This window comes from Caballeronia sp. dw_19 (genome assembly GCF_018449515.1).
GTDB lineage: Bacteria > Pseudomonadota > Gammaproteobacteria > Burkholderiales > Burkholderiaceae > Caballeronia.
Window position 1 is genome coordinate 1 of sequence record NZ_JAAVUQ010000044.1, and the last position, 57671, is coordinate 57671.

The following is a 57671-nucleotide window of genomic DNA, read 5'->3' on the forward strand; positions in this document are numbered from 1 at the left end:
CAGTGGCTAACAGTGATAAAGAGAAAATCCGACTCTCGCAGACCGCTAACGCCGAAAGCAGCAACCCGGCAATGACCCCGACCACTAACACCGAAAGCCCCCCAAAACCCCAAGTGCGAACGAAAGACATCTCGCGCCCCCCCACCAGCAGAAACCGCGAGACATCCTCCAGCATAAATCGCTTACAGCCCCTTCAACGCGGCCTGCGCACGCGCAATCAACGCCGATGTCGACGAATCGTGCTTGGCTGGATCAGCCTTGTCACTGGTGATATCGGCTTCCACCACCTTGCCGAGGATCTTGCCCAGCTCGACGCCCCACTGATCGAACGAGTTGATGTCCCACACCGCGCCTTGCACCAGCACCTTGTGCTCGTACAGCGCGATGACCGCGCCCAATGTCTCGGGCGTGAGAGCATCAAGAATGATCGTGGTGGTCGGCCGATTGCCAGGAAAGCTCAGGTGAGTGGCAAGTTCTTCCTTGCCCTGTCCCGCGACCTTCTTCGCTTCTTCCAGCGTACGCCCGAGCATCAGCGCTTCGCTTTGCGCAAAGCAGTTTGCCAGCAGCTTCGCGTGATGATCGATCAGCGGATGTTCCGGCGTCAGCACGGCGATAAAGTCGACCGGGATCAACGTCGGACCCTGATGCAGCATCTGGTAGAACGCATGCTGACCATTCGTGCCGGGCTCGCCCCAGATCACGGCGGCGGTCGGGTAATCGACCATGGTGCCGTCGAGACGCGCCGACTTGCCGTTGCTCTCCATCTCAAGTTGCTGGAGATACGAAGACAGGTAGCGCATGGCTTGCGAATACGGCGCGACCATCACGCTTTGCGACTCGAAGAAGTCGCGATACCAAATGCCGATCATGCCCATCAGCACGGGCAAATTGCGTTCGAACGGCGCGGTACGGAAATGCTCGTCCATCGCATGCGCGCCGGCCAGCAGCTTTTCGAAATTCTCCGGACCGACCGAGATCACGATCGATAAGCCAACCGTGGACCATAGCGAATAACGGCCGCCGACCCAGTCCCACATCTCGAAGACGTTTTCCTTCGCAATGCCGAACTTGACCACTTCCTCAGGATTCGCCGATACCCCCACGAAATGCTTCGACAACGCTTCTTCCGGGCAGCCGCTTTTCACGAACCACTCGCGCATGGAGCGCGCGTTGGTCATGGTTTCGAGCGTGGTGAAGGTCTTGGACACAACAATAGCCAGCGTCTCTTCAGCGTCGATGCCCTTGAGCACGTTGTAGATATCTGCGCCATCGACGTTCGAGACAAAATGCGTGTCCAGACCGGGCTTTGCCAGGTGCTGCAATGCATGCACGACCATCTTCGGCCCGAGATCCGAGCCGCCAATCCCGATGTTCACCACATGGCGAATCGGCTTGCCGGTGTAGCCGGTCCAGGAACCGTCGCGAACCTTGTTGGCGAATGCGGCCATCTTGGCTTTTTCAGCGCGGATTTCTTTCTGGAACGGGGAGTTGTCGTCGATGGAACGCAAGGCCGTATGCAGCACCGCGCGATGTTCCGTGACGTTGACGATATCGCCGGCAAACACGGCGTCGCGCTTTTCAGCGACCTTGGCCTGCTGCGCGAGTTCGACCAGCAGCTTGAGCGTGGCTTCGGTAATCCGGTTCTTCGAGAAATCGATGGAGATGCCGCCGCCGTCAAAAGTCAGGCGCTCGGCGCGGGACGGCGTTGTGTCGTTTTGCGGCGCGAACCAGTCGCGCAGGCGCTCGTCACGGATGGCATCGTAATGCGTCTGGAGCGCCGGCCAGGCAGGGAGCGAATTGAGCGTCATAACGGTCCGTTTATCAGAGGGTGACGGGAAGTACTGATCATCGCGCGGGGTCCGATGAGGGTCTATCTCGAACCCCTTACGCGCGAGTCAACAAGTATAGCCACGATGGATGAATGATTGCTTGCATGGACGATAAGCGCATCGGCCATGGCTTCATGTTTCGTTCGTCATGGATAAACGCCGCGAGGCGAGCAGCGATACAGGTGGCCTCGCGTACGTATCGCACGGATAAACGCCGCTCGGCAAACGGCGCCACGGACGGACTCGCCGACGTACTCGCACCTCGAGCACGTTAGCCTGATCACGTCGCGTAAAAAAGCCGGTTGAGCAAACTGCGCACTTTCGGCGCCAGCTCGCCCGCGGTTAATCCTGCTGGCCCTTCGCCTTCGCCGGTCAACTCTTCAGCGGCCAGCCCGTGCAGATAAACCCCGGCAAGCGCCGCCTCATAAGCCGGCAAGCGCTGCGCGAGAAACGCGCCGATCAACCCGCCCAGCACGTCGCCGGTCCCGCCGGTGGCGAGCGCGGCATTGCCGGTGGGGTTCACCGACACGCGCCCATCGGGCGAAGCGACGATCGTGCCGGTGCCTTTCAGCACAGCGACAGCCGCGAAACGCGCCGCCAGTTGCCGCGCGGCAGCGATGCGATCGGCTTGCACCTTTTTTACCTCCGATCCGAGCAAGCGCGCAGCTTCCAGCGGATGCGGCGTCAATATGCACGGGTCCCCGCGAGCGCCCCGTTCGGCGATCTTGGCAGCCAGCTTTTCATCCGATGAAATCAGGTTGAGCGCGTCGGCATCGAAGAGCTTGGGGACATCGAGTGCGAGGACATCGACGAGCACCTTTTTCGCGCGCTCGCTCTGGCCCATGCCGCAGCCGACCGCGAGCGCGTTCATCTTGTCGAGTGAGATCTGGTCGACGTGGTGCAGCATCAGTTCCGGATGGGGCGGGTCATAAGGCGGAGAATCAGTGCCGATGAACGCCACGTTGACCTTGCCCGCGCCTCCGTACAACGCCATGCGCGCGGCCAGGATCGGCGCGCCGCACATGCCGGTGTCGCCGCCGAGCACGGCCAGCGTGCCGAAGGTGCCCTTGTTGGTCGAGAAATCGCGGGGCGGCAAGTGCGAGCCGAACAGCGATGGCGCGTTCAGCACGACAGAGGGTTCAAGCGGCGGCTTGACGCCCAGATCGGCGATACCCAGATCGGCGATATAAAGCTTGCCCGTGAGGTCGCGGCCATCGCCGGTGAAATGGCCCGGCTTCGCGCCGATAAACGTGATGGTGTGCGTGGCCCGCACTGCCTGCGCACGACCGTCGGCGCTGCGGCTGACGGGCTCACCCGTGTCGCTCGACAGCCCGCTCGCGATATCCAGCGCAAGCACGCCGCCGCTCGCCTTCGAGCGCCGTGACAGGCGCGCGGCGAGATCCGCGAACACGCCTTCCAGCGGCCGTCCGAGACCGATGCCGAACATGCCGTCGATGAGCCAGCCGAAGGTATCGAAGGATGGGGGGGATTCGGTGGTGATCTTCACGCCCGCTTGCCTGGCTTCGGCCAGCGCCCAGCGTGCATCGTCGGGTTTGACTTCCACCGGCATGCAGACTTCGACGTCTATACCGGCGCGCCGCAAGCGGGCGGCCATCACGAGTGCATCGCCGCCATTATTGCCCGGCCCGGCCACGATCCAGACTGGCAGGGCGGCAAGATGCGGCGCATGCCGGTTCTGATCGATGACAAATTGCGCCGCGGCAGCGCCGGCGCGCGCCATCAATGTATTCGGGGGAAGGGCGGCCGCCGCGCGGCTTTCCAGCGTGCGTAGTTCGCCGAGTGTCAGCAGCGCCAGCGCGTGATCGCGCGGCTCGACGTAGGGCGGCTGAGGGGTGTTTGAGACGGTGGAGAAGTCGGAGTCGGTCATGGCGCCAGCGTTGGAGGAGTGCGTTAGCTCATCGCAATTATTGCGCCCAAATGACCACAAACGCCGGCCGGGGATCCGTAAAGTGCATTACGTCCGCGAAAAAGGCAGTTCGCTCTTCCACTTCGCTAGCGTTTTGGCCGCCCCGGGACCCAAGCCGGATAACGCTCAACCCTTCCTAAAACCGGTTCATCCGCAGCGCGCGCACCGTTTCAAGAGGCACGTCGGGCGTGATTCCGGAAACCATCGCCGCCACAACCTTGGCCGCTCCGCAAGCGATACCCCAGCCCGCCGGCCCGTGCGCCGCGTTGATGAACAAACGGGCGTGCCCGGTCGGGCTTACAACGGGCAAGCCATCGGGCGACACCAGCCGGATGCCATCCCAAGCCCGTGCCGCCGATACCTTCGCCGCGCCCGGAATCCAGTCGTGCGTCGCCTGGCCGAGCAGCGCGAGGGCGCGCCGCGTCATACTTTCGTTCATCGGCTTGTGCGCTTTTGCCGCGCTCTCAAGCACCGCGCCGCCGGTCACACGCATGCGCTGGTTGATCCGTGTCATCGTGATGCGTTTCACCGAATCGACCACCGTAATGTGAGGCGCACGCTCTTCGTAAGCAATCGGCGCGGTCAGCGTGTGCAGGCGCAGCGGATGCAGCGGCAGCGTGATTCCCAGCGTGGCCAGCAAGGCCGGCGTGCCGGTACCGGCCGCGACCACGATGGCGTCGGCGCCGATCAGTTCCACGTCGCGAGACTTGCGGCCCTTGCCGTCCATTTCGCCCGCGCGCGGTCCGAGTTCCACGGCGGCACGCTGGGCATCGGCGCGAATGGCCGTTACTTCGCGGCCGAGCTGGAATTGCACGCCGTTGTCTTCCAGCACCTGCTTCAGCAGCTTGGTGAACAACGGGCAATTGGCGGTGTGGGCATCGCCCAGCAATACGCCGCCCGCAAGCGGCGGATCATCGGGAATGGAAGGCTCCGCCGCTACGCATTCCTCGGGCGTCAGCAGGCGATACGGTGTCTCGAAGCGCTGCAGCAGGGCGATCGCGGATTGCGCCAGTTCGAGATCGCGTTCATGACGGAACACGTGCAGCACGCCGGTGCGCTGTTCGTAATCGAGGGAATACCGGGAGTCGATATCCGCTATCAGGTCGCGCGAAATATCCACCAGCGGTCGCAAAGCAACGTACTGACCTTTGAAAAGCGCCGGGTCCTTGAGCCGCGCGAGTTGCTTGGCGAACGCGCGGGTATCGGAATTGAAGCCGGGTTTGTACACAATGCCGGTTTTGGCCGAGCGACGTGTCTGCATGAACGTTGGTCCGAACCACACGTCGAGCGGCGAGGGCAGCACGGAGCCGCCGTGGCCGTAGGTTGCACCCTGCGCAACGGTGGCATGGCGCTCGACCACGCAGACGCGGTGGCCGTTTGCACGCAATTGATACGCGGTGGCGATGCCGGCGATTCCGCCGCCGATGACGATGACATCCATGATTCATTCTCGCCCGAAGGCGCAAGACCAGACTGGTTCACGAGCCGGCGCCCAACTGTGTCGGGGCGCCCGGGATTCGCCGGGATTCTCGTGAGAGAGGCGAGCCGGCGTTTGTGCGACCAAACGCCGGTCGGGGAAAGCGCGCCATCATAGCGCCAAACGGGCATCGGCGGGACGCCAAGAGGCGTGGCACAGCGGCGCCGGTGGCCGGGTCGACGGCTGAAAACCCTTGCGTGGCAAGGGTCCTGAAGTGCGTCGCCGGATCGTCTCAAAAACGTTCCGGGCATATTTCAGAGATTGCGGGTGTGCCGTCAGGCCGTTTCACGGCTTGGCCCCGGGTCCGTTTTCGAGACACTTCCGGGTTATAATCCGGGACTTCCCACCGCCGGTTGCGGCACTGCCGCAACCGGCTCCGACGTCTATCGTCTCGACGTCTGCCTTGGCGAATTCGACGTCCTTTAAGCACCGTGACAATGGCCCACTTCTCGTGTTTCCCCGGCGCTTCGGCCCTCTCCGATTTCCGTCAAACCCGCCTGCTCGAAACATTGACGCGCATCGACCCGGCAATTGTCGGCGTGCGCGGCCAGTATCTGCATTTCGTGAACTCGGTCGATCCGCTCTCCGATGAAGACAGCAACCGCATCCACGCACTGATGCACTACGGCGCGCCGTTCGAGGCCAGCACCGAGCGTGGCGCGCAAGAGACCTTCATGGTCGTGCCGCGATTCGGCACCGTTTCGCCGTGGGCGAGCAAGGCGACAGATATTGCGCATCACTGCGGGCTCACGCAGGTTCGCCGGATCGAGCGGGGCATCGAATATACGGTGATCCTGAAAAGCGGCTTGCTCGGCAGCGGCATCGGCGGCAAGAAGGCGTTGGGCGAGCAGGAGCGCGCAGCAGTTACAGCCGCGCTGCATGACCGGATGACCGAAAGCGTGGCGCCGTCGCGGGATCACGCACTGCATCTCTTCGACGAACTGCCGGCGCAGCCGCTGCAAGCCGTCGACATCCTCGGCCATGGCCGCGGCGCGCTGGAAACGGCGAACGCGGAACTGGGTCTCGCGCTGGCGGACGATGAAATCGACTATCTCGTTGATTCGTTCAAGCAGTTGGAGCGCAATCCGACCGACGTCGAGTTGATGATGTTCGCTCAGGCCAACAGCGAACATTGCCGTCACAAGATTTTCAACGGGCAGTGGACCATTGACGGCGAGCCGCAGGACATCTCGCTTTTCAACATGATCCGCAACACCGAGAAGCTGAACCATGCCGGCACGATCGTCGCGTATTCGGACAACTCGGCGATCATGGAAGGCGGCACGGCCGAGCGTTGGTTCCCGCGTGGTTCGAACGAACATTACGGCCGTCACACCGAGTTGACGCACACGTTGATGAAGGTCGAGACGCATAACCACCCGACCGCCATTTCGCCTTTCGCCGGCGCGGCAACCGGCTCCGGCGGCGAGATCCGCGATGAAGGCGCGACGGGCCGCGGTGCGCGCCCGAAAGCGGGCCTGGCGGGTTTCACGGTATCGAACCTGGACTTGCCCGACGCACGCCAGCCGTGGGAAAACGCCCGCGACAGCGCCGTGCCGGTGCCGCAGCGCAATCCATCGGATACGCATGAGCCGTACGGCAAGCCGGAACGGATTGCATCGCCGTTGCAGATCATGATCGATGGCCCCATCGGCGCGGCCGCGTTCAACAACGAATTCGGCCGGCCCAACCTGGGCGGCTATTTCCGCGCATATGAGCAGAACGCTGCGGGGCGCGTGCGGGGTTATCACAAGCCGATCATGATCGCGGGCGGGATCGGCAATATCTCGGATCAGCACACGCACAAGATGGATTTGCCGGCGGGGTCGTTGCTGATTCAGATCGGCGGTCCGGGCATGCGGATCGGCATGGGCGGCGGCGCGGCGAGTTCCATGGCGACCGGCGCGAACACCGCGCAACTCGACTTCGATTCCGTCCAGCGCGGCAACCCCGAAATCCAGCGGCGCGCGCAGGAAGTCATCAATGCGTGCTGGCAGTTGGGCGCCGAGAACCCGATCCTGAGCATCCACGACGTGGGCGCGGGCGGGTTATCGAATGCGTTCCCTGAACTCGTTGATGGCGCGGACAAGGGCGCGCGTTTCGAATTGCGTCGCGTGCAGCTTGAGGAATCGGGTTTGTCGCCGCGCGAAATCTGGTCGAACGAAGCGCAGGAACGCTACGTTCTGGCTATCGCGCCGGAAAGCCTGCCGGCCTTCGAAGCGATCTGCACGCGTGAACGCTGCCCGGTCGCGGTGGTGGGCGTTGCGACGGAAGAACGCCAGTTGCAGTTGATCGACGACTTGAAGAGCGCGGATCAAAAGCTCGAACCCGTCGATATGCCCATGGAAGTCCTGCTGGGCAAGACGCCGAAGATGCATCGCGACGTGAAGCGCGAGGTCTTGACGTTCGAGCCGGTCGATGTGACCGGTATGGTTTTGTCCGAGATCGCGGTGAGCGTGCTCAAGCATCCGACGGTCGCGAGCAAATCGTTTTTGATCACCATCGGTGACCGCTCGGTGGGCGGCACGACGGCGCGCGATCAGATGGTCGGCCCGTGGCAAGTGCCCGTCGCCGATTGCGCGATCACGACCATGGATTACGCGGGCTTCCGTGGCGAAGCAATGACCATTGCCGAGCGCACGCCGCTTGCCGTGATCGATGCACCCGCATCCGGCCGCATGGCAGTGGGCGAAGCGGTGACGAACATTGCGTCGGCGCCAATCGAATCGTTGAGCAAGCTGAAGCTGTCCGCTAACTGGATGGCCGCGTGCGGCAGTCCTGGCGAAGACGCGGCGCTGTTTGACACCGTGAAGGCTATTGGCATGGAGTTGTGCCCGGCGCTGGGCATCAGTATTCCTGTCGGCAAGGATTCACTGTCGATGCGCACCAAGTGGCAGGACGAGGCGGGCGTAGCGAAGGAAGTCGTGTCGCCGGTGTCGCTGATCATTTCGGCGTTTGCGCCGGTTGAAGATGTACGCCGCCAACTCACGCCGCAATTGCAGCGTGGCACGGATACGGTGCTGATCTCGATCGACCTGGGCCGTGGGAAGAATCGTCTTGGCGGCAGCATTCTGGCGCAAGTGACGCAGCAGATTGGCGATACGGTTCCTGACGTCGATGATGCCGAGGACCTGAAGCGGTTCTTCAACGCGATCCAGTCGCTCAATGCTGCTGGCAAGTTGCTCGCGTATCACGACCGTTCCGATGGCGGCCTCTGGGCCACTGTCTGCGAAATGGCGTTTGCGGGGCACGTGGGGGTGTCGCTGAATGTTGACATGCTGATCCTCGATCCCAACCATGAATCCGATTACGGCGATGCCAAGGACTGGGCGAAGCAGACCAGCGGCCGTCGTGAGGACCGGACCATTCGCGCGTTGTTCGCCGAAGAATTGGGCGGTGTGATCCAGGTGCCTCTGGCGGATCGCGATGCCGTGCTGGCTGTGTTGCGCGAACACGGGCTGTTTGGTTGCAGCGAAGTGATCGGCAAGCCGAACGAGCGTGACACGATCGAAATTTATCGCGATGCAAAGAAAATCTATGAAGCTCCGCGGCATGAGTTGCAGCGTGCGTGGAGCGAAGTGAGCTGGCGCATCGCGCGGTTACGCGATAACCCGGCTTGCGCCGATGCCGAATACGACGCGTTGCTCGATCCTGCTGATCCGGGCATTTCGCCGGTTTTGACTTTTGATCCGACGCAGGATGTGTCGGCTCCGTTTGTCAGCAAGGGGGCGCGTCCGCGTGTCGCTATCTTGCGAGAGCAGGGTGTCAATTCGCATCTGGAAACGGCTTACGCGTTCGACCGTTCGGGGTTCGACACCCACGACGTTCACATGAGCGATTTGCTGGAAGGGCGAGTCACGCTTGCGGACTTCGCAGGTGCGGTTGCGTGCGGTGGTTTCTCTTACGGGGACGTGCTGGGTGCGGGCGAGGGCTGGGCCAAGACGATTCGTTTCAATCCGCGTCTGGCTGATATGTTTGCGGAGTTCTTCGGTCGCACGGATACCTTTGCGCTGGGCATTTGCAATGGATGCCAGATGATGAGCAGCCTCGCTTCGATGATCCCTGGCGCGGAGGCATGGCCGAAGTTTACGCGGAACAAATCGGAGCAATTCGAGGCGCGGTTTGCATCGGTTGAGATACAAGGCTCGCCGTCGATATTCTTCGCTGGAATGGAAGGTTCGCGGATTCCGGTGGCCGTTGCGCACGGCGAAGGCTTTGCTGATTTCTCGCAGCAGGGCGACGTAGCGAACGCTTTAGTGGCCATGCGTTTCGTCGATCACCAGGGCGCTGCGACCGAGCGTTATCCGTTGAATCCGAATGGTTCGCCGGATGGGATTACGTCGGTGACGACGCCGGATGGACGTTTTACGGTGCTGATGCCGCATATGGAGCGGGTACACAGGAACGTGCAGATGAGTTGGACGCCAGGGGATTGGACTGGGGACGCGAGTCCGTGGTTGCGCGTGTTTCAGAATGCGCGGCGCTGGGTAGGGTGAGAGGGGTCGCTCGCGCCGGTGGACCGCAAGGTGGGTTTGCTGGCGCGGATTGGTCGTTAGGTTTTGGGGGTGGTCGGGGTTGATGCTGGGTTGATCGGTTCTGGGGTTAGTGGTCGGGGTTTATGCCGGGTTGGTGCTTTCGGCCGTGGTGGTCTGCGTGACTCGGATTTTCTCTTTATCATTGTTAGCCACTGTGCGTGGCGGCACGTCATTTCTTTGTCCAAAGCGACAAAGAAACGAAGCAAAGAAAACGCTTTTAAACCACGCTACCCTAAGTGTCCACAGCGTGCAGTTTTGATTCATGGGTGCCCCAAAAGCACGGTGCTCGCCAGAGCCACCGATGTTTGAACCCCTCCTTCTCGCGAATCCTGACATGAACACGCTTCGCCACCAGTGCTCTCGGGCAAGCATATTTGCCAAGCGACTCGCACGGCCTCACGCGTACTCGTAACGTCGTGCTTTCATATGAAAACGCGTTACCGTCCGTGCTCTCGAGCACGATTTGCCCAGGAACCAGCCCGGACTAACGCGTATTTGCTTCTGCGGTTCTTCGTGGGTCAACTACTCGACCTGAGGCGTCATTTTTATGACTCACTGCCTCACGCATCCAAGACCCCGGGGCTTTTGGTGAATTGGTGATGTGGTTCGGTGTCCATACCTATTTGGAGGTAGGTTGTCCGCGGATAGCGCGGGGTGCTCCTTGGGCAGGTTCAATCACTGGTGGCGAAGCGTGTGGGTATCGGTGTTCGGAGAAGGAGGGGTTCACACATCCGTCGCTCTGGCGAGCACCGTGCTTTTGGGGCACCCATGAATGGAAACTGCACGCTGTGGACACTTAGGGTAGAGCGGTTAAAGCGTTTTCTTTGCTTCGTTTCTTTGTCGCTTTGGACAAAGAAATGACGTGCCGCCACGCACAGTGGCTAATAGTGATAAAGAGAAAATCCGACTCTCGCAGACCACTAAGGCCGAAAGCAGCAACCCGGCATAGACCCCGACCGCTAGCCCCAGAACAGACCAACCCGGCATAAACCCCGACCACTAACCCCAGAACCGACCAACCCACCATCAACCCCGACCAAACCCTAACGACCAACCCGCGCCAGCAAACCCACCCCTCCGGTCCACCGGCGCGAGCACCCCCTACTTGATTACAGCCTTCTTCTGCAAACCCTCTTCAAAAGCCTGCAGCTTTTCCTGCTGAATCTGCTTCGCAATCTGGTCCTTGACCTGCTCCAACGGCGGCGGCGCGACATCGCGAATGTCGTCCAACCGAATGATGTGCCAGCCGAATTGCGTCTTCACCGGCTCATCGGTCATCTCGCCCTTCTTCAACTTCTCAGCCGCCGCGCCAAACTCCGGCACATACGCCTGCGGGCTTGACCAGTCCAGATCGCCGCCATTCTTGCCCGATCCCGGATCCTTCGAATACTGCTTCGCCAGATCTTCAAAACTCGCGCCAGCCTTGATCTTCGCAATCAAGTCCTTAGCCTGAGCTTCGTTGTCGACGAGAATATGGTGCAGGTGATATTCCTTGCCGCCGCCAACCTGCTTGACCATGTCGTCATACCGAGCCTTGATCTCGGCATCGGTCGGCGGATTGTTCTTCACGAAATCTTCAATCAACGCACGCAAGACCACCGTCTGCTGAGCAACGGCAATCTGCGCCTTCACGTCGGGACGCGTGGCAATACCGCGTCGCATCGCTTCCTGCATCAAGATCTCGCGATTCACCAGCTCTTGACGCACGGCCGCCTGCAATTGCGGCGTGTCCTGCTGACCCTGCTGAACGAGTTGCGCGACCAGCGCATCGACACGGGATTTCGGAATCGGCGTGCCGTTCACCACGGCAATGTTCTGAGCAAACACGGGCGCCGCCGCGAACGCGGCCAGCAACACCCAGATACGGGGATTTTTTAAAATCATCAATAGTTCCTGATCAGAACGAGGGCTGGGAATCTTGGCTGAAATCTGTTGACTGAAAGCAAAACTGAACTGAAGGACAGTTCTAAAGGACAGTTAAGTTACTAGGGGTCACTCGAACTGGTCTGCAAACTCTTCGGGTGTAAAAGCCTTGATGGCAAGCGCATGAATACCCTGCCGCAGCTCGTCGGCCAGCGCATCATACACCAGCCGGTGCCGCGCCACGCGTGGCTTCCCGGCGAATCGGGCCGCCACGATGGTAACCGTATAGTGACTCCCCGCCGAGGCTCCGACATGGCCCGCATGCGCGGCGCTGTCATCGTCTATATGCACCGACGAAGCCTCAAGCGCCGCATTAAGCCGCGCTTCGAGATAAGTGATCTTGCCTTCGGCCGACGCATTGACGAAGTTCTCGATAAAACCGGGGTCGCTCATTTCCCTTCGTCCTCTTTCATATACTTCGCGAGCCACAAACTCTGAGCCACGATAAACACCAGCAAACACCCGGTCGCGCCGAACAGCTTGAAGTTGACCCATTGATCGGTGGTGTAGTTGAACGCCACGAACAGATTGACCACGCCGAGAATCGCGAAAAACACGGCCCAGGCAAGGTTCAACTGACCCCACACACGATGCGGCAAAACAATCTGCTTGCCCATCATTGCTTCAATGAGATTCTTCCCGAAAGCGAGCTGCGACACGATCAGCGCGCCGGCAAAAAGCCAGTAAAGCGCGGTGGGTTTCCACTTGATGAACGTATCGTTGTGCAGCACGAGCGTCGCGCCGCCGAATACGACCACCACACCCAGGCTCACCCACAGCATGGGATCGACCTTGCGATGCCGGAACGCGACCCACGCAATTTGCACAAGCGTGGCGACAATTGCTACAGCGGTGGCGGTGTAGATGCCCCAGATCTTGAATGCGACGAAGAAGAGGAGGATCGGAAATAGATCGAACAGAAATTTCATGTCGTAGGGACGTGGAGGGCATCAATTTGAAAGCGCGCACGCGCCGCGCGTCACCGGTTCGCTACCGGCACAGCACGACGCCTGGCGAGTGAATAGCCGCAGTCAGCCGCATTTGGCCTTATCTGGCCTCAATCATCTGGCTGTAAGTCAGCCGTGTTTGAAAACGCGCGGCGAGGGTGCTCGCCGCGGCAACATCGACTCGCAGACTCACTGGCCAGCATCGCCCGACGCGCTTACTTGGGTTCGAATTGTAGCGCAGCCGAGTTGATGCAGTAGCGCAAGCCCGTCGGCGCGGGACCGTCTTCGAAGACGTGGCCCAAATGCGCGCCGCAGTTCTTGCATTGCACTTCAATGCGCAGCATGCCGTGCGCACGATCGGTCTTTTCGTTGATGACTTCGCCGTTGATCGGCTTGAAATAGCTCGGCCAGCCGCAACCGGCATCGAATTTCGTATCCGACTCGAACAGCGGCGTGCCGCAGCATACGCAGTCATACACACCGCGCTCCGTGTGATCCCAGTATTCGCCGGTAAACGGGCGTTCGGTGGCGGCGTGGCGCGTCACCTGGTACTGGATATCGGTCAATTCCTTTCGATACGCGGCGTCGTCCTTCTGCAGCGGAGCAACGGGGTCAACAGGGTCTTTCGTGAGATCGTCTCGGTTCATGGTTCTCTATCTCCAGATCTTTAGCGGCGCCCAACAAGGCGGCTCGTTTGGGCGGCTAGTTTCGGCTCATTCATTTGGGGGCTATTTCAGGAAGAGCAACTGACTTCCAGATCACTCGCCCAGTCGGGCGGCAGGCCGGCATACGCTTCAAATTCAGGTTGTTCATCGAAGGGATGGCGCAGCACCTGTGCCAACCGTTCAACTTCAGAAAAATCCTTCTCCTTCGCCAGGCGGATGGCGTTCTCGGCCAGATGATTGCGTAAGACATACTTTGGGTTCGCGGCGTTCATCGCGCTTGCCCGCGCTTCGTCGCTCCGTGTTTCCTCCGACAAGCGCAACCGGTAGTCGTTCGCCCAGACATCGAAAGCGGCGCGATCGAGGAACAGGTCACGCACGGGCGCGTCGCCAGAAGCGTCCGCCTTGCGCATTTTGGCCAGGTTTCGAAACGTCAGCGTGAAATCGGCGCGATTGGCGTTCATCACGTCGAACAGGAGGCTGGCAAGTTTATCGTCGCCTTCGCGAATCTCAGCCAGTCCAAGTTTCGCGCGCATACGGCGCTCGAGCGCGGGCGCAAACCGGTCCTTGAACCCTTCCAGCACGCGCTGCGCGTCTTCGATCACTTTGTGGTTGCGAGTGTCGTTGTCATATTGCTGACCGAACAGCGGCACCAGCGCTTGCGCAAGGCAAAACAGATTCCAGTAGCCAATCTGCGGCTGCATTTTATAAGCGTACCGACCCTGCGAATCCGAGTGATTGCAGATGTGATTCGCGTTGAATCCATCGATAAAGCCAAACGGGCCGTAATCGATCGTCAGCCCAAGAATCGACATGTTGTCCGTGTTCATCACGCCATGGCAAAACCCGACGGCTTGCCAATCCGCCATCAAGTCAGCGGTGCGGTGCGTGATTTCCTGCAGGAGCGCCAGAGCGGGATCGTCGGCTTCGCGGCACTGCGGATAGAACCGGTCGATCACGTGATCGGTGAGCTTTTTCAGTTCATCGAGCCGATCGTTCGTGTAGAAGTGCTCGAGGTGGCCAAAACGCACGAAACTCGGCGCGACCCGCGTCACAACGGCGGCCGTTTCCATTGTTTCGCGTCGCACCGGCTGGTCCGATCCGATGACGCACAGCGCCCGCGTGGTCGGAATGCCGAGATGGTGCATGGCTTCGGAGCACAAATATTCGCGTATCGATGACCGCAGTACCGCCCGTCCGTCGCCCATCCGTGAATACGGCGTACGCCCCGCGCCTTTTAGCTGCAACTCGAAACGCTTGCCATTGTGTTCAATCTCGCCCAGGCCGATCGCGCGGCCATCGCCAAGCTGGCCGGCCCACACGCCGAACTGGTGCCCCGAATACACCGATGCATACGGCAACTTCTCCGCCGGCCATTCCCGCGTGGGATTGCCCGCTAAAAGCGCTGCAAACGGCTCGGCGAACGCGGGATCTTGCGCGTCGGCGGCGTTGAAACCGAGTTGCGCGGCGGTATCGGCGGAAATGCCCACCAGATAAGGGTCCGGCAACGGCGCAGCGGGCAGGCGGGTGAGAAAGGCGGAGCCGAGTGAAACGAACGCATCCGGCCTATCGGTTTCGATCGATGCAAGCAGTGAATCCACGGGAGCAAGGCTTGCGGGTTCGGCAACTGCCGCGGTGCTGCTTGGGGAAAACGACATATTGAGCACCTCATGATTAACCGATATTGTAAATCCGCGCTCGCGCCGCTGCACAAGCCCGCGCCGGGCCGCTCTCACATTGGCTGCGACACCAAATTAAGGTATTAGTCCAGGTAGTAGATCAGGCATCAAAAACCGTGCATCCGGACTTGTGAGGAACTCGCCCATGACGTCGCCGCTTTTCGGCCAGATGATGGATGTACCGCTGCTCGCTTCATCGTTGTTATCCCACGCTGCACGCCATTTCGGCGATACCGAGATTGTCTCGCGCCGCATTGAAGGCGACATTCATCGCTACACCTGGCGCGATTGCGAAAAACGCGCGAAAGAACTGTCGCAGGCGCTGATCGGGCTGGGTGTGCAACCGGGCGAACGCGTTGGCACATTGGCGTGGAACGGATATCGCCATCTGGAATGTTATTACGGCGTGACCGGCATGGGCGCCGTCTGTCACACCATCAACCCGCGGCTTTTCCCCGATCAGGTGGCGTTCATCGTCAATCACGCCGACGACGAATACGTCGCGTTCGACATGACGTTCGCCACGCTCGTCGACATCATCGCGCCGCAGTGCCCGAACGTGAAGGGCTGGATTGCGCTCGGCGACGAGACCTGCATCAGCACCCATCTCGCCGATATGGCCACGCCCGCGCTCAGCTATGAAACGCTGATCGGCAAATGCGATGGCGACTACGCGTGGCCAGTCCTCGACGAACGCTCGGCATCGTTTCTTTGCTACACATCGGGCACGACCGGCAATCCGAAGGGCGCGCTTTACACGCATCGATCGACGGTGTTGCATGCGTTTGCGGCGTCGCTGCCTGACGCCATGGGCTGTTCCGCCCGCGATGCAATCCTGCCCGTTGTGCCCATGTTCCACGTCAACGCGTGGGGCATTCCGCACGCCGCGCCGCTGGTCGGCGCAAAGCTCGTGCTGCCCGGCAATTATCTCGATGGCAAAGCGCTCTACGAACTCATGGAAGCCGAAGGCGTGACGTTTTCGGCAGGCGTACCGACGGTCTGGCTCGGCTTGTTGAACTACATGAAGCAGGCTGGCGTGCGCTTCAATACGCTCAAACGCACGGTGATTGGCGGCTCGGCCTGTCCGCCGGCCATGCTGCGCAGCTTCGAGGACGACTATGGCGTGGAGGTGATTCACGCGTGGGGCATGACGGAGATGTCGCCGCTCGGCACGCTTGCCAAGCTCACCTGGAAGCAGCAGCAACGCTCGCCGGACGAGCAGCGGCATCTGCGCGAAAAGCAGGGTCACGTGATGTTTGGCGTGGACATGAAAGTTGTCGGCGATGACGGCCAGGAACTCCCTTGGGACGGCACGTCGTTCGGCGATCTGCATGTGCGCGGGCCATGGGTAATCGACCGGTATTTCCGCAAGGAGGTTTCGCCGCTGATCGACGGCTGGTTTCCGACCGGCGATGTCGCGACTATCGACGCCGATGGTTTCATGCACATCACCGATCGCAGCAAGGACGTGATCAAGTCGGGCGGCGAATGGATCAGTTCGATCGACCTGGAGAACGTGATGATGTCGCATCCGCAGGTGGCGGAAGCGGCGTGTATTGCGTGCTCACATCCGAAGTGGACGGAGCGGCCGCTGGTGGTGGTCGTGCTGCGTCCGGGCGCAACCGTCACGCGGGAGGAACTGCTCGCGTTCTACGACGGCAAGGTGGCGAAGTGGTGGAAACCGGACGATGTTGTTTTCGCCGATGAACTCCCGCATACGGCTACGGGAAAGCTGCAGAAGCTTCGGCTAAGAGAGTTGTATAGGGAGCATGTGCTGCCGACGGTTGATGAAAAAGTGGTTTGAGTTTTTGTCTGAATCTTAGTTTCCGGGCTTTTTCGCTTTACCGGGCTGCCGGCGCGCAGCCCGGTTTTCTTCGCTCGACCCTTCGAAGCTCTTCGAAGTTTATCTCCATCCCAAAATAACGAAATTGAACGAGCGTTCTTTTTTGTGTATTCTTCTCGGGGTAACTCACAATCCCAGCGACACGGTAATCAGCGCTTTCCGGGAGTTTCCCGGAGAATCTGACTATCGGCAGGCATCGAATGGAGGTAGACAAATGGCAGTGGACTACACGACTCGCGACGGCATCGCCGTTATTACGCTGAACAATCCGCCGGTGAATGGCCTCGGGTTTTCCACCCGGCTTGGGCTTGTCGAGGGCGTTGAAAAAGCGCAGGCGGACGCGTCCGTCAGCGCGATCGTGATCATCGGCGCGGGCAAGGCGTTTTCCGGCGGCGCCGATATCACCGAATTCAACACGCCCAAGGCGACCCAGGAACCCACGCTGCACACGGTCATCAAGGCCGTTGAAGGCAGCACAAAGCCTGTCGTGGCCGCAATCCACAGCGTGGCAATGGGCGGCGGACTCGAACTGGCGCTGGGCGCGCATTATCGGGTGGCGTCGGCGGGGGCGCAGATCGCGTTGCCCGAAGTCAAGCTCGGCATCCTGCCGGGCGCAGGCGGCACGCAGCGCTTGCCGCGCGCGGTCGGCCTGGAAACGGCGCTGAACATGATTGTGTCGGGCGCGCCGGTGATGTCGGAGAAATTGGCCGGAACTGGTTTATTCGATCACATGGCGCAAGGCGATCTGCTCGACGAAGCCGTCAAATTCGCGCAAAAAGTGGGCGCGCAAAGCGGCCCGCATCCGAAGGTTCGCGATCGCAAGATCGAGCATCTGAACGCTGAAGGGTTTATCCAGTTCGCACGTAACGGCGTCACGCCGCTGGCGAAGAACTTTCCGGCGCCGCTCAAATGTATCGATGCAGTGGAAGCCGGCGTGAAGCTCGGTTTCGATAAAGGCCTGGCCGTCGAACGCGAATGTTTCGTGGCGCTGGTGCAAACGCCCGAGAGCCATGCGCTGCGCCACGCCTTCTTCGGCGAACGCGCGGCGAGCAAGATTCCCGACGTGCCTTCGTCCACACCCGTGCGCAAGATCGAACGCGTTGGCGTGATCGGCGCGGGGACGATGGGCGGCGGTATCGCCATGAATTTCGTCAATGCGGGACTGCCGGTGACGCTGCTGGAGACGAAGCAGGAAGCGCTGGACCGTGGGCTTGCCACTATCCGCAAGAACTACGAAAGCGCCGTGAAAAAGGGCCGTCTGACTGCCGAGAAACTGGAAGAACGCATGGCGCTGATCACGCCTACGCTCGCCTATGAGGACCTCAAGGACGCCGACCTGATCATCGAAGCGGTGTTCGAAGAACTCGGCGTGAAAGAGCAGGTGTTTTCGAAACTCGATCAGGTCGCGAAGAAGGGTGCGATCCTGGCATCGAATACGTCTACGCTCGATGTCGACAAGATTGCAGCGTTCACCAAACGTCCCGAAGACGTGGTCGGCATGCACTTCTTCAGCCCGGCCAACGTGATGAAGCTGCTGGAAGTCGTGCGCGGCGCGAAGACATCGAAAGACGTGCTCGCCACCGTCATGCAACTCGCGAAGAAAATCAAGAAGACGGCCGTGGTGTCGGGCGTCTGCGATGGTTTTATCGGCAACCGGATGATCGAGCAGTATCTTCGCCAGGCGCTTTTCATGCTCGAAGAAGGCGCGTTGCCGGCGCAAGTGGATCGCGCGATCGAAAAATTCGGCTTCGCGATGGGACCGTTCCGCATGAGTGACCTCGCGGGCAATGACATTGGCTGGGCGATTCGCAAACGGCGTTATCAAGAGAAGCCCGATCTGAAGTATTCGAAGATCGCGGACCGCTTGTGCGAGACCGGGCGCTTCGGACAGAAGACCGGTGCGGGGTGGTACGACTACAAGGCAGGGGACCGCACGGCGCATCCGTCGAAGATTGTCGACGACATGATCGTTGCGTATTCGAAGGAACAGGACGTCACGCGCCGCAAGATTTCTGACGATGAGATTGTCGAACGGCTGGTGTTCGCGCTCGTGAACGAAGGTGCGCTGATCCTGGAAGAAGGGATTGCATCGAAGGCGTCAGACATCGACATGGTCTACCTGACCGGTTACGGTTTCCCGCTGTATCGCGGCGGACCGATGCTGTATGCGGATACGGTCGGCCTGTACAACGTCGAGCGCGCGATGCGCAAGTATGGGGCCCAAGCCAACGGCGATGCATGGAAGCCCGCGGCGCGCGTGACCGAACTGGCCGCAGAAGGACGCGGCTTTAACAGCTAGATTCAACAGCTAGACACAACCGGTGAGATTCGCGATGAAAGGCGCTGACGAAGTCCTGCTTGTGATCGATGTCCAGAATGATTTCATGCCTCGCGGCGCGTTGCCGGTCGCTCATGGCGATGAAGTCGTGCCCGTGATCAACCGCCTCGCGCGTGCGTTTTCGCATGTGGTGGTGACACAGGACTGGCATCCGGCGAAGCACGTTTCCTTCGCCGAGAATCACGCGGGGCGCGCGCCTTTCGACATGGCCACGCTGAGCTATGGCCAGCAGGTTTTGTGGCCGACCCATTGTGTGCAGGACACGGACGGCGCGGCGCTGCATCGCGATCTGGACGTGCCGCACGCGCGGCTGGTGATCCGCAAGGGTCATCACGTGGACGTCGATAGTTATTCGGCCTTCATGGAGGCTGATCGCACGACGCCGACGGGCCTCACGGGTTATCTCCGCGATGTCGGCGCGAAGCGGGTCTATTGCTGCGGGCTGGCGACGGATTATTGCGTCGCGTGGTCGGCGCTCGATGCACGCAGCGCGGGTTTCGAAGCGGTCGTTATCGACGATGCCTGTCGCGCGATCGACCTCGACGGCTCGCTTGCGCGCGCGTGGGAGCAGATGACGGCAGCGGGTGTATCGCGAATCGGATCGACGGACTTGCTACGCTGAACGGCAGGTTGAACTAGCGGGCTTAATTTAAAAGCCGCCGGGTTTAGCCAAATGAACCAACACTATTCGTATTCGAAGTGGAGACAAGCATGACTGACGCGGTAATCGTATCGACGGCACGCACGGGCCTCGCCAAATCCTGGCGCGGCGCATTCAACATGACCCACGGCGCGACGCTCGGCGGGCATGCCACGCAAGCGGCCGTGGCGCGTGCGGGCATTGACCCGGCGCGTGTGGAAGACGTGATCATGGGATGCGCGAATCCGGAAGGCGCGACCGGCATGAACATCGCGCGGCAGATTGCGTTGCGCGCGGGTTTGCCGGTCAGCGTGGCGGGTATGACCGTGAACCGCTTTTGCTCGTCGGGGCTGCAGACGATCGCGCTGGCGGCACAACGCGTGATCGCTGGCGAGGGCGATGTCTATGTGGCCGGCGGCGTGGAATCCATCTCGTGCGTGCAGAACGAGATGAACCAGCACATGCTCTTCGATGGCTGGCTCAAACAACACAGGCCCGCCATCTACTGGTCGATGCTGCAGACGGCCGAGAACGTCGCCAAGCGTTACGAGATATCGAAAGAACGGCAGGACGAGTACGGCGTGCAATCGCAATTGCGCGCCGCTGCGGCGCAAGCGGCAGGCAAGTTCAATGACGAAATCGCGCCTATCACGGTACTGGCCGGTGTCGCCGATAAAGCCACGGGCCGCATGTTCACGAAGGAAGTCACGCTGTCCGCCGATGAAGGCATTCGCGCTGATACGACGCTCGAAGGGGTATCGAAGATTCGCACCGCGATGCCCGGCGGCGTGGTCACGGCGGGCAATGCAAGCCAGTTCTCCGACGGCGCGTCCGCATGTGTGGTGATGAACGCTACGCTGGCAGAGAAAGAAGGGCTGAAGCCGCTGGGGATTTTCCGGGGGTTTGCGGTCGCCGGATGCGAGCCGGATGAAATGGGTATTGGCCCCGTGTTCGCCGTGCCCAAGCTGTTGAAGAAAGCGGGCCTCAAGGTCAGCGATATCGACCTGTGGGAACTGAACGAAGCGTTCGCCGTGCAGGTGCTGTATTGCCGCGACACGTTGGGAATCCCGGCTGACCGCCTGAACGTGAACGGCGGCGCAATTGCGGTGGGGCATCCATACGGCGTGTCGGGCGCGCGGCTCACGGGGCATGCGTTGATCGAAGGCAAGCGGCGCGGCGCGAAGTTTGTCGTGGTGACGATGTGCATTGGCGGCGGGCAGGGCGCGGCCGGGTTGTTTGAAGTAGTGTGATTTTGACCGGTCGCCCGGCGTTTTTGATACGCTTGGGCGATCGGCATAAATCATTCGCTACATTCAGGAGCCTGTCTTGCTACGTCACATCGTCATGTGGAAGTTGAAGGAAAGCGCCGAGGGCGGCACTCGCGCTGAAAACATCATCAAACTGAAAGCCAAACTCGAAAGCTGCCGCAGCATCGTTTCGGGCCAAGGCCACTTCGAAGTAGGCGTTGCGCAACCCGGTTTTGAGGCCACCTGCGACGTGATCCTCGTCTCCGACTTCGACAATCCCGAAGCCCTTCAAGCCTATCAGGTCCACCCGAAGCATCTGGCGATCAAGGACTTCGTTGCAGCGGTACGTGAGTCGCGTCAATGCATCGATTACGAAGTCTGAGACCATGACCGATTTCTCCATACTCCCTGAAAGCCCGTTCGTCGATTCGCTCGGCGTGCAGCTCATCTCCGCCGAAGATGGCGCGAGCGAAGTACTGTTGCCGCTGACCGGCACGCATATGAACACCTGGGGCATTGCACATGGCGGCGTGACCATGACGCTTGCCGACGTCGCCCTCGCGATGGCCGCGCGCAGTCTCGCCGGCGACGGTATCGGCGTGGTCACCGTCGAAATGAAAGTCAATTTCATGCAACCGGGCCGCGGTGAACTCCGCGCGTTTGCCCGCGTGCTGCATCGCTCCACCACCATGGCGTATTGCGAAGGCGAAATCCGAGACAGCGAAGGCCATTTCGTCGCAAAAGCGCTCGGCACCTTCAAATACATGCGCAAGCTCGCCGTCGGCCGCGACATCGTGCAGCAACGCATCCGTTCAGATCCGTCCGCCACACCCGGTCCCAGCGACGCCTGACGCCGTTACTAGCGCACGTTGCCCCCTGATTTATCCCCGGACCGCACAGGAGTATCACGATGTCAGAACACAACTCAATCAATCGCCAGATCCTCCTCGTTTCGCGCCCCCAAGGCGCGGCAAGCGTCGATAACTTCAAACTCGTCGAGACTCCGCTTGCGCCGCTAGCCGAGGGGCAATTGCGCGTGCGCAATCATTTCCTCTCGCTCGATCCGTACATGCGCGGCCGTATGGACGACTCGAAGTCGTACGCCGCATCGCAACCGCTCAACGAGGTGATGATCGGCGGGACCGTGGGCGAAGTGGTGGAATCGAAGAATCCGAAGTTTGCGATCGGCGACAAAGTGGTCGGGGCATACGGCTGGCAGGAATTCGGCACGTCGGATGGGAAGGGCCTGCGTAAAGTCGACGACACCCTTATCCCGCTTTCAACCTATCTCGGCCCGGTCGGCATGCCCGGCGTGACCGCATGGCTTGGGCTCAACAAGATCATCGCGCCGAAAGCGGGTGAAACGGTTGTGGTCAGCGCGGCGAGCGGCGCGGTGGGAAGCGTCGTCGGCCAGTTGGCGAAAGCGGCGGGCTGCCGCGCGGTGGGCATCGCGGGCGGGGCGGACAAATGCCGCTACGTCACCGAGACGCTCGGTTTCGACGCATGCGTCGACTACAAGGCCGGCAACCTCCATGACGACCTCAAGGCGGCGTTGCCCAACGGTGCCGACGGTTACTTCGAAAATGTCGGCGGCGAGATACTGGACGAGGTTCTGTCACGGATGAACGCGTTCGGCCGGATTGCGTTGTGCGGGATGATCGCAAGTTACGACGGTTCGCCGATGCCGCTCAAAAAACCTGCTCTGCTACTCACGCAGCGCTTGAAGGTGCAGGGTTTTATCGTCAGCGAATCGCCGGAAGTGTGGCCCGAGGCGCTCGCGCAACTCGGCGGGCTGGTTGCGCAGAAGAAGCTGCAATATCGCGAGACCATTGCGCAGGGCCTGGAAAATGCGCCGGAGGCTTTTCTCGGATTGCTCAAAGGCAAGAACTTCGGCAAGCAGCTCGTCAAGCTGATCTGAACGTTCGAAATCCAAAAGAGAGAAAGGAGACGCAGTGGATCAGTTCGACGGCAAAGTGGCCGTGATCACGGGCGCCGGCAGCGGTTTTGGCCGCGAGTTTGCATTGAAGGGCGCGGCGCTGGGCATGAAGCTCGTACTCGCCGATGTCGATGTGAAAGGCCTCGCGGAAACGGTGGAAATCGCGCGCGGTTTGGGCGCTGAAGCGCTCGGCGTGCCCACTGATGTCGCCGATGCCACGCAAGTCGATGCGCTTGCACGCACGACTATCGATACCTACTGCGCCGTGCATCTGCTCTTCAATAACGCGGGTGTCGGCACGGGCGGTTTCGTCTGGGAAAGCAGCGCGAACGACTGGGCGTGGGTGTTCGGCGTCAACGTAATGGGCGTGGCGAATGGCGTGCGCGCGTTCACGCCGTTGATGCTCGCGCAGCAAGAGCCGGCGCATATTGTCAACACGGCGTCGGTGGCGGGCTTGCTGTCGGCGCCGGGAATGGGCGTCTATAACGCATCGAAGCACGCGGTCGTCGCGTTGACGGAGACGCTGTATCACGACTTGAAGATCGTCGGCGGCCAGGTGGATTGTTCGTTGCTGTGTCCGGCATTCGTGCCGACAGGCATTGCGAACGCCGAGCGCGCGCGGCCCGAGGGCTTGCGTAATGACGAACCGCTGACGGCATCGCAGCGCATGGCCGGTAAGCAACTCACGAAGGCGGTGGAGAGCGGCAAGCTCAGCGCGAAACAGGTGGCGGAACTGACCTTCGACGCGGTGCGCGACCGGCGGTTTTACGTGCTGACGCATCCGAAGATCCTGGCGTCGGTGCAACTGCGTTTCGATGACGTCGCGCAGTTGCGCAATCCGACCGATCCGTTGTCGTTGAAGCCGGAGGTGAAGGGGTAGGAGGAGGGCATTGGCGAGCTGACGCCCCGAATTCGCCGCTCTATGTCATCATCGCGAGCTTCCAACGCCCACCCATTCCCTGCTCTCATGCCGCTGAATCCTGCCATTGCACAGGTCATCGAACTCATCGCGAAGGCCAAGCGGCCGCCGTTCCACACGCTTTCGGCTTCCGCCGCGCGCGCTTCGTACGAGCGCAGCGCGTTGATTCTCGATATCGCGCCGGCCGCGATGTTCGACGTCCACGAGCTCACCATCCCCACGCGTGATCAAGCGTCCATCCGCGCACGCCTTTATCACCCGGTCGAGCCCAACTGGGCAGCCCCTGCGCCTACGCTGGTCTACTTTCATGGCGGTGGGTTTGTGGTCGGTAGTATCGATACCCACGACTCGCTCTGCCGACGCCTCGCCGCTGACTCCGGTTGCGCGGTGGCATCGGTCGATTACCGGCTCGCACCCGAGCACAAGTTTCCAACCGCCGTGCACGATGCCTTCGACGCCCTCACGTGGCTTCACGCGCAAGCGGCGCCGCTGGGCCTCGACAGCGCGCGTTTCGCGGTCGGCGGTGATAGCGCGGGCGGCACGCTCGCGACGGTCGGCGCATTACTCGCCCGCGATACCGGCATCTCGCTGCGCCTCCAATTGCTGATTTATCCCGGCGTAAGCGCGCGGCAGGATACCCAATCGCATGCGCAATTCGGCGAGGGGTTCGTGTTGTCGGCGAAAACCATTCAGTGGTTTTTCGCGCAGTATCTACGCGACGATAAAGACCGCGACGACTGGCGTTTCGCCCCGCTGGACGCACGCGGGCCAGTGCCGGATTTCACCGGCGTTGCCCCCGCATGGATCGCCGCAGCCGATCACGATCCGCTCTTCGACGAAGACATAGCGTATGCGGCCAAGCTCGAAAGAGCGCATGTCCCGGTCGAACTGGTTCGCTACGAAGGCATGACGCACGAGTTCTTCAAGATGGGCGGTTTTGTGCCGGAGGTAGCGAAAGCGCACGCGGACGCGGCAGATGCATTGCGTCGATACATGGAAGTCACAGAGCGATAGAACCCGGCGCCGGGAGGGAGCTTTACGCGCGCAATCGGAACGCAACGATCCTAAGCCGCCCGCACGATCGTGAACGCATCGCTTCGTTCGAACGCGCCGGGACGTTTGATGTTATGCGAACCATCGTCGTCGCTGATTTCCTTGATTTGCACCGTCAAATCACCGCTCTTACCGTCAACCGCGGCCACGCGCAACGCCGTCGTGCTGCGCGTGCCATAACCCTCTGACTCAATAAACGCCGCCGACAACACGCGCTCGCGCTCAAGCGAGAGCCCGGTGGACGGCAGCAGATGGTCATCGGCGAGTTGGGGATTGCGCATGGTCTCGACCAGACTGTCCAGCGACGGCCGTTCATCGACGTGAAGCAGATCCCTCAGCGCATCGCGTTGCGCGACGAGCTTGGGCCACGGAGTATCGAGCAGACTATTCGACAACCCGTGAATACCGGGGTCAAGCAGGGAAGGCGGGGCATCGGCACGATTGCCGTACCAGGCCATTTCGCGCCGCGTGAAGTCGCCGACAACCAGATTGAACCCGTTGTACCGATGCCCGTCGCGGGCTATCGCGTCCAGATAGGCCATCGGCGCGACCGGTGCGCCGGATAAAAAGTCACTGACCAAAGTACCGCGAGTCGGAGCGTCAGGCCGTACTTCCGCCGGCGCCCGATAGTTCGTCAACGCGGCAAAACGGCCGTCGCGCGTGACGCCGAGCCAGGTTCCGCCGCCCGTCAGATCGCGTCCGGCGAGCACCCCCGGGGCGTTTTCCCACCAGTGCAACGGCTCGGTTTCACGATGAAAAAACTCGTCGCGATTCGCCGCAAGCGTGAGCAATGGGCGCTCAGCATCAGACGACGCCGCGTCCGGTTGCCAATGCGGTTGCCAATCGAAGACAATCAGGCACATGAGCGAACCGTCCGCAATGAATCAGACTTCGCTCGGCAGCGCATAGGGCAGCGGCGAGAATTTCAACGCGGGACCGTCCGCCGCACCGACGTGTACCGAACCCTGTTCAAGCGCCGCGAGCTTGATTTCCACGAGCGCATCCACGCCGCCGCCGGGCGCGGGCGCCACATTGACCACGAGACCGCACGGCTGGCCGGGGTCGTCGGAGTGGAACAGTTCGTCGCCGGGCTTCGCGGTTTCAGCATGGGCCAGCGACGTGCGGCGCTTGATCGTGCCACGATACTGGCTGCGCGCCACCACTTCCTGCCCCGGATAACAGCCCTTCTTGAAGTTGACGCCGCCGAGCACGTCGAAATTGACCATCTGCGGGACGAATTGCTCGGAAGTCGGCTGCGTGATGCGCGGTTCGCCTGCGTGAATGTCGAGCCAGTCCCATAACTCGGCCGGGGCACGCACGAGCTGCTTTTCGATATCGGCGAGGTGCGCTTCCACTTCAGCCTTCGGGCCGACCCACAGGAAGCGCGGCCGGCCGGCGGCATCGGGCACGCGGATCAGCGAGCCAAGCGGACCGTCTACCTTCACATGTACGCCGTCGGGCATGGCGTCGAAGAGATGGGACAGCGTCTTGCGGACATCGCCGGCAAAACCGACCGCGGCGAGCGACGGTGTGGCATCGGCGAGCTTGGCTTTCGCGCGCATCACGAACATCGACAAGCGTTTTTGCACCGACGCCTGTATGTCGGCGGCGATCATCAGGCGCACGGCTTCACCGCTTCGCCACATCAAAAACGACGCCAGCAAGCGGCCTTTCGGCGAGCAATAACCGGCCAGTCGCGCGCTTGACGCGTCCAGGTGCTGGACGTCGCTCGTCAATTGCGTATGAAGAAAAGCAGCGGCGTCGTCGCCGGTTGTATCGATAATGCCGAACTGCGTCAGCGGCACGAACACGCCGGCGTGAAGGACGGCGTCGAAAGGAGATGAAAGCGATGAGACGGTCGGGGAATTCATGAACCTGACTTTGACGGGTGCGAACGAAGTTATTATATGGGTCTAACCACGAGCGTGTTTCGCATGTCCCTTTTGAAGAAATGTTTGATCGCGGCGGTCGTCGCGATCGTGGTTGCCGGTGCGCTCGCAGCGGGCATGTTCAAATGGGCGAATAGCCCGGTCGACCTGGCCTCACCCGAACTCGACATCACCATCAAATCCCACAGTACGCTGCGCAGCGTGGCCCTTCAGCTGGACCGCGGCGGCGCGCGCGTCCAGCAGCAGTTGTTCGTGCTGATGACGCGCGCGCTCGGCCTGTCGTCGCAGCTCAAGTCGGGTAACTATGAGTTCAAGATGGGCATCACGCCCTACGAGATGCTGCAGAAAATCGCCCGCGGCGACGTCAATGAATACGTGGCGACCGTGATCGAAGGGTGGACGTTCCAGAAAATGCGCAACGAACTGGACGGCAATCCGGCGCTGCAGCACGACACAGCCGGCATGACCGACACCGACTTGCTGAAGGCAATCGGCGCGCCGGACGACGTGATTGCGCGGGTGAGCGCGGAGGGCCTGTTTTTCCCCGACACCTATCTCTTCGACAAAGGCACGAGCGACATCGCCGTCTACAAGCGGGCGTACAAGCTGATGCAACAGCGCCTCGCCGAAGCCTGGGCTACCCGCGCGCAGAATTTGCCGTACAAGACGCCTTACGAGGCGCTGATCATGGCGTCGATTGTCGAAAAGGAAACGGGGCGAGCCGCCGACCGGCCGCTGGTCGCGGCTGTGTTCGCGAACCGGCTGCGCATCGGCATGCCGCTGCAAACGGACCCTTCGGTGATCTATGGCCTGGGTTCGGCCTACGGCGGCCGGCTGCATAAAAAAGACCTGCAAACCGACACTCCGTACAATACCTACACGCGCATGGGCCTTCCGCCCGGTCCGATCGCGCTGCCGGGTGTGGCAGCCCTTGCGGCGACGGTCAATCCTGCGTCCAGCACGGCACTGTATTTCGTGTCGCGCGGCGACGGCAGCAGTTTCTTTTCAGACAATCTCGGCGACCACAATCGGGCCGTCGACAAGTACATCCGGGGACAATGATGGTGCGCGGCAGATTTATCACGTTTGAAGGTATCGACGGGGCGGGCAAGACGACGCACCTCGCGTGGTTTCGTCAGCGCCTGGAGGACAAGATCGCAGCCACGGGCCGCTCGGTTGTGATCACGCGGGAACCCGGCGGTACGACGTTGGGAGAAAGCCTGCGGGACTTGCTGCTCAACCAGCCGATGGACCTCGAAACCGAAGCGTTGCTGATGTTCGCCGCGCGCCGTGAACATCTGGCGCAGATCATTGAGCCGGCGTTGGCCCGGGGTGACTGGGTACTGTCGGATCGTTTCTCCGACGCCACCTTCGCGTATCAGGGCGGTGGTCGCGGTTTGCCGCGTGACAAGCTGGAAGCGCTTGAGCGCTGGGTACAGGGCGGTTTTCAGCCGGACCTGACCGTGCTCTTCGACGTCCCGACGAACGTGGCCAGCGAACGACGCGGCGCGGTTCGTTCACCCGACAAGTTCGAGAGCGAATCGGATTCGTTTTTCGGCCGTACGCGGGCGGAATATCTGCGCCGGGCGGCGGAATCGCCGGAGCGATTTGTGATAATCGACGCTACGCATTCGATCGACGATATCCAGAAACAACTTGAAGCAGTGATCGCAAGTATTTGATTTTGATAAAAATCTGTAGATAGAATTTACTTTAAATCTCGTCATTTGATGGTTTTGATATTCGCTTACGTTCGCCGGCACAAACCTTGGCCAGCCTCGAAAAAGCTTCAATTACTGTCAACAAAGAATTGAATTAATTGAACTTAGCCGACAAGTTAAAGTAAATTCAGATTCACAAGATGGCATTGCAAACACCTGATCCAAAAGACTTTTCATGATCTATCCGTGGCAAACCGATGACTGGACCCATCTTGAACAACTGCGTGCAAGCTGGCCGCACGCGTTGCTCCTGCACGGTCGCGCCGGTATCGGTAAATTGCAGTTTGCGCAGCATCTTGCTCAAAGCCTGCTCTGCGAAACCCCAACTGAAACCCGCGAACCATGCGGAAAATGCGTCGCCTGCCTGTGGTTTAGCCAGGGCAACCATCCCGACTATCGCGCGGTCCTGCCGGAAGCGCTCACCGGTGAATTGATCAGCGACGACAAGGCTGATAAGGCAGACGCCGAGGACGGCAAGAAAACGAAAGTGCTGAGCAAGGAGATCAAGATCGATCAGGTGCTCGGGCTGATGAATTTTTTCAGCCTCGGTTCGCACCGGGGCGGTTTGCGGGTCGTGCTGCTGTATCCGGCTGAATCGATCAACGTGTTCGCCGCAAACGCATTGCTCAAGACGCTGGAAGAGCCGCCCGCGGGCGTGGTGTTCATTCTGGTGACGGCGCGCATAGACCGCTTGCTGCCGACGATCATCAGCCGCTGCCGCCAATGGCCGATGACCCTCCCGGCCACCGAACCCGCCGTTGCATGGCTGGCGCAGCAGGGCGTGGAGCGTCCCGCAGCCGTGCTGGCGGAAGCCGGCGGCGCGCCGCTGACCGCGCTGGCGCTCGCCTCCGATGAAAACCGCGCGCTGCGTGATTTCGCGCTGGCGCAACTGGCCGCCGGCCCCGCCTGCGACGCTTTCGCGTGCGGTGAAAGCCTGCAAAAGCTGCCGGTGCCCATGGTGCTTGGCTGGCTGCAGCGCTGGCTTTACGACCTGCTCGCGCAGAAAACGGCGGGGCGTCCGCGCTATTTCCCGGGGGCATCGAAGGCGCTCGAACGCTGCGCCGCGCAGATCGATACCGAGCGTTTCGCCCGCTTTCAAAAGACGGTGACACGGCAGCGCGCGGTGGAAAATCATCCGCTGAATGCGCGGCTGGTGTTCGAAGAACTATTCCTGGGCTACCGCGACGTGTTCACCGGCTGACTACCGACTCACTCTCTTTGCACACCAACGCACCATGAATCCCAATTTCCGCGACGCCACGCTCGACGATCTTCCCGGTATCGTGGCCATTTACAATTCCACCGTGCCCTCGCGCCTTGTTACCGCTGACCTTGAACCGGTCACGGTCGAAAGCCGGCTCGCGTGGTTTCATGCGCATGGCCCGAAAGCACGCCCGCTATGGGTGGTCGAAGAAAATGGCGCGGTCATCGCGTGGCTGAGTTTCTCCGACTTTTACGGCCGCCCAGCCTATCTGCGCACGGCGGAAGTCAGTATCTATCTCGCCGAAAGCGCCCGTGGCAAAGGGCTTGGGAAGCAGTTGCTGCAAGTGGCGCTGGAACGCGCACCGGCGCTGGGTATCGACACGCTGCTGGGTTTCATCTTCGGCCACAACGAAGCGAGCCTGCGCCTGTTCCAGCGCTTCGAATTCCAGACGTGGGGGTCGCTGCCGCGCGTCGCGGTGCTGGACGGCGTTGAACGAGACCTCCTGATTCTCGGACGGCGGCTCGGCTGATCCGATCCATTCAGCTAACCGAACGCTCGCCACCCAACCCAATCCCGCTTTAACGGAATCCCCATGTTCGTCGATTCGCATTGCCACATCAATTTCGAAGGCCTGGCCGACCGCCTGCCCGAAGTGCTCGACAAAATGCGCGAGCTGAAGGTGACGCATGCGTTGTGCGTATCGGTTGATCTGGAAACGCTGCCTTCGGTGTTGAAGATCGCCGAAGAAAACGAGCATATCTACGCATCGGTCGGCGTGCATCCGGATCACGAGGACGCGCGTGAGCCGAGCGTGGCGGATCTCGTGGAATTGGCGCGGCATCCGAAAGTGGTGGCTATTGGCGAGACAGGGCTGGATTATTACCGTCTGGAAGGCCGCAGCATCGCCGATATGGAATGGCAGCGTGAACGCTTCCGCACGCATATCCGGGCGGCGCACGCCACAGCGAAACCGCTGATCATCCACACGCGGTCGTCGTGGGAAGACACGCTGCGGATCATGGCCGAGGAGCGTGCGAGCGTGCCGGGCGGCGTGATGCATTGCTTTACGGAACCGTGGCATGTCGCCGAGGCGGCGCTTGCCCAGGATTTTTACATTTCGCTGTCGGGCATTGTCACGTTCAAGAGCGCGAAAGACGTGCAGGACGTCGCGGGCCGTGTGCCGCTCGAGCGTTTGCTGATTGAAACCGACTCACCGTATCTGGCGCCGGTGCCGTATCGCGGGAAATCGAATGAACCTGCGTACGTAAGTTATGTCGGACGCTTCATCGCGCAATTGCGCGAGATGCCGGAAGAAGCATTGGCGGCAGCCACCACGCTTAATTTTTTCACGCTGTTCAAGATCCCGCAGGCGGTTGGGCACTGAAGCCTGCTACGGTTGTTTACCGTAGTGCGTTGAGACAGGAATGACCCCTTCGCCCGACAGATTCATTATTTCGTTACCAGAACGTTCAGAACGTTAAGTAATCCCCAAGGAACACATGCTTACATTTTCGACGGTTTCCTCTTCGACCCACTCAACACCCTCAACCCGTCAATCCGCGTTGACGCGTAAAACCTGGCGAACCGTGGTAACGGGCCTGGTGCTGACAGCCGCCGCCATCGCGCAACCCGCCTTTGCGACGCCTGCCGACTCCATGATCAAAGCGGTAAAGTTCGACGACATATCTGCCGTTAAAAAGCTGTTGTCACAGGGCGTGGATCCGAATCTCGTCGATGACACCGGCACGCCGCTGCTCGTGATCGCGGCAAGGGAAAAGTCGGACAAGGTAGGCCAACTGCTCGCCGATAACCCGAACATTGACCTTGAAAAGCTCGATCCCGCCGGTGAAAACGCGATGATGCTGGCCGCACTCAACGACGACCTCATCTTCGTGAACCTGCTGATCGCGAAGGACGCGGAAGTGAACAAGAAGGACTGGACGCCGCTGCACTATGCCGCCACCAACGGTCACGACGACGTGGTGAAGGTACTGCTCGACCATTCGGCTTATATCGACTCCGGTTCGCCCAACGGCACGACCCCGCTGATGATGGCGGCGCGCGGCGGCCATCTGTCGACGGTCAAGCTGTTGCTCGATGAAGGCGCGGATCTGCGAGTGAAGAACCAGCTTGGCCTGACGGCGGTTGACTTCGCAAACCAGTATCACGAGAAAGATGTGGCGGAAGGGCTGGCGGCACGGCTGGCAGCGATGCAAAACCAGAGCGCAGCGGGCGCGTCCGGGGCACCGCAAAGCGGCGCAAACAGTGCAAAATGACGCTCGCACGGCGAGCACCTGACTCAGGTTTGACTGACAACAGGTCCCGACCGCGCGAGACGAGGCAAATACGAGGAACAGCGGGCATGATCCGGGAAGGATAAGCCGAAGGAAGGCTAGCCCGGGCGCGCTCGCTGAAAAGACGGGTTTTGGCCAACAAGACAGGATGTTTTCGCCTGCGCGTCCATGCCGGCCCGCAACCGCCAACATAAGAAAGGACCATCATGCAGCGGGTTTTTGTCATGGCCAGTGTGCTCGCGTTTCCGCTTAGCGCGGCCGCGTTCACAGGCAACGATCTGAACATGCTTTGTACGAAGACCGACACAGCCTCGCGCAGCGCATGCGCGGCTTATATAGAAGGTGCCGCTGACGGTATCTACAACACCATCGAAGCCATTGGCGGTACATCGGGACCGCAGATCGGCCAGTATTTTTGCCTGCCAGTCGATGTCAAACCGCAGGAACTGACGGACGCGGTACGCAAGTTCATCGCCGACAATCCCACGCGCGGCAACTTCAACGCCACGACCATGGTATCGCTCGGACTCGGCAAGGCTTTCCCCTGCAAGGCTGAAAATTAAGCAGCCCGATCACCATTCAAGGCGGCGAGGTTCGTCCGCGCCGCCCGCTGGTTCGGTAGCTGCTGCAATGCAATAGAATAGTCATCTCATGGCGCGGCTGGCTGGCCAAGCCGGCCGCCGGTGCCGCTGCGCTGCATGCGCAGGCGGGCCGCATGCACGCACGATCCGTCGTATCCCCCGATATCACCTTCCAAGGCTGATCCCACGACGACGATGACCTCTTTCGACTCCTTCGAGCGAATCGCTTCCGCTCCGCTCAGTACCTGGCCCGGCGCGCTTGTCGTCGCGACGCTCGCCGTGCTGTTCGCCATCGGCGCGCATCGCGTGGGCGCGCGCATCCTGATGCGCATCGCGCGGCCGTATCCGTTGATGAGCGTGGTATTGCGCTTTATCGACAAACCCGCGCTCGCGCTGCTGATCATCCTCGGCCTGGGTTTCGTGCTGGTAGAGGCCCCCGATTCGCTGCCGTTCGCCGCCGCGCTGCGCGACCTGCTCACCGTGATGCTGATTGTCGCGCTGACGTGGCTTGCCGTGCGCTCGGTAGGCGCGGTGGCCGAAGCGCTGGTGCAGGCCCATCCGCTCGACAGCCAGGACAACCTGCAAGCGCGCCGGATTCACACGCAGGCTCGCGTGCTGGCGCGTTCGGTGATGGTGGTGATCGTGATCATTGGATTCGGCGGCGCGTTGATGACCTTTCCCGCCGTGCGTCAGGTCGGCGCGAGTTTGCTGGCCTCGGCGGGCGTGGCGGGGCTGGTCGCCGGGATCGCCGCACGGCCGGTGCTGGGCAACCTGATCGCCGGATTGCAGATCGCATTGTCGCAACCCATCCGGCTCGACGATGTCGTGGTGATCCAGGGCGAATGGGGACGGGTGGAGGAAATCACCGGGACCTATGTATCTATCCGGATCTGGGACCAGCGGCGCCTGATCGTGCCGCTGCAATGGTTTATCGAGAATCCGTTCGCCAACTGGACCCGCAACAGTTCGCAAATCATTGGCACGGTGTTTTTCTATGTGGATTACCGCATGCCGCTTGCACCGATGCGCGAAGAGCTCGACCGGATCTTGCAGAACGCGCCGGAGTGGGACAAGCGCGTGCAGGTGCTGCAGGTCACCGACGCCACCGAAAAGTCCATGCAGCTTCGCGTGCTCGTCAGTTCCTTCGATTCCGGCTTGAACTGGGATCTTCGATGCCGGGTGCGCGAAGGTCTGTTGAACTTCATGCAGTCGTCGTATCCGCAGTTCCTGCCGCGCACGCGGGCGGATATATCGCAGGAAGGGGAGGATGCCGATTTTGTTGCGCCGCTCGGGCGCAGCATGGCGGACGGCCATGAGAGCGCGGGCGGAACGATCAGACCGCCGGCATCCAGCCGGACAGCCAACACGGAAGCCGATCCGGTGGCGAGCCGGGGAGAGCGGCACGGCCCGGACGCATCGGGGAATTCGGCGGCAAGCACCGCCCCGAGTGCGCCCGGCGGCGGCGCGGCGAAACCCGCTGAGCGGCGCTGAGCCGGGCGGTGGCATCGAGATTGCGGACAAGCTGACACAGACCACGAAGCAGGCCCGGGCATTACCGAACGCGAGAATGAAATTGAACCGAGTGAAATTGAACCGAGGCCGTTGCCCGGAGCCGAACGAAGGTCATCAGCAGAAAAATAAACGGCACGACCCTCGCACGTAATGTGGCCAGGGTGGCTATGAAAATTACGACCATGAAAAAAATACACACACCCTGAACAGAATCGCAAAAAAGGAAGCCAGTAATGACCCGCCTAGTCGTTGTATCGAACCGAGTAGCCTCTCCGACCGAAACCAAAGGCTCCGCCGGCGGCCTCGCCGTGGGTGTGTTCGGCGCGCTGAAGGACAGCGGCGGCGTCTGGTTCGGCTGGAGCGGCGACGTAGTCAGCGACAGCGTGGCGAACCAGGGACCGAAACTCGAACAGGACGGCGCGGTCACGTTCGCCACCGTGGGCTTGCCGAAGAAGGATTACGACCAGTATTACCGGGGGTTTTCGAACGCGACCTTATGGCCTGTCTTCCATTATCGCAACGACCTGGCCGTCTACGACCGCGAGGAATACGCGGGCTACAGGCGGGTCAATTCGTGGCTGGCGCATCGCGCAATCAAGCTGCTGCAACCCGACGATGTCATCTGGGTCCACGACTACCACCTGATCCCGTTTGGCGAGGCGCTGCGTTCGGAAGGCGTGACCAACCGCATGGGCTTTTTCCTGCATATCCCGTTTCCGTCACCGCAGATTCTGCTCAACATTCCGCCGCACGCGGAACTGGTCAAGTCGCTGTGCTGCTATGACGTGGTGGGTTTCCAGACGCCCGGCGACCAGGCTGCTTTCCACGATTACATCGTGCGTCACGCGCATGGAACGGCCACGGCCGATGGCGAAGTGGAAGCGTTCGGCCGCCGGCTTAAAACCGGCGTGTACCGCATCGGCATCTTCCCTGATGAAATCGCCGAGCAAGCCACCCGCGGCGAAGCGCGTCAGGATGTGATGGACCTGAAGCAGAGCCTGGAAGGCCGCAAGCTCATCATGAGCGTGGACCGGCTGGACTATTCGAAGGGCCTGGTCGAGCGCTTCAAGGCGTTCGAACATTTCCTCGAAAAATCGCCCGAATGGCGGGGCAATGTCACGCTGGTGCAGATCGCGCCGCCCACGCGCTCGGACGTGGATACCTACCAGCAGATCCGCCATAACCTGGAATACGAAGCAGGACGTATCAACGGCCGTTACTCGGGCCTCGACTACACGCCGATCCGCTATATGAATCAGCGTTATGACCGGTGGAAACTGATGTCGCTGTTTCGCGAGTCACAGATCGGGCTGGTCACGCCGTTACGCGACGGCATGAACCTGGTCGCGAAGGAATATGTCGCGGCGCAAAATCCCGACGATCCCGGCGTGCTCGTGCTGTCCCAGTTCGCGGGCGCCGCCGATGAAATGAAGGGCGCACTAATGGTAAATCCGCACGACATAGTCGGCATGAGCGAGGCTATTGGGCGGGCGCTCTCCATGCCGCTCGCCGAACGCCGCGAGCGCTACGAAACCAGCATGGTGATGCTTCGCAAGTACGACCTGGGCGTCTGGCGCGACTCGTTTCTCGCCGACCTGCGAGGCGTGAACTTGAACAAACAGCCGAACAAACGCCCGGCGGGCAACAAATAACAACACATGCAGCGTCGATTTAAAAACGCTGTCCGCCAACGGGATATCGGCCTGAAAACCGCAGGAATTCGACGATATTCGAGTGTTTCGCGACTGTAACAGGGTCGTGAAAGTGAAAGTTTTGTCAACGCGTTGGCTTCCACGGCCAATAATAGGGTGTCGTTCGCACGCATCGCGCGCGGGCGACCGGCACCCCTGCCGATCAATATCACAGACTAAACATCACGGCGAAGTCAGACCGAGTGGAGACGCGGACAATGAGAATTGCACAAATAGCCCCCTTGACCGAATCAGTACCGCCCAAGTTGTATGGCGGCACTGAACGGGTTGTTTCGTATATCACCGAGGCGCTGGTTGAACTCGGCCACGACGTGACCCTGTTCGCTTCAGGCGACTCGCAAACCAAGGCGAAGCTGGAAGCCGTGTGGCCGCGCGCGTTGCGCCTGGACCCGGCTATCCGCGACCGGATCGCCCCGCATATGCTGCTGATGGAAATGGTGCGGCGCCGCGCCGACGACTTCGACGTGCTGCATTTCCACATGGATTACTACTCGTTCTCGCTGTTCAAACGCCAGGACACGCCGTTCGTCACCACGCTGCATGGCCGGCTTGATTTGCCGGAGCAGCAACCGATCTTCAATACGTTCGATACCGCGCCGGTCATCTCCATTTCGGACGCGCAACGTCATCCGTTGCCGCAGGCCAAATGGCTGACCACCGTGTATCACGGGCTGCCGGAAAGGCGCTACTTGCCGCAGCCGGTCGAACAGACGTACCTGGCGTTCCTTGGGCGTATATCGCCGGAAAAACGCGTCGATACCGCCATCCGGATTGCCGGTCGGTGCGGGATGAAAATCAGGATCGCGGCGAAGGTGGACGCGGCGGACCGCGAGTACTACGAACGCGAAATCGCGCCGCTGATGAAGTTGCCATATGTGGAATTCATCGGTGAAATCGACGATGACCAGAAGGCCGGCTTTCTCTCCGGCGCCCACGCGCTGCTCTTCCCGATCGACTGGCCGGAGCCGTTCGGACTGGTCATGATCGAGGCGATGGCGTGCGGCACGCCGGTGATCGCGTTCAATCGCGGAGCCGTGCCGGAAGTGGTGGACGAGGGCGTGACGGGGTTTATCGTCGAGGACGAGATTGGCGCCGTGGCGGCGGTGAACCGGCTGCATACCGTGTCGCGCGAGGGCGTACGCAAGCGCTTCGAGGAACGCTTCACCTCGCGTCGCATGGCGCAGCAATATGTTGATGCTTATCAGGCGGTCGTGCGCGCGCAAAAGCGTTCACGCTTCAAGCTGATCGACAGCGCAGCCAGTTGAACGGCGCGCCTGAAAAGCGCTTCGCGAGCTTCAGAGCCAATCAAGAAAGCCATAAAGAAAACCGCCGCGCAGCACGACCAGAAGGTCGTGCTGCGCGGCGGTTTTAACTTATGCGTGCGTGATTCAGGATTCAGGCCGGCTCAGGCCGGCTTTAGCCAGCCGAAGACCCCGATCAGATCTTCAGACGCGATACCTTCGTGCCTTCCAGCGAAAGGTTAGCCATCAGGCCAGCGTTTGTCAGCACGAACACTTCGACCGGCGCCGTTGCGGTGTCCGAATCGATATTGCCGTTCGCGCCCATCTTGACCAGCGCGACCGATGCATCGCCGCCGACCGACCAGCCGTCCGTATTGCGGAATTTGTCGAGCGCGTCCTGCGTCATGAACAGGAAGATGATCGCCTTCGATTGCGCGCCTGCTTGCAGGCCAATCGACGCCGACGTCGTGCTGTAGTAGCCGACCGAGCCGCCGCCAACCCGCAATGCACCCTTGCCGTACTGCGCCCCGACGATGAAACCTGCCGCCAGCACCGACGGGAACACGAGCACGCCGCGCGCCTTGCCGACCAGCTCACGCGAGCCGCGAGCGGTGACGTAGAGGCGTTGCATGGTTGCGTCGACATCCGCATCGATCGAACGGCGTGCGTCCGCGTCGCCGGCGGTCTGTTGTGCGCCTTGATTCGACGTTGTCGTGCAACCGGCTAGCGCGAAGCCACCCATTGCAAGCGCGGCGGTCGATTTGATCATGAAGTTTCGTCTTTGCATCGTTTTCTCCATCGTGGTTTTTTGGGAAACCCCATCTACGAGTGTTGCAGCATGGCGTTTTATAACACAGCACGTCCGTGAGCAACATGTCCTGAAATGTCGCGGAGCCTTACCCCGCTTGGCTTGCGCCGTGTCAGGCAGATGTAGTGAGGTAATTTTGACCTGCCCGGTCGAGACGCCGTCCGCGTCAGAGAACGCTTGTTTGCACGAAACATTCGTCCCTCGCAACAGACAAGATCCGAAGACGCAAACGGTGGGCCAGCCCTTCCTGGCCGCTCGAATTTCGGTCAAAGTTACCCGTCAAAATAAAACGAAAAACTTCGTGAGATAGTGCAAAAAACTGCAGAGGCGTTGTCTCCACATCGCAATGTGATGTTTTTACGGCTTGGCAATCCGAGTGGATTCATTGGCTTGCTTCGCTTTGTCATTTTTTGTGGCGGGGCGACGGAGGGCGCGTCGAATCACGCCGATCACGGCGCCCAGCAAAAACAGCGTGATCGCCGGCACGACCCAATAACCGACAAACGCATGCCATAGATAACCGAACAGCACGCTGCGGCGAGTCGAATACTCCTCCAGGGCATCCTGGTTCTTGGCGGCATTGGCTGCGACTACGTCGGGCGGACAGCCGGCCGTGCGCGCTTCGTCGAGGGAACCGTGGCAGCGCGAAACGGCGGCAGAGGCACGTTGCGCGTCCGTGAACGTCCAGGTGGAGAGGGAGTGGGCAAGATCCTGGGCATCGTACGAGAGCTGTTCGCGAAGCTCGTTTGCCGCAACGATCATGATCGGGACCGCCCAAAAAATGATCACAACCAGCCACCGCCTGAACCAGCGGTTTTTATATCGCCATACCATCCTTGGGGCCTCCGTCTATTGCAATGCTGCAAGCCGGCTAGACTGTGGCGGACCGATGGCGCATTAGTTATTCTGGTGGGCCGCCTTCGCATCATCTTATGAGATAAAACGCGCGCCGCGTAGCACGACCGTAGCTGCACTGCAATAAGACGGGGCGGGGTTTTCCCGGGTTCGGGACTTTACTTACCCGCTTACTTGCCCGCCTACTTACCCGCGATTCGTGCGTGATTTATGCCCGAAAAAACCATGAAAAAAGCCGCGTGTTCAAAGGCACGCGGCTTTAACAAACAATTGAACGTCACCTCGCTCCGGTTCAGCCCTTGTTACTGAGACAGTCCTTCATGAAGGCTTTCCGATCGTCGCCTTTCTTGCCCGTCGCCGATTTATTGCACGCCGTCATTTTCTGCTGCTGAGTCATCGGAGCGGCAGCAGCAGGCCCTGACGAGAGGCAATCTTTCATGAAGGCCTTGCGGTCATCGCCTTTCTTGCCCGAAGCCTGCGCATTGCAGGTTGTCATCTTCGATTGCTGGCTGTTATCGGCAAACGCCGGTGTTGCAGCGAAGGTCGCGCTTAAAGCGACGCCCAATGCGAGCGTTGCCATGGTTGCCCGGATCTTCATGCGTTTTCTCCCTTTAAATGAATGACATGAAACGAGGTGAGGTGCTGCAAGGTCAGGCACATATCTATCCCGCTCAATACGGCTGCGGCTTTTGCCGTGGCTTTTGCCGTCATTGCCATCGTCAGGCGGCTTGATCAGGCAAACCCAAGGTAACCCATTATGGCAAAAAGCCATACAAATGCCGTACGGTTTCGAACCTCAAAAATCGAAAAGCACATAACGTCCGCGTCATTCAAAAGGCGCTCGCAATAATCGCTTCACGCCGATTAACACCAATTCGATCTGTTCCGTGTCCATTGATACGCGCTCTGTAAGCTTTCTTTATCGGACGACAACGGTTCTGGACAGGAGGCTTACAATTTTCATTTCGGCTGCGCGCTTGAACGGCCAATGACGCTCGATGATTTCGCGACCGGCAACGACCGGCACCTACCGGTCTCCACAGGGGCAAGCCTCCGTTGTAGCGTCGCAACATTAGCGCGAACGGTGTCAACACGCGGACAAAGCGCCTTCACAGTCTCTGCCTACACTCTTCGTGCGCAGCGTTGCAAAGCCGTGCGATCCTGTCGTTCTACTGCTTAAAGGAGTCGCGTATGTCCCGCCCCTTGTCCGATCATTACAAAGGTTTTGAAATCACCGTCCAGGCATTGCGTCGTGGCAAAGAGCGCGACGAGCCGGACGACGGCCCGCGTCATTTCGACATCATCGTCAACATTTCGCGCAGCGCCAGCGGCGAGGGCGGGAAGTCGGAAATGTTCGGCGTGCCGGAGCAGGAACCGTTCAACAGCCCGATCGACGCGACACGAGCGGGTATTGACTATGCGAGGGCGATCATCGACAAGAAGGTGCAAGGGGAGTCCGTCGATGAGCTGTAAAAGCCGGCCGGCATAGTTGCATCACGCGTTGCACCAGAATCAGGGCCAACAGCAATTGCGGTAGGCGGCGCAAGCGTCCACGCTCATCGGGCCGTACGAGGCGTGCTTTCACCTGGACGAAAAACACGCAAGTCCGCACGGGAATCCCGCACAACGTTGAATCCCATCTATCTGACGGAGTCGTGTCCCGATGTCCGGCACGACGGCCCGATATCCCCACCAAGGGCAGCCCGAGGTAGCCGAGAAGCTGCCGGAAGCAGCAACCCAACACGCCCACACCCATCCTGTTTCAGCCAATAACTGAATATCCGATAACTCAAAACGAAACCAGGAGATATGCCGCATGAACTCACATCACAAACCTGTCGAACCCGCGCTGCGCCGCCGTTTCATGTCTGTCGCGCTGTCACTGGGCGCGTGCGCCATGTTGCCGTTGTCGCTGTATTCCACCGGCGCCGCCGCGCAAGCCGCGCATAAGCCGAAGGTCGCGCTCGTGATGAAATCGCTGGCGAACGAGTTTTTCCTGACCATGGAAACCGGCGCCAAGGATTATCAGAAACACAACTCGAGTCAGTTTGACCTGATCACCAACGGCATCAAGGACGAAACCGATACCGCGAACCAGATTCGCATTGTCGAGCAGATGATCGTCTCGAAGGTCGATGCGCTCGTGATCGCCCCGGCTGATTCCAAGGCGCTCGTCCCGGTCGTCAAGAAGGCCGTGGATGCAGGGATCATCGTGGTGAATATCGACAACCGGCTGGACCCGGACGTGCTCAAGTCGAAGGACCTGAACGTGCCGTTCGTCGGCCCGGACAACGCGAAGGGCGCGAGGCTGGTCGGAGATTATCTGGCCAAGCGACTCAAGGCCGGCGATGAAGTCGGCATTATCGAAGGCGTGTCGACCACCACCAACGCACAGCAACGCACGGCCGGTTTCAAGCAAGCGATGCAGGCGGGCGGCATGAAGGTTGTTGCGCTGCAATCGGGCGACTGGGAAATCGACAAGGGCAACGCGGTGGCATCGCAGATCCTGAACGCGAACCCGAACATCAAGGCGCTGCTGTGCGGCAACGACAACATGGCGCTCGGCGCGGTGGCTGCGGTGCGGGCGGCGGGTAAGGCAGGCAAGGTGCAGGTCGTCGGCTACGACAACATCAACGCCATCAAACCGATGCTCGCCGACGGCCGGGTGCTTGCAACGGCCGATCAATACGCCGCGAAACAAGCGGTATTTGGTATCGACACGGCTTTGAAAGCGATTTCCGAGCATAAGAAACAGTCGGAATTGTCAGGCATGGTCGAAACACCGGTGGTCCTGATTACCAAAAAATAGGTATTACACGCATAGGAAATTTGATTTGTCTGCTTAAAATCTTAAGAAACGGGCGCCGCTGCCGATAAACGAGAGAATGGGATGATCAACTCGTTTTTTCGATGAACGCCAGGCGGAGCCCGGAATTTTGTATCTGCACATAGTGGACTGGATAATGGATAGCGGGCCGGTATTGGGCTAGTCGAGGCTTCAGGAACAGGCTTGACTGCAAACGATTGCGGTCGAGCCTCTCGCAGCGAGAGGGGCGCGCGTGAAGAACGCGGCGGCTTTTCGCCGGAGAAGAGGATGGACGACAGAGTGAAAACCGCGCCCGTTCTCACGGTGAGCGGGATAGGCAAGACCTACGTGGAGCCGGTTTTAGCCGGCGTCACGCTGGACTTGCACGCGGGCGAAGTGCTCGCGTTGACCGGGGAAAACGGCGCCGGGAAAAGCACGCTCTCCAAGATCATCGGCGGCCTGGTCGATGCGACCACCGGCACCATGACCCTGGGTGGAGCGCCTTACGCGCCGGCCAGCCGCAAGGAGGCAGAAGCGCTGGGCGTGCGCATGGTGATGCAGGAATTGAACCTGCTGCCTACGTTATCGGTGGCGGAAAACCTGTTCCTGAACCGGTTGCCGCAGCGCAAGGGATTCAAATTTGGCTGGATCGACCGGGCGGCGCTGCGCGAGGACGCCCGGCACGCGATGCAGCAGGTCGGGCTTGACGCGATCTACCCGGATACGCTTGTGGGCGAACTGGGGATCGGGCATCAGCAGATGGTGGAGATCGCGCGGAATCTGATTGGCGATTGCCGCGTGCTGATTCTTGACGAACCCACCGCCATGCTGACGGCGCGCGAAGTGGACCTGCTGTTCGAGCAGGTCGAGCGCCTGAAAGCGCGGGGCGTGGCGCTGGTGTACATCTCGCATCGGCTGGAAGAACTCAGGCGGATCGCCGGGCGCGCAGCCGTACTGCGCGACGGCAAGCTGGTTCATATCGACGCCATGCAGAACCTGACCAGCGACCGTCTGGTCACGCTCATGGTGGGGCGTGACATAGGTGAGCGGATCGATCTGGGCGAACGGAGGATTCGCGGCGTTGCGCTGAAAGTTGCCGGCATGAGCCGCGGCCAGGTGGTCCGCGATGTGTCCTTCGAGGTGAAGGCGGGCGAGATTTTCGGCATCAGCGGGTTGATCGGCGCGGGCCGTACGGAACTGATGCGGCTGATCTACGGTGCGGATCGGGCCGACAGCGGCGTGGTCTCGGTAGCGCATGACGGTGGGGCGCTTACGCCGGTGAAAATCGCGTCGCCTGCGGACGCGGTGAAGAACGGCATTGCGCTGATCACCGAGGATCGCAAGGGCGAGGGTTTGCTGCTGCCGCAGCCGATTGCCGCGAATATTTCGCTCGGTAATATCGGCGCGGTGTCGAGCAGGGGTTTTATCGATGGACGGCGTGAAGCGGCATTGGCGCAAAAGCAGATTGACGCGATGCATATCCGCGCCTCCGGTCCGTTGCAACCGGTGTCGGAGTTATCGGGCGGCAATCAGCAAAAGGTGGTGATCGGCCGCTGGCTCGCGCGCGACTCAACCGTGCTGTTGTTCGATGAACCCACGCGCGGCATCGATGTCGGCGCGAAGTTTGATATTTATGCGTTGATGGGCGCGCTGGCGCTGGAAGGGCGGGCGCTGGTGGTGGTGTCGAGCGATCTGCGCGAACTGATGCTTATTTGCGACCGGATCGGGGTGATGTCGGCGGGACGGATGACCGGGGTCTTCGAGCGGAATACATGGTCGCAGGACGCGCTGTTGGCGGCAGCTTTTGCCGGTTACGCGAAACGCGACGAAATCCTCCAGGAACCCATCGTGCCGGATGCCAAGGCGCCGCCTCAGCCGAGCATCGGCGGATCAGCAGTGAAGCGCTGAACAGGCACAATGGAAGTCTTTAAAGCAGTTGGATCACGGTAGTGAGAGGCTGTGAAAGGCAGTTAAAGCAGGCGCAAAGCAGCAAAAAGCTGCGGTGCCCGCCAAGCAAGAAAGCATGAAAGCCGGCGCGGGGAAAACGCCGGCGGGCGGTCCCGGGCGGTCCTAACGGCCGCACAAAGGGCCGCACACAGGCAGATGTAGGGCTGTAAGACCCAAGCAGGCAACCGGAAACGCAAGGCCAGAGGGCAGCGCAGTGGGATGCGCGTTGCGGGGGCCAATCAAGAAGAGCAAGAAGCAAGACCCAAGTCAGAGAGAAGGACCAAGTATGGCGACGATCAAAGATGTAGCAGCCATTGCGGGCGTATCGTTCACTACGGTGTCTCATGTCGTGAACAATTCGCGGCCCGTGTCGGCTGAGGTGCGGCTGAAGGTGGAGCGCGCGATCCTGGAACTGGATTACGTGCCCTCGGCGGTGGCGCGCTCTCTCAAGGCGCGCAACACGCTCACCATCGGCTTGCTGGTGCCGAACGCAACCAACCCGTACTTCGCGGAACTGGCGCGAGGGGTGGAAGACGGGTGCGCGAAGAACGGCTATTGCATGTTCTTCTGCAATTCGGACGATGACCCCGCCAAGCAGCGCAGCTATTTGCGCGTGCTGCAGGAAAAACGCATCGACGGGCTGGTGATTGCGTCGGCGGGAGAAGATGCGGTGCTGGCGCAAAGCCTGGCCGGATCGCGCGAACCGCTGGTGATCCTGGACCGGAATATTGAAGGCGTGTCGGCGGATCTGGTGCAGATCGACCACGAGAAGGGCGGCTATCTGGCCACGCGCCACTTGCTGCAACTCGGGCACTCGCGGGTTGGCTGTATCACCGGTCCCATTGCCACGGCGGTCAGCGCGATGCGCGTCCACGGGTTTATCCGTGCAATGGCGGAGCGTGGCATCGAGATCGAGCCGAACGCCATTCAGCAGAGCGCATTTTCGGCGACCGGCGGTTACGAGGCGGCGTCCCAACTCTTCGATACCCTCAGGCCCACCGGTATTTTTGCGTGCAACGACATGATGGGCGTCGGTGCGTTGCGGGCGGCGGCGGAGCGGGGCATCAACGTGCCGCGCGACTGTTCGATCATCGGTTTCGATGATATCGAATTGAGCCGATACACCTATCCGGCGTTGTCGACGGTTGGGCAATCGGTGCGCGAACTCGGGGAACTGGCGGCGCAGACGCTGATCGACCGGATCGCGGGCAAGGTGCCGGCGACCACGCGGCGACGCGTCGTGACGCCGCGCATGATCTTGCGTGAATCGACAGCGGTCGTGCCGGAAGTGTTGCCGCGGGTTTATCGGAAAGATGTGGCGGCCGGGCCCGCTGCTGCGGCGAATTCCGTGGCGTTGGGCCAAGGCAATACCGAGAAGGCCTGAAGCAGGCTGAGGGGGCTTGCATTCGGAGTTTTGCCGGCGTCGGCAGGACCCTGTTTGCCAGCGCCCCGGCTGCGCGTGCGAACCACGCGCAGCAAAGGACTAAAAATCTGGAGAGATGATCCAATCATCCCGGCCGGCAGCATGCTCTTCCCCCGTTCTTCCCCCCAAATTAAACCTCATCCAGTTCCACTCGCGGCCATCAGGCCGATGGTGCGATTCATCTTGAATTGTTTACAACAATCGCATTAATGCGTGCTCTTGCTTAATAACGTGCATCTAAAGTTCTTAGGGTAAATCATTAGACGAAATAACATTTCATGAATTTCCTCAAGTGCGCCGCGCACACGCCGTAAAAGATGTCCAAGCAGGCGAATCTGGTCTTGCCCTGAATCGTGATCCAGAACCGCGCCCGGCCGACATTTTTATCAGCAGCCTCCCGAGGAAAATCATGAACATGAGCTTAACGATCAAGGCGCGTCTCGGTCTGACGATGGTATTTCTGGGACTGCTTCTGATAGCGATCGGCGGATTGGGGCTTTACGGGATGACGCAGTCGAACCAGGCCTATCGCGACACGTTCGAAAACCAGATGCCGAGCGCTGACGCCGTCAGCAACGCGGAGCTTTATACGGCACGAGAACGGCTCATATTCGACCGGGCGGCGTTTCTTGCCGGTACGCCGGAAGTGGCGGCGACCATCGAACGTGGCGGCATGATGCGCGGCCGCGCCAACGATTACTGGAAAAAATACACCGAGTTGCCGGAGGACCCCAACGAAAAGCAGCTCGCCGATACCTCGAACGCCAAACGCCTCGCGTTGCAAAAGGTGATCGACAGCGGCTATGAAGCTGTCAGGGCCAATGACCAGGCGCGTATCGTGGAGACAGCCAAAGCCATGCAGGTCGCCTATGGCGAGCTTTCGACAGCCAACGACGCGCTGCGCAAATTCCAGTTCGACAGCGCCAGGCACGGTTACGATGCAGCCCAATCGGCCGCTGCGAGTTTTCGCACGTTGAGCGTGATCGCGATCGTGGTCGGACTGGCCGCCGCCGCGTTTTCGTGGTTCGCGTTGCGGCGCGCTATCGGCCGCCCGCTGGACGCCGCGCTCGAGCATTTCGAAGCCATCGCGGCGGGCGATCTGCGGGGCAAGGTCGTCGCCACTTCACGCGACGAAATGGGCCTGCTGATGCAAGGTCTTGCACGGATGCAGGCCAGCCTTGTGGGGACCGTTCGAAGCGTACGCTCGGGCAGCGAATCCATCGCGTCGGCGACCAAGCAGATCGCGGCGGGCAATATCGACTTGTCCTCGCGTACGGAAGAACAGGCGTCGGCGCTGCAGGAAACTGCGTCGAGCATGGACGAACTGACCGGCACGGTGAAGCAGAACGCCAATAACGCCCGGCAGGCAAGTTCGCTGGCGGCCAACGCGTCGGAGATCGCGAACAAGGGCAGCCGCGTGGTCGCGCAAGTGGTCGACACCATGGGCGATATCAACCAGAGCTCGGCGAAGATCGCGGACATTATTACGATCATCGAAGGGATTGCGTTCCAGACCAATATCCTGGCGCTGAACGCGGCCGTGGAAGCCGCGCGGGCCGGTGAGGAAGGGCGCGGTTTTGCCGTCGTGGCAGGTGAGGTGCGCAACCTCGCGCAACGCTCGTCGGCGGCGGCGAAGGAGATCAAGGGTCTTATCGATACCTCGGTCGAGCGCGTGCAGTCGGGGACTTCGCTGGTCGACGAAGCCGGCCGCACGATGAACGAGATTATCGGCGCGGTGCAACGTGTAACCGACATCATGGGCGAGATCGCGGCAGCGTCGCAAGAGCAGAGCAGCGGCATTGAACAAGTGGCGCGCGCAGTCACGCAGATGGACGAAGTGACACAGCAGAACGCGGCGCTGGTCGAGGAGGCCGCGGCGGCTGCGCAATCGCTGGAGGATCAGGCAGCGAAGCTGCGGCAGGCCGTGGCGGTATTTCAACTCGACGACGACAGCGCGGTCGAAGCGGGTTTCACCCACGCTGCGGCGAGGCCCGGATCATCGGGGGCAGCAAAGCCGCGCGTGGTCGTTCCGGCGAGGCCGCGGCGTGCAGCGCCGGCAATCACATTGGCTAAAGCGCCTGTTGCAGCAAGGCCGGTGGCGACTGCGGCTGCAACTGGGGCTGCAGCTAACGGCGACTGGCAAACCTTCTGATCGGGTGAGCGGGTTTATTGAGTTAAACGCACTCCGCGAACCGGGTTTGCGGAGCGCGTTTTTATTGATCGCGAGCGGTTTGCTTTAACCGGACTCACCCGAACTTTCACTCCCACCCGGCCGCCGCTGATGAAGCGTGTTTGGGTTGATGCGCCCCAACGCGCTCCAACCCGCCCCATAGTCGATCCTGTCGTCCACAGAGCGCTCCAGCAAGCGAGCATGCGAAGAGGGTCTGATCAGCGCATTGCCATCGGGCTCCGATGCAAGCTTCCGTCAACACAAGGACCCACCGCCCGCGGCGGCGCACGCATCAAGCAATCGCCATTCCGTAACCCTGTTGTCTTGACCCGAACTCGCGATCCTGTCCGACTTCCCCGTACACTGAGCGCACTTCGTTCAACCTTCACGGGATTAGAACGCGTTTCGATCACCACCACAGGACGCCTGCCATGACCGGATCCACCCTTGCCGCGCAACTCGTTCAGGCCCGCCGCCAGCGCACGCAGATAGAAGACCTCGAGTCAGTCGATATCCCTGCTGACGCCGAAGCGGCTTACGCCATCCAGCACGAAGTTCTGACCCTTTCCGGCGCGCGAATTGGCGCATGGAAAGTCGGTGCCCGCGCGCCCGGCGCACTGGCGAACACGGCGCCCATCGACGCGGAACTGGTGCACACATCGCCGGCGCGCATTGCGCACGCGTCGTTTTTTCGCGCGCTGATTGAACTGGAGATCGCGTTTCGTTTTTCGTACGCACTCCCGCCCCGCGACGAACCTTACAGCCGCAACGAAGTGTTCGCGGCACTGGGCAGCATGGCCGTGGCGCTGGAGGTGGTCGATAGCCGCTTCGCGCAATGGCCAAACCTGGCGACACTGGCACAACTTGCCGATTCGCAGAACAACGGGGCACTGGTCGTCGGCAAGATGGAGCCGTATGACGTAATCGCACCCAACTTCGATTTCCTTTCACCGCTGCTCGAACTGTCCATCGACGGCGTTTCGATCGTGCCTCCGAGCACGGGCAATCCAGCCGGCGATCCCCGCGAACTGCTGGTCTGGTTCGTCAACCATTGCAGCACTCACGGACACACGGTCCAGCCGTTCTGGACCATCACCACCGGCTCCTACACGGGTGCGCGACGGGTCGAGGGCCCAAGCGTGATAAGCGGCCGGGTAGACCGGATCGGGGAGATCGAATTGACGCTGGAATGATATTTTTGCAGCATTCCGGCACACTGTGACCGGGCGCTCGGAAACATTCATGCGCGCGTGTCACATCAAAAAAAGGCACTCATTCGAGTGCTTTTTTTGCGTCTAAATCCCTGTCCGCTGAACGGGTATAACCGGGATATGAGCGGGGTATAAGCGGGGTATAGGCGGTCAACGGATGTGGGTGCGCATCGTTTAGAAAGAGAGGCGCATAGCGTTTGAGAGCGTGCATTCGAATGACATTGGAGACTCGATGTAAAAAAACGCACCCGGGTGTTGCATCGTTCCGGTGCTATGACGCGTATAGGGGATAACCGGTGGATAACGTGTGGATGAGCATGTGGATGAGCGGGGGACAACTCGGCATGGATGAGACAAACATGCAGCATGGGTGCGCCATATCAGCGACATAAGCGCTCAATGCATAAATGAGGGCAACGCTGCACCGCCGGCAGCAGCAGTCAGCGTGTTAGGCTGCCAGCATGTCGCATGGGTCCAGGGCTTGTACAGCAAGGCTATGCAGCCAATGCGGAGAACGTTTCGCGAGTCGGGATGATGATTGTAGGTGAACGAAAATATTCCACCAAGCTGGGAATACTTCGAAGCAAATCAACAACGCATTTGCATGAAAAAAAATTCGAATAGGTTTAGGATGAACTGAAGCGATGTTGTTCTGATTAGGCGCGCCGCGCACACATTGCTTTCTGACTTCGGCGAGGAGGTAGCATGGATATCTACAGCAGTTTCGCGACCCGCTTCGAAAAAACCCGCGAGGAGGAATTCTCGCTCGAAGAGTATCTCGCGCTCTGCAAAGACGATCCTGCAACGTATGCAACAGCGGGCGAACGGATGTTGTCGGCAATCGGGGAACCGGAGTCCGTCGACACACGTACCGATCCGCGCTTATCGCGTGTGTTTGCAAACAAGGTCATCAAGGTGTATCCGGCATTCCGTGAGTTCTACGGAATGGAGGAAGTGATCGAGCAAGTGGTGTCGTACTTCAGGCATGCTGCTCAGGGTCTTGAAGAGAAGAAACAGATTTTGTATTTGCTCGGGCCGGTAGGCGGCGGCAAGTCATCTATTGCCGAACGTCTGAAGCAACTCGCCGAGCGTGTGCCGTTCTATGCAATCAAGGGTTCTCCCGTCAATGAATCGCCGCTTGGGCTTTTCGACTACGACGAAGACGGCCCTATCCTCGAAGAGCAATACGGCATCCCGCGCCGTTATCTCAAGAACATCCTGAGTCCGTGGGCAGTGAAGCGCCTTCACGAATTCAACGGCGACATCCGCAAGTTCCGCATCGTTCGCCGTTATCCCTCCATCCTGCGCCAGATCGGTATAGCCAAGACCGAACCGGGCGATGAAAACAATCAGGACATCTCGTCACTTGTCGGCAAGGTCGACATCCGCAAGCTCGAAACTTTTTCGCAAGACGACGCCGACGCCTACAGCTATTCCGGTGGTTTATGTCTCGCGAACCAGGGCTTGCTTGAATTCGTTGAAATGTTCAAGGCTCCGATCAAGGTGCTGCACCCGCTGCTGACTGCTACCCAGGAAGGCAACTTCAAGGGCACGGAAGGTTTCGGTGCAATCCCGTTCGACGGCGTGGTCCTGGCCCACTCGAACGAGTCGGAATGGAAGACTTTCCGCAATAACAAGAACAACGAAGCACTGCTCGATCGTATCTTCGTGGTCAAGGTGCCGTACTGCCTGCGCTACAGCGAAGAGATGAAGATCTACGAGAAGCTGCTGCGCAATTCTTCGTTGACGAACGCTGTTTGCGCGCCGGGTACGTTGAAGATGATGGCGCAGATGGCCGTGCTCACTCGCCTGCATGAGCCGGAAAACTCCAGCCTCTTTTCGAAGATGCAGGTCTACGATGGCGACAATCTGAAGGACACGGACCCGAAGGCAAAATCGTTCCAGGAGTACCGCGATTTTGCGGGCGTCGATGAAGGCATGAACGGCGTTTCAACCCGGTTCGCGTTCAAGATTCTTTCCCGGGTATTCAACTTCGATTCCGCTGAAGTCGCGGCCAATCCGGTGCACCTGATGTACGTGCTCGAACAGCAGATCGAACGCGAGCAATTCCCGCCGGAAACCGAACAGAAATACCTGTCGTTCATCAAGGACGTCCTGGCGTCGCGGTATGCCGAGTTCATCGGCAAGGAGATTCAGACCGCGTACCTGGAATCGTATTCGGAGTACGGACAAAACATCTTCGACCGTTACGTCACGTATGCAGACTTCTGGATTCAGGATCAGGAATTCCGCGATCACGATACGGGAGAAAGTTTCGACCGCGCTTCGTTGAATGCGGAACTGGAGAAGATCGAGAAGCCGGCGGGTATCAGCAACCCGAAGGATTTCCGCAACGAGATCGTGAACTTCGTGCTGCGGGCTCGGGCTGCGAATGGCGGCAAGAATCCGGCGTGGATCAGCTACGAGAAGTTGCGGGTGGTGATCGAGAAGAAGATGTTCTCGAACACTGAAGAGCTTCTGCCGGTGATCTCGTTCAACGCCAAAGGATCGGCGGAAGAACAGCGCAAGCATGAAGACTTCGTCAACCGGATGGTCGCCAAGGGTTACACGCCAAAGCAAGTGCGCCTGCTCTGCGACTGGTATCTCCGGGTACGGAAGTCGTCCTGATGAAGATGTTTTCGTCGTGTTTTTAACGGGAGAGAAATGAGTTCTCAGCGAAACCAGGCAAAACGTGCTTGAATCAGTATTGTGTCGCTAGTTTTATAGTCATACGTTCGCGCGACGCCGGCTACAAACCGGCGAACCGTGAGCACCTTGGCGAGTGCTTTACGGCCAGCACCGCAGCGCGCGGTTCAAGGCCATGAGCACTTCGCTTCCTCGCCAATTACGCGGGAGACTGGATGTGCTGCATCAAATCATCGACCGCAGGTTAGCCGGCAAGAACAAGAGCATTGCCAATCGCGAACGCTTTTTGCGTCGTGTCAAAAACTATATTCGCCGCGCGGTGTCGGACGCCGTTCGGGATCGAAGCATCAAGGACATCCAGAGCACGCAAAGCATCACGATTCCGAAGAAGGACATTGCCGAACCCTCGTTCCGGCATGGTCCTGGCGGAAAGCGCGAGCTCGTGCATCCGGGTAACGCCGAATACATTCGTGGCGACAAGATCGCGCGCCCGAATGGCGGTGGAGGTGGCGGCGGTAAGACCGCGAGCAACGAGGGCGAAGGGCAGGACGACTTCGTGTTCGAGTTGTCGCGGGAAGAGTTCATGCAGTATTTCTTCGATGACCTCGAGCTTCCGCGTCTCGTCAAAACTCAGTTGGCTGCGGTGCCCACGTGGAAAAACGTGCGGGCGGGGTTTTCGGCCGAAGGAACCCCGAACAATATCGACGTTGTCCGTTCGTTGCGTAGCGCGCTGGGGCGGCGGATCGCGCTAGGGTCGCCGTTATCGCGTCAGTTGCACGAGATGGAGCGTCAGCTGGAAGTGCTTCTTGACGAGAAAGGCGACCCCGAGGAAATCGCGCGGCTGGAAGCCGATATCGTGATCCTGAAGGGGCGCATCACGCGAATTCCTTTCATCGACCCATTCGACTTGCGGTACGTCAACCGGACCAGGCAGCCCACGCCTTCGAGCAAGGCCGTGATGTTTTGTCTGATGGACGTGTCCGGTTCCATGGACGAGCAGCGCAAGGATCTGTCGAAGCGTTTCTTCATCCTTTTGTACCTGTTCCTGAACCGGAATTACGAAAAGATCGAAGTCGTTTTCATCCGGCATCACACGCGCGCCGAAGAAGTGGACGAAGAAACCTTCTTCCATTCGACTGAAAGCGGCGGCACGGTCGTGTCCAGCGCGCTTGAGTTGATGAAGAAGATCATGGACGAGCGGTATTCGCCTACCGAGTGGAATATCTACGGGGCGCAAGCGTCCGACGGCGACAACTGGACTGACGATTCGCCCAAGTGCCGGAAGCTCCTCGCCGAGGACATCCTTCAGAAGGTGCGATATTTTGCCTATATTCAAGTAGCGCCTGAAGAGCAGAATCTCTGGGTGGAATATGCTCATCTGGCGCAAAGCGCGCCTGAACTCGCGATGAAGAAAGTCGAATCGGCTGCAGATATTTATCCTGTCTTTCGCGAATTGTTTGAGAAACAACAGGCGGCTGCATGACGACACGGCATTTGGACAACGAAGCACGTGGGTATCACCTCAAACCTGGCGAAGAACTGAAAGCACAAGACAGCGCGCCACAAAAGGCCAGGAAGCCTCGCAAAAACGCGGCGTCGGAAGGAGACACCATGAACGTGGCGGAAAAAAGGCCCTTGCCGTGTCCATCGGACTGGACCTTCGAACTGATCGAAGAATACGACACTGAGATTGCCCGTGTCGCACAGCGTTATGGGCTCGACGTGTACCCGATCCAGCTTGAGCTAATCAGCGCCGAGCAGATGATGGACGCGTACGCGTCGGTCGGCATGCCGGTGAACTATCGGCACTGGTCGTTCGGCAAGCACTTCCTGTCTACCGAGAAGAGTTATCGGCGCGGGCAAATGGGCTTGGCCTACGAGATTGTCATCAACTCGAATCCGTGCATTGCGTACCTGATGGAAGAAAACACGATGACGATGCAGGCGCTCGTCATCGCGCACGCAGCGTACGGACACAACTCGTTTTTCAAGGGCAACTACCTGTTCAGGCTGTGGACGGACGCGCACGCGATTATCGATTACCTCGTTTATGCGAAGAATTACATCGCGGAATGCGAGGAGCGGCATGGCATTGACCGGGTGGAGGAACTGCTCGACTCATGTCACGCGCTGATGAACTACGGCGTGGACCGGTATAAGCGGCCGCAGAAATTGTCACTGGCGAAGGAAATGGCTGCCCGGCGCGAACGTGAAGCGTATTTGCAGTCGCAAGTGAATGAACTCTGGCGCACGCTGCCGAATAAAAAGGCGACGACGACCGAGGAAATTGAAAGCCGTTATCCGCCGGAACCCCAGGAAAACCTGCTGTATTTTGCGGAGAAAAATGCGCCGCTGCTTGAGCCATGGGAGCGCGAAGTCATTCGTATTGTCCGCAAGGTCGGCCAGTATTTTTATCCGCAGCGGCAAACGCAGGTCATGAACGAAGGCTGGGCCACGTTCTGGCATTACACGCTGCTCAATACGCTTTATTCGGAAGGCCGTCTGGAAGACGGTTTCATGATGGAGTTCCTGCATTCGCACAGTAACGTGGTGTATCAACCGCCCGTGACCAAACAGTATTACAGCGGCATCAATCCGTATGCGCTGGGTTTTTCCATGATGAGCGATATTCGCCGCATCTGTGAACATCCAACGGATGAGGATCGCGAATGGTTTCCGGAGCTTGCCGGCAGTGACTGGCTTGAAGCGCTGCATTACGCCATGCGCAATTTCAAGGACGAGAGTTTTATTGCGCAGTATTTATCGCCGCATCTGATTCGAGAAATGCGCCTGTTCTCCATTCTCGACGACGATATGCGCGACTCGCTGGAAGTGTCCGCTATTCACGACGAAAGCGGATACCGGTATGTTCGCCAGGCGTTGTCGCGGCAGTACGACATGCATCATCGTGAGCCGAATATCCAGGTGTATTCAGTGAATACTCGTGGCGATCGCAGCCTGACGCTGCGCCATTTCATGACCGATAACCGTCACCTGACCAATGACAGCGAAGAGGTCCTCAAGCACATGGCGCGGCTGTGGCAATTCGACGTATATCTTGAAAGCGTCGACGAAAACGGAACAGTGAGAAAGCGCTTCGATTGTAAATACACCGGAGCGGAGAAACGTTGAGTCATTTGTGTTCGTTCATTGGGGTATAAAAAAACCGCATAAAAAAACCGGCTCACTGAGTTGATCAGCTAGCCGGTTTTCTACTTTTATTGAGCTGCACCGAGACCCTAGACTTTATCGATAGTCCTGGCTTCTTCGTTTTGCGTGAACAAATCCCAGCTTGCCATGAACAGCGCGGCGATCAGCGGTCCAATCACGAAGCCGTTGATCCCGAACAATCCCATTCCGCCGAGCGTGGAAATCAGCACCACCCAGTCAGGCATTTTCGTGTCCTTGCCCACCAGGATAGGGCGCAGCACGTTGTCCACCATGCCGATCACCACCACGCAGAATACGATCAGGATCACGCCGCGCCAGATATCGCCGGTGAGCAGAAAATAGGCGGCGGCCGGTGCCCAGACCAACGCCGCGCCAATGGCCGGCAGCAGCGACAGGAACGCCATCAGGACACCCCACAGCAGCGAGCCCTGGATACCCAGCATCATGAAGATCATGCCGCCGAGGAATCCCTGGACCGCCGCCACCGCGATATTGCCCTTCACGGTGGCCCGGACGACGGTGGTGAACTTGGCGATCAGGTGTTGCTTGGGTTCATCGTCCAGGGGCAGGGCGCGGCGGATGCGCCGGCCGATTTCACCGCCGTCGCGCAGCAGGAAAAACACGAGATACAGCATCACGCCGAAACTGATCACGAACTGGAACGTGTTCTGGCCAATGCTCAACGCCTGCGAAGCGACGAACTGGCTGATCGCGGCGGCGCCGTTGGTCAGCCGTTGCTGGATGCTCGGGATATCGGTCAGGCCAAAGCGGCCGAGCAGCGTCTGCACCGAGTCCGGCAGTGCGTGAATGGCTTGCTGGAAGTAGGTCGTGAAATTGGGCTGGCCAGCCTTGACCTGGGCGTACGCGAGGCCGATTTCCTGGACGAGCGTGGCCGCGACGAAGCTGAGCGGCAGGATCACGATCACGATCGTCAAGCCCAGCGTGGCGAACGCCGCCAGATTGCGCCGCTTGCCGAATTTAGCCGCGAGATAACGCTGCAAGGGCTGGAACAGGATCGCGAGAATCGTGCCCCAGAAGATCGCGCCAAAGAACGGTAACAAGATCCAGCAGAGCGCAACCGTGACGACAAACAGCAAGAGATGGAAGAAGTTCTGGTGAACCGAGCGGCTATTCATGAGATCCCTGAAATGAGGCGGAGGCCCAAGCGAGGAGCGCGAGCTTCAACGCCAAGTCACCCCGACAATGCAATTGCGGATGCTAGCACGTGCAAGTTTTGGTCCATCCAGCGCATTTTGTAATATTTATTTAACGCTTGAGGCCGGTCTTCCGCTGTCATGTTGCCGGTATCTTGAAAATAGGTATAATTGAGTATTCACTCATTAATCACATCGATTCGATCACGCACGATGGCTCGACCCAAAAGCGACGACAAACACAACGCGCTGCTGCTCGCCGCGGAACAGGTTTTTGCCCGGCGCGGGCTTGCAGCCGCGCCGACATCGGCTATATCGAAGCAGGCGGGCGTCGCGGAAGGGACCCTGTTCACCTACTTCCGCACGAAGGACGAACTGGTGAACGCGCTGTACTGTTCCATCAAGCTCGATCTCGCCGATGCCCTGATGACGCAGTTCCCCCGGCATGGACCCATACGCGATCGATTGGAATACCTGTGGGGCGCGTTCGTCGATTGGGGCGTCGCGAACCCGCGACGGTTGAATGTGCTCGATCAGTTGTCAGTGGCGGATACGGTCAGCGAAGAGTCAAAGGCCGTCGGTTATGAACCGTTTGCCGAGATCGAAGCGCTGGCGCAACACAGTATCGACACGGGCGTCTTGCACGCTTATCCGGTCGCGTTTATTGCTGCAAGCATGAAGTCGATGGCCGAAACCACAATGGCCTTCATGACCGCGTACCCGGAGGAGGCTGGTGAGTATCGGAAGATTGGATTCAAGGTGTTCTGGAACGGCATTGCCCGCAATACGGATAGTTGAATGACCGACTGATCAAACGGGCACGCTTTGTTGCTCGCTTGATCCAAGGTTTTAATGACTGATTACTCACGCAAAAACATCTGGAGGACGAACACATGAGTACATGGACCACGGCCGACATTCCCTCGCAATCGGGCAAACGCGCGCTGGTGACCGGCGCGACTGGCGGATTGGGTTATGAAACATCGCTCGAACTGGCCAGGGCCGGCGCTGAAGTGATTCTCACCGGGCGCAGCGAGGCCAAAGGGCGAATCGCTCTCGAACGCATTCGCCGCGAAGTGCCCCATGCCCGGATTCGTTTCGAGCCTATTGACCTCGCGAGCCTTGCATCGATCTCGAGCACCACGCGGCGACTGCTTGAAGAAGGCGAGGCGATCGATGTGCTCGTCAACAATGCCGGCGTGATGATGTTGCCCAAGCATGAAACAACCGCCGATGGCTTCGAGCGCCAGTTCGGCACCAACTATCTCGGTCACTTCGCGCTGACCGCGCAGTTGCTGCCGATGCTGGAAAAAAGTGCCGCGCCGCGCGTGGTGAACCTGAGCAGCATTGCGCACAGGCGAGGCAAGATCGCCTTCGATAATCTGCAAGGCGAGCGTGCTTATAAAGCGTGGCCGGCGTACGAACAGTCGAAACTCGCCATGTTGATGTTCGCCCTCGAACTGCAACGCCGCAGCGACGCAAACGGCTGGCATCTCATGAGCAACGCGGCGCATCCGGGGTTTGCACGGACGGATCTCATCGCGAACGGGCCGGGTAATTCGGGCGTGTTGTCGATGCTCAGTCGCGCGATGATGCCATTCCTGAGCCATAGCGCCGCTGATGGCGCGCTGCCCACGCTGTTGGCGGCCACATCGCCCGATGCGCGGCCCGGCGCTTATTACGGCCCAAAGGGTTTCCAGGAGTTGATCGGCGCCCCCGCCGAGGCACGCATCTCCCCCCAAGCGAAGGACACGACGGTTGCCGCTAAACTGTGGGACGTATCGGTGAAACTAACAGGCGTGTCCTGGCCGGGAAAATCATGAAAGTGCTTATTTTTGGCGCGACCGGAATGGTCGGGCAGGGTGTGTTGCGCGAATGCCTGCTTGATAAGGATATCGAACGAGTGGTGACGGTGGGGCGCAATGCGACGGGCCAGCAGTATCCGAAGCTGACCGAGATCGTGCATAAGGATCTCTTCGATCTCTCGCCGATCGAGTCCGAACTCACCGGTTTCGATGCCTGTTTTTTCTGCCTGGGCGTGTCGTCGTTCAGGATGAGCGAGGCCGACTACACGCACCTCACGTACGATTTGACGTTCGCGGTCGGCCGGACCTTGTCGCGTCTTAATCCGGGCATGACTTTCTCGTACGTGACGGGAGCAGGAACCGATAGCACCGAGCGCGGACGCAGCATGTGGGCACGCGTGAAAGGCCGCACCGAAAACGCGCTGCTGCATATGCCGTTCAAGGCCGCCTATATGTATCGCCCCGGCATGATCCAGCCGATGGACGGAATTCGCTCGAAGACGGCGGTGTATCAGATGGCGATTTCTCTGCTGCGGCCCTTGTTTCCCGTGATGCGGCGCGCGTTT

The 57671-nt window shown here is 60.0% G+C and carries 46 protein-coding genes (1 of these 46 running past the window's edge); 32 read left to right on the top strand and 14 right to left on the bottom strand.

The window, feature by feature from the left end:
• Nucleotides 1-182 precede the first annotated feature (182 nt).
• The 3 genes from pgi to HB376_RS34890 all read right to left on the bottom strand — a co-directional run bounded on the left by pgi (nucleotide 183) and on the right by HB376_RS34890 (nucleotide 5197).
• Entirely contained in the window at nucleotides 183-1808 is a 1626-nt protein-coding gene (pgi, locus tag HB376_RS34880) for a glucose-6-phosphate isomerase (RefSeq protein ID WP_213768257.1), read from the bottom strand.
• Nucleotides 1809-2109: 301 nt separating this feature from the next.
• The gene (locus HB376_RS34885) at nucleotides 2110-3717 is read right to left on the bottom strand and encodes an NAD(P)H-hydrate dehydratase (protein WP_213768258.1); all 1608 of its coding nucleotides are present in this window, start codon (nucleotides 3715-3717) and stop codon (nucleotides 2110-2112) included.
• Nucleotides 3718-3892: 175 nt separating this feature from the next.
• Complete coding sequence (locus HB376_RS34890) at nucleotides 3893-5197, bottom strand: FAD-dependent oxidoreductase (protein ID WP_213768259.1); 1305 nt, start codon at nucleotides 5195-5197, stop codon at nucleotides 3893-3895.
• Between the two features lie 473 nt (nucleotides 5198-5670).
• On the opposite strand from HB376_RS34890, the gene purL reads away from it, so the two are divergent.
• Nucleotides 5671-9729 (top strand): phosphoribosylformylglycinamidine synthase, encoded by a 4059-nt coding sequence (gene purL / locus HB376_RS34895; protein ID WP_213768260.1) that lies wholly within the window; start codon nucleotides 5671-5673, stop codon nucleotides 9727-9729.
• 1140 nt (nucleotides 9730-10869) lie between these two features.
• On the opposite strand, the gene HB376_RS34900 is transcribed toward purL, so the two are convergent.
• From HB376_RS34900 to HB376_RS34920, 5 genes are all read right to left on the bottom strand, one after another.
• Nucleotides 10870-11652, bottom strand: a complete 783-nt coding sequence (locus HB376_RS34900) for a peptidylprolyl isomerase (RefSeq protein WP_213768261.1) — start codon at nucleotides 11650-11652, stop codon at nucleotides 10870-10872.
• 108 nt (nucleotides 11653-11760) lie between these two features.
• Nucleotides 11761-12084 carry a BolA family protein gene (locus tag HB376_RS34905; protein WP_213768262.1) on the bottom strand — a complete coding sequence of 108 codons (324 nt, stop codon included), beginning with the start codon at nucleotides 12082-12084 and terminating at the stop codon, nucleotides 11761-11763.
• Nucleotides 12081-12620 (bottom strand): septation protein A, encoded by a 540-nt coding sequence (locus HB376_RS34910; RefSeq protein ID WP_213768263.1) that lies wholly within the window; start codon nucleotides 12618-12620, stop codon nucleotides 12081-12083. Before HB376_RS34910 ends, HB376_RS34905 begins: the two co-directional genes overlap by 4 nt.
• A gap of 233 nt (nucleotides 12621-12853) precedes the next feature.
• The gene (gene msrB / locus HB376_RS34915; protein ID WP_213768264.1) at nucleotides 12854-13285 is read right to left on the bottom strand and encodes a peptide-methionine (R)-S-oxide reductase MsrB; all 432 of its coding nucleotides are present in this window, start codon (nucleotides 13283-13285) and stop codon (nucleotides 12854-12856) included.
• An 86-nt stretch (nucleotides 13286-13371) separates the two neighbouring features.
• On the bottom strand, nucleotides 13372-14958 hold the full coding sequence (locus HB376_RS34920; protein ID WP_213768265.1) for a protein adenylyltransferase SelO: 1587 nt from the start codon (nucleotides 14956-14958) through the stop codon (nucleotides 13372-13374).
• Nucleotides 14959-15124: 166 nt separating this feature from the next.
• Here HB376_RS34920 and HB376_RS34925 point away from each other — a divergent pair, with 166 nt between their 5' ends.
• From HB376_RS34925 to HB376_RS34965, 9 genes are all read left to right on the top strand, one after another.
• Complete coding sequence (locus HB376_RS34925; protein ID WP_213768266.1) at nucleotides 15125-16783, top strand: 3-(methylthio)propionyl-CoA ligase; 1659 nt, start codon at nucleotides 15125-15127, stop codon at nucleotides 16781-16783.
• Nucleotides 16784-17036: 253 nt separating this feature from the next.
• Complete coding sequence (locus HB376_RS34930) at nucleotides 17037-19121, top strand: 3-hydroxyacyl-CoA dehydrogenase NAD-binding domain-containing protein (RefSeq protein WP_213768267.1); 2085 nt, start codon at nucleotides 17037-17039, stop codon at nucleotides 19119-19121.
• Between the two features lie 34 nt (nucleotides 19122-19155).
• The gene (pncA, locus tag HB376_RS34935) at nucleotides 19156-19782 is read left to right on the top strand and encodes a bifunctional nicotinamidase/pyrazinamidase (protein ID WP_213768268.1); all 627 of its coding nucleotides are present in this window, start codon (nucleotides 19156-19158) and stop codon (nucleotides 19780-19782) included.
• Nucleotides 19783-19871: 89 nt separating this feature from the next.
• Nucleotides 19872-21050 carry an acetyl-CoA C-acyltransferase gene (locus HB376_RS34940; protein ID WP_213768269.1) on the top strand — a complete coding sequence of 393 codons (1179 nt, stop codon included), beginning with the start codon at nucleotides 19872-19874 and terminating at the stop codon, nucleotides 21048-21050.
• Nucleotides 21051-21126: 76 nt separating this feature from the next.
• Nucleotides 21127-21429 (top strand): Dabb family protein, encoded by a 303-nt coding sequence (locus tag HB376_RS34945; RefSeq protein WP_255631742.1) that lies wholly within the window; start codon nucleotides 21127-21129, stop codon nucleotides 21427-21429.
• A gap of 4 nt (nucleotides 21430-21433) precedes the next feature.
• On the top strand, nucleotides 21434-21898 hold the full coding sequence (locus HB376_RS34950) for a PaaI family thioesterase (RefSeq protein WP_213768270.1): 465 nt from the start codon (nucleotides 21434-21436) through the stop codon (nucleotides 21896-21898).
• A gap of 59 nt (nucleotides 21899-21957) precedes the next feature.
• On the top strand, nucleotides 21958-22965 hold the full coding sequence (locus HB376_RS34955) for an NADP-dependent oxidoreductase (RefSeq protein WP_213768271.1): 1008 nt from the start codon (nucleotides 21958-21960) through the stop codon (nucleotides 22963-22965).
• A 34-nt stretch (nucleotides 22966-22999) separates the two neighbouring features.
• Nucleotides 23000-23863, top strand: coding sequence for an SDR family NAD(P)-dependent oxidoreductase (locus HB376_RS34960; protein WP_213768272.1), 864 nt, complete (start codon nucleotides 23000-23002; stop codon nucleotides 23861-23863).
• 87 nt (nucleotides 23864-23950) lie between these two features.
• Nucleotides 23951-24916, top strand: coding sequence for an alpha/beta hydrolase (locus HB376_RS34965; RefSeq protein ID WP_213768273.1), 966 nt, complete (start codon nucleotides 23951-23953; stop codon nucleotides 24914-24916).
• Nucleotides 24917-24966: 50 nt separating this feature from the next.
• Here the strand turns inward: HB376_RS34965 and HB376_RS34970 are convergent, their stop codons facing one another.
• Both HB376_RS34970 and HB376_RS34975 read right to left on the bottom strand, forming a co-directional pair.
• Nucleotides 24967-25818, bottom strand: coding sequence for an NRDE family protein (locus tag HB376_RS34970; protein ID WP_213768274.1), 852 nt, complete (start codon nucleotides 25816-25818; stop codon nucleotides 24967-24969).
• Nucleotides 25819-25839: 21 nt separating this feature from the next.
• Nucleotides 25840-26826 (bottom strand): folate-binding protein, encoded by a 987-nt coding sequence (locus HB376_RS34975; protein WP_213768275.1) that lies wholly within the window; start codon nucleotides 26824-26826, stop codon nucleotides 25840-25842.
• Nucleotides 26827-26889: 63 nt separating this feature from the next.
• Here HB376_RS34975 and mltG point away from each other — a divergent pair, with 63 nt between their 5' ends.
• The 10 genes from mltG (at nucleotide 26890) to HB376_RS35025 (ending at nucleotide 37133) form a co-directional block, all read left to right on the top strand.
• Nucleotides 26890-27906: an endolytic transglycosylase MltG gene (mltG, locus tag HB376_RS34980; protein ID WP_213768276.1), complete on the top strand. Its 1017-nt coding sequence runs from the start codon at nucleotides 26890-26892 to the stop codon at nucleotides 27904-27906.
• The gene (gene tmk, locus HB376_RS34985) at nucleotides 27906-28526 is read left to right on the top strand and encodes a dTMP kinase (RefSeq protein ID WP_213768277.1); all 621 of its coding nucleotides are present in this window, start codon (nucleotides 27906-27908) and stop codon (nucleotides 28524-28526) included. Before mltG ends, tmk begins: the two co-directional genes overlap by 1 nt.
• Before the next feature lie 214 nt (nucleotides 28527-28740).
• Complete coding sequence (locus HB376_RS34990; protein WP_213768278.1) at nucleotides 28741-29766, top strand: DNA polymerase III subunit delta'; 1026 nt, start codon at nucleotides 28741-28743, stop codon at nucleotides 29764-29766.
• 34 nt (nucleotides 29767-29800) lie between these two features.
• Entirely contained in the window at nucleotides 29801-30298 is a 498-nt protein-coding gene (locus tag HB376_RS34995) for a GNAT family N-acetyltransferase (RefSeq protein ID WP_213768279.1), read from the top strand.
• 63 nt (nucleotides 30299-30361) lie between these two features.
• Nucleotides 30362-31153, top strand: coding sequence for a TatD family hydrolase (locus tag HB376_RS35000; protein ID WP_213768280.1), 792 nt, complete (start codon nucleotides 30362-30364; stop codon nucleotides 31151-31153).
• A 115-nt stretch (nucleotides 31154-31268) separates the two neighbouring features.
• A complete protein-coding gene (locus HB376_RS35005) occupies nucleotides 31269-32045 on the top strand; it encodes an ankyrin repeat domain-containing protein (protein ID WP_213768281.1) in 777 nt (258 codons plus the stop codon).
• A 224-nt stretch (nucleotides 32046-32269) separates the two neighbouring features.
• A complete protein-coding gene (locus tag HB376_RS35010) occupies nucleotides 32270-32626 on the top strand; it encodes a Rap1a/Tai family immunity protein (RefSeq protein WP_213768282.1) in 357 nt (118 codons plus the stop codon).
• A 213-nt stretch (nucleotides 32627-32839) separates the two neighbouring features.
• On the top strand, nucleotides 32840-34135 hold the full coding sequence (locus HB376_RS35015) for a mechanosensitive ion channel domain-containing protein (RefSeq protein ID WP_213768283.1): 1296 nt from the start codon (nucleotides 32840-32842) through the stop codon (nucleotides 34133-34135).
• A gap of 254 nt (nucleotides 34136-34389) precedes the next feature.
• Complete coding sequence (gene otsA, locus HB376_RS35020) at nucleotides 34390-35808, top strand: alpha,alpha-trehalose-phosphate synthase (UDP-forming) (RefSeq protein WP_213768284.1); 1419 nt, start codon at nucleotides 34390-34392, stop codon at nucleotides 35806-35808.
• Nucleotides 35809-36065: 257 nt separating this feature from the next.
• On the top strand, nucleotides 36066-37133 hold the full coding sequence (locus HB376_RS35025) for a glycosyltransferase family 4 protein (protein WP_213768285.1): 1068 nt from the start codon (nucleotides 36066-36068) through the stop codon (nucleotides 37131-37133).
• Nucleotides 37134-37305: 172 nt separating this feature from the next.
• Here HB376_RS35025 and HB376_RS35030 read toward each other — a convergent pair whose 3' ends face one another.
• The 3 genes from HB376_RS35030 to HB376_RS35040 all read right to left on the bottom strand — a co-directional run bounded on the left by HB376_RS35030 (nucleotide 37306) and on the right by HB376_RS35040 (nucleotide 39370).
• Nucleotides 37306-37896 (bottom strand): YSC84-related protein, encoded by a 591-nt coding sequence (locus HB376_RS35030; RefSeq protein WP_213768286.1) that lies wholly within the window; start codon nucleotides 37894-37896, stop codon nucleotides 37306-37308.
• 378 nt (nucleotides 37897-38274) lie between these two features.
• Complete coding sequence (locus tag HB376_RS35035) at nucleotides 38275-38751, bottom strand: hypothetical protein (protein WP_213768287.1); 477 nt, start codon at nucleotides 38749-38751, stop codon at nucleotides 38275-38277.
• Between the two features lie 313 nt (nucleotides 38752-39064).
• Entirely contained in the window at nucleotides 39065-39370 is a 306-nt protein-coding gene (locus tag HB376_RS35040) for a PsiF family protein (RefSeq protein ID WP_213768307.1), read from the bottom strand.
• Nucleotides 39371-39963: 593 nt separating this feature from the next.
• Between HB376_RS35040 and HB376_RS35045 the strand changes: the two genes are divergently transcribed.
• From HB376_RS35045 to HB376_RS35085, 9 genes are all read left to right on the top strand, one after another.
• The gene (locus tag HB376_RS35045) at nucleotides 39964-40245 is read left to right on the top strand and encodes a hypothetical protein (protein WP_213768288.1); all 282 of its coding nucleotides are present in this window, start codon (nucleotides 39964-39966) and stop codon (nucleotides 40243-40245) included.
• Between the two features lie 424 nt (nucleotides 40246-40669).
• Complete coding sequence (locus tag HB376_RS35050; RefSeq protein ID WP_255631743.1) at nucleotides 40670-41581, top strand: sugar ABC transporter substrate-binding protein; 912 nt, start codon at nucleotides 40670-40672, stop codon at nucleotides 41579-41581.
• A gap of 285 nt (nucleotides 41582-41866) precedes the next feature.
• Complete coding sequence (locus HB376_RS35055) at nucleotides 41867-43486, top strand: sugar ABC transporter ATP-binding protein (RefSeq protein ID WP_213768289.1); 1620 nt, start codon at nucleotides 41867-41869, stop codon at nucleotides 43484-43486.
• A 325-nt stretch (nucleotides 43487-43811) separates the two neighbouring features.
• Nucleotides 43812-44909 (top strand): LacI family DNA-binding transcriptional regulator, encoded by a 1098-nt coding sequence (locus HB376_RS35060; protein ID WP_213768290.1) that lies wholly within the window; start codon nucleotides 43812-43814, stop codon nucleotides 44907-44909.
• Between the two features lie 448 nt (nucleotides 44910-45357).
• Nucleotides 45358-47100, top strand: coding sequence for a methyl-accepting chemotaxis protein (locus HB376_RS35065; RefSeq protein ID WP_213768291.1), 1743 nt, complete (start codon nucleotides 45358-45360; stop codon nucleotides 47098-47100).
• Nucleotides 47101-47549: 449 nt separating this feature from the next.
• Entirely contained in the window at nucleotides 47550-48311 is a 762-nt protein-coding gene (locus tag HB376_RS35070) for a hydratase (RefSeq protein ID WP_213768292.1), read from the top strand.
• A 723-nt stretch (nucleotides 48312-49034) separates the two neighbouring features.
• A complete protein-coding gene (locus HB376_RS35075; protein ID WP_089161091.1) occupies nucleotides 49035-50957 on the top strand; it encodes a PrkA family serine protein kinase in 1923 nt (640 codons plus the stop codon).
• Between the two features lie 235 nt (nucleotides 50958-51192).
• Nucleotides 51193-52458 carry a DUF444 family protein gene (locus HB376_RS35080; RefSeq protein ID WP_213768293.1) on the top strand — a complete coding sequence of 422 codons (1266 nt, stop codon included), beginning with the start codon at nucleotides 51193-51195 and terminating at the stop codon, nucleotides 52456-52458.
• Entirely contained in the window at nucleotides 52455-54107 is a 1653-nt protein-coding gene (locus HB376_RS35085) for a SpoVR family protein (RefSeq protein ID WP_213768294.1), read from the top strand. Before HB376_RS35080 ends, HB376_RS35085 begins: the two co-directional genes overlap by 4 nt.
• Before the next feature lie 107 nt (nucleotides 54108-54214).
• Here the strand turns inward: HB376_RS35085 and HB376_RS35090 are convergent, their stop codons facing one another.
• Nucleotides 54215-55282 carry an AI-2E family transporter gene (locus HB376_RS35090; protein WP_213768295.1) on the bottom strand — a complete coding sequence of 356 codons (1068 nt, stop codon included), beginning with the start codon at nucleotides 55280-55282 and terminating at the stop codon, nucleotides 54215-54217.
• A 231-nt stretch (nucleotides 55283-55513) separates the two neighbouring features.
• Here HB376_RS35090 and HB376_RS35095 point away from each other — a divergent pair, with 231 nt between their 5' ends.
• From HB376_RS35095 to HB376_RS35105, 3 genes are all read left to right on the top strand, one after another.
• Nucleotides 55514-56098 (top strand): TetR/AcrR family transcriptional regulator, encoded by a 585-nt coding sequence (locus HB376_RS35095; RefSeq protein ID WP_213768296.1) that lies wholly within the window; start codon nucleotides 55514-55516, stop codon nucleotides 56096-56098.
• 95 nt (nucleotides 56099-56193) lie between these two features.
• Nucleotides 56194-57123, top strand: a complete 930-nt coding sequence (locus tag HB376_RS35100; protein ID WP_213768297.1) for an SDR family oxidoreductase — start codon at nucleotides 56194-56196, stop codon at nucleotides 57121-57123.
• A protein-coding gene (locus HB376_RS35105; protein ID WP_213768298.1) for an epimerase crosses the window boundary here: on the top strand, nucleotides 57120-57671 show its 5' portion. The gene runs 108 nt beyond the window's last position; the window shows 552 of its 660 coding nt (coding positions 1-552); the start codon lies at nucleotides 57120-57122; its stop codon lies off the right edge, out of view. Before HB376_RS35100 ends, HB376_RS35105 begins: the two co-directional genes overlap by 4 nt.

Bases quoted from the DNA above. Each gene is read 5' to 3' on its own strand.
- pgi (WP_213768257.1), bottom strand. From the start codon at position 1,808: ATGACGCTCAATTCGCTCCCTGCCTGGCCGGCGCTCCAGACGCATTAC.
- HB376_RS34885 (WP_213768258.1), bottom strand. From the start codon at position 3,717: ATGACCGACTCCGACTTCTCCACCGTCTCAAACACCCCTCAGCCGCCC.
- HB376_RS34890 (WP_213768259.1), bottom strand. From the start codon at position 5,197: ATGGATGTCATCGTCATCGGCGGCGGAATCGCCGGCATCGCCACCGCG.
- purL (WP_213768260.1), top strand. From the start codon at position 5,671: ATGGCCCACTTCTCGTGTTTCCCCGGCGCTTCGGCCCTCTCCGATTTC.
- HB376_RS34900 (WP_213768261.1), bottom strand. From the start codon at position 11,652: ATGATTTTAAAAAATCCCCGTATCTGGGTGTTGCTGGCCGCGTTCGCG.
- HB376_RS34905 (WP_213768262.1), bottom strand. From the start codon at position 12,084: ATGAGCGACCCCGGTTTTATCGAGAACTTCGTCAATGCGTCGGCCGAA.
- HB376_RS34910 (WP_213768263.1), bottom strand. From the start codon at position 12,620: ATGAAATTTCTGTTCGATCTATTTCCGATCCTCCTCTTCTTCGTCGCA.
- msrB (WP_213768264.1), bottom strand. From the start codon at position 13,285: ATGAACCGAGACGATCTCACGAAAGACCCTGTTGACCCCGTTGCTCCG.
- HB376_RS34920 (WP_213768265.1), bottom strand. From the start codon at position 14,958: ATGTCGTTTTCCCCAAGCAGCACCGCGGCAGTTGCCGAACCCGCAAGC.
- HB376_RS34925 (WP_213768266.1), top strand. From the start codon at position 15,125: ATGACGTCGCCGCTTTTCGGCCAGATGATGGATGTACCGCTGCTCGCT.
- HB376_RS34930 (WP_213768267.1), top strand. From the start codon at position 17,037: ATGGCAGTGGACTACACGACTCGCGACGGCATCGCCGTTATTACGCTG.
- pncA (WP_213768268.1), top strand. From the start codon at position 19,156: ATGAAAGGCGCTGACGAAGTCCTGCTTGTGATCGATGTCCAGAATGAT.
- HB376_RS34940 (WP_213768269.1), top strand. From the start codon at position 19,872: ATGACTGACGCGGTAATCGTATCGACGGCACGCACGGGCCTCGCCAAA.
- HB376_RS34950 (WP_213768270.1), top strand. From the start codon at position 21,434: ATGACCGATTTCTCCATACTCCCTGAAAGCCCGTTCGTCGATTCGCTC.
- HB376_RS34955 (WP_213768271.1), top strand. From the start codon at position 21,958: ATGTCAGAACACAACTCAATCAATCGCCAGATCCTCCTCGTTTCGCGC.
- HB376_RS34965 (WP_213768273.1), top strand. From the start codon at position 23,951: ATGCCGCTGAATCCTGCCATTGCACAGGTCATCGAACTCATCGCGAAG.
- HB376_RS34970 (WP_213768274.1), bottom strand. From the start codon at position 25,818: ATGTGCCTGATTGTCTTCGATTGGCAACCGCATTGGCAACCGGACGCG.
- HB376_RS34975 (WP_213768275.1), bottom strand. From the start codon at position 26,826: ATGAATTCCCCGACCGTCTCATCGCTTTCATCTCCTTTCGACGCCGTC.
- mltG (WP_213768276.1), top strand. From the start codon at position 26,890: ATGTCCCTTTTGAAGAAATGTTTGATCGCGGCGGTCGTCGCGATCGTG.
- tmk (WP_213768277.1), top strand. From the start codon at position 27,906: ATGGTGCGCGGCAGATTTATCACGTTTGAAGGTATCGACGGGGCGGGC.
- HB376_RS34990 (WP_213768278.1), top strand. From the start codon at position 28,741: ATGATCTATCCGTGGCAAACCGATGACTGGACCCATCTTGAACAACTG.
- HB376_RS34995 (WP_213768279.1), top strand. From the start codon at position 29,801: ATGAATCCCAATTTCCGCGACGCCACGCTCGACGATCTTCCCGGTATC.
- HB376_RS35000 (WP_213768280.1), top strand. From the start codon at position 30,362: ATGTTCGTCGATTCGCATTGCCACATCAATTTCGAAGGCCTGGCCGAC.
- HB376_RS35005 (WP_213768281.1), top strand. From the start codon at position 31,269: ATGCTTACATTTTCGACGGTTTCCTCTTCGACCCACTCAACACCCTCA.
- HB376_RS35010 (WP_213768282.1), top strand. From the start codon at position 32,270: ATGCAGCGGGTTTTTGTCATGGCCAGTGTGCTCGCGTTTCCGCTTAGC.
- HB376_RS35015 (WP_213768283.1), top strand. From the start codon at position 32,840: ATGACCTCTTTCGACTCCTTCGAGCGAATCGCTTCCGCTCCGCTCAGT.
- otsA (WP_213768284.1), top strand. From the start codon at position 34,390: ATGACCCGCCTAGTCGTTGTATCGAACCGAGTAGCCTCTCCGACCGAA.
- HB376_RS35025 (WP_213768285.1), top strand. From the start codon at position 36,066: ATGAGAATTGCACAAATAGCCCCCTTGACCGAATCAGTACCGCCCAAG.
- HB376_RS35030 (WP_213768286.1), bottom strand. From the start codon at position 37,896: ATGCAAAGACGAAACTTCATGATCAAATCGACCGCCGCGCTTGCAATG.
- HB376_RS35035 (WP_213768287.1), bottom strand. From the start codon at position 38,751: ATGGTATGGCGATATAAAAACCGCTGGTTCAGGCGGTGGCTGGTTGTG.
- HB376_RS35040 (WP_213768307.1), bottom strand. From the start codon at position 39,370: ATGAAGATCCGGGCAACCATGGCAACGCTCGCATTGGGCGTCGCTTTA.
- HB376_RS35045 (WP_213768288.1), top strand. From the start codon at position 39,964: ATGTCCCGCCCCTTGTCCGATCATTACAAAGGTTTTGAAATCACCGTC.
- HB376_RS35050 (WP_255631743.1), top strand. From the start codon at position 40,670: ATGTTGCCGTTGTCGCTGTATTCCACCGGCGCCGCCGCGCAAGCCGCG.
- HB376_RS35055 (WP_213768289.1), top strand. From the start codon at position 41,867: ATGGACGACAGAGTGAAAACCGCGCCCGTTCTCACGGTGAGCGGGATA.
- HB376_RS35060 (WP_213768290.1), top strand. From the start codon at position 43,812: ATGGCGACGATCAAAGATGTAGCAGCCATTGCGGGCGTATCGTTCACT.
- HB376_RS35065 (WP_213768291.1), top strand. From the start codon at position 45,358: ATGAACATGAGCTTAACGATCAAGGCGCGTCTCGGTCTGACGATGGTA.
- HB376_RS35070 (WP_213768292.1), top strand. From the start codon at position 47,550: ATGACCGGATCCACCCTTGCCGCGCAACTCGTTCAGGCCCGCCGCCAG.
- HB376_RS35075 (WP_089161091.1), top strand. From the start codon at position 49,035: ATGGATATCTACAGCAGTTTCGCGACCCGCTTCGAAAAAACCCGCGAG.
- HB376_RS35085 (WP_213768294.1), top strand. From the start codon at position 52,455: ATGACGACACGGCATTTGGACAACGAAGCACGTGGGTATCACCTCAAA.
- HB376_RS35090 (WP_213768295.1), bottom strand. From the start codon at position 55,282: ATGAATAGCCGCTCGGTTCACCAGAACTTCTTCCATCTCTTGCTGTTT.
- HB376_RS35095 (WP_213768296.1), top strand. From the start codon at position 55,514: ATGGCTCGACCCAAAAGCGACGACAAACACAACGCGCTGCTGCTCGCC.
- HB376_RS35100 (WP_213768297.1), top strand. From the start codon at position 56,194: ATGAGTACATGGACCACGGCCGACATTCCCTCGCAATCGGGCAAACGC.